This window comes from Homoserinibacter sp. YIM 151385 (genome assembly GCF_027912415.1).
Classification (GTDB): Bacteria; Actinomycetota; Actinomycetes; order Actinomycetales; family Microbacteriaceae; genus Schumannella.
In genome coordinates this window covers 170,690-224,679 of record NZ_CP115175.1, presented here as the reverse complement: position 1 = coordinate 224,679, position 53,990 = coordinate 170,690, and the positions used below count along the sequence as shown (strand labels likewise).

58 protein-coding genes and 2 tRNA genes (2 of these 60 running past the window's edge) are annotated in these 53,990 nt (G+C 73.3%); 19 read left to right on the top strand and 41 right to left on the bottom strand.

What is annotated here, in order from left to right; genetic code table 11:
• From OF852_RS01110 to ftsE, 4 genes are all read right to left on the bottom strand, one after another.
• A protein-coding gene (locus OF852_RS01110; protein ID WP_271119975.1) for an MFS transporter crosses the window boundary here: on the bottom strand, positions 1-152 show its 5' portion. The gene continues 1,312 nt to the left of window position 1, outside the view; the window shows 152 of its 1,464 coding nt (coding positions 1-152); the start codon lies at positions 150-152; the stop codon falls past the left edge of the window.
• Positions 153-216: 64 nt separating this feature from the next.
• Positions 217-693: an SsrA-binding protein SmpB gene (gene smpB, locus OF852_RS01105; RefSeq protein ID WP_271119974.1), complete on the bottom strand. Its 477-nt coding sequence runs from the start codon at positions 691-693 to the stop codon at positions 217-219.
• A 69-nt stretch (positions 694-762) separates the two neighbouring features.
• Positions 763-1,677 carry a permease-like cell division protein FtsX gene (gene ftsX / locus OF852_RS01100; protein WP_271119973.1) on the bottom strand — a complete coding sequence of 305 codons (915 nt, stop codon included), beginning with the start codon at positions 1,675-1,677 and terminating at the stop codon, positions 763-765.
• Positions 1,674-2,645, bottom strand: coding sequence for a cell division ATP-binding protein FtsE (gene ftsE / locus OF852_RS01095; protein ID WP_271119972.1), 972 nt, complete (start codon positions 2,643-2,645; stop codon positions 1,674-1,676). Before ftsE ends, ftsX begins: the two co-directional genes overlap by 4 nt.
• A 128-nt stretch (positions 2,646-2,773) precedes the next feature.
• Here ftsE and OF852_RS01090 point away from each other — a divergent pair, with 128 nt between their 5' ends.
• Positions 2,774-3,226, top strand: a complete 453-nt coding sequence (locus OF852_RS01090; protein ID WP_271119971.1) for a MarR family winged helix-turn-helix transcriptional regulator — start codon at positions 2,774-2,776, stop codon at positions 3,224-3,226.
• A gap of 3 nt (positions 3,227-3,229) precedes the next feature.
• Complete coding sequence (locus OF852_RS01085) at positions 3,230-4,108, top strand: PhzF family phenazine biosynthesis protein (protein WP_271119970.1); 879 nt, start codon at positions 3,230-3,232, stop codon at positions 4,106-4,108.
• An 18-nt stretch (positions 4,109-4,126) separates the two neighbouring features.
• Here OF852_RS01085 and prfB read toward each other — a convergent pair whose 3' ends face one another.
• Entirely contained in the window at positions 4,127-5,236 is a 1,110-nt protein-coding gene (prfB, locus tag OF852_RS01080) for a peptide chain release factor 2 (RefSeq protein ID WP_271119969.1), read from the bottom strand.
• A 59-nt stretch (positions 5,237-5,295) separates the two neighbouring features.
• On the opposite strand from prfB, the gene OF852_RS01075 reads away from it, so the two are divergent.
• Positions 5,296-6,591 (top strand): MFS transporter, encoded by a 1,296-nt coding sequence (locus OF852_RS01075; RefSeq protein ID WP_271119968.1) that lies wholly within the window; start codon positions 5,296-5,298, stop codon positions 6,589-6,591.
• Here OF852_RS01075 and OF852_RS01070 read toward each other — a convergent pair.
• The 5 genes from OF852_RS01070 to OF852_RS01050 form a co-directional block, all read right to left on the bottom strand.
• A complete protein-coding gene (locus OF852_RS01070; RefSeq protein ID WP_271119967.1) occupies positions 6,527-6,880 on the bottom strand; it encodes a hypothetical protein in 354 nt (117 codons plus the stop codon). The two genes, OF852_RS01075 and OF852_RS01070, sit on opposite strands and share 65 nt — an antisense overlap.
• 87 nt (positions 6,881-6,967) lie before the next feature.
• Positions 6,968-7,420, bottom strand: a complete 453-nt coding sequence (locus tag OF852_RS01065; protein WP_271119966.1) for a hypothetical protein — start codon at positions 7,418-7,420, stop codon at positions 6,968-6,970.
• A complete protein-coding gene (locus OF852_RS01060) occupies positions 7,417-7,902 on the bottom strand; it encodes a hypothetical protein (protein ID WP_271119965.1) in 486 nt (161 codons plus the stop codon). The genes OF852_RS01065 and OF852_RS01060 overlap by 4 nt, the downstream gene beginning before the upstream one ends.
• Positions 7,877-8,272 (bottom strand): TadE/TadG family type IV pilus assembly protein, encoded by a 396-nt coding sequence (locus OF852_RS01055; protein WP_271119964.1) that lies wholly within the window; start codon positions 8,270-8,272, stop codon positions 7,877-7,879. Before OF852_RS01055 ends, OF852_RS01060 begins: the two co-directional genes overlap by 26 nt.
• Positions 8,256-8,426, bottom strand: coding sequence for a hypothetical protein (locus OF852_RS01050; RefSeq protein WP_271119963.1), 171 nt, complete (start codon positions 8,424-8,426; stop codon positions 8,256-8,258). Before OF852_RS01050 ends, OF852_RS01055 begins: the two co-directional genes overlap by 17 nt.
• A gap of 130 nt (positions 8,427-8,556) precedes the next feature.
• Here OF852_RS01050 and OF852_RS01045 point away from each other — a divergent pair, with 130 nt between their 5' ends.
• A complete protein-coding gene (locus tag OF852_RS01045; protein ID WP_271119962.1) occupies positions 8,557-8,946 on the top strand; it encodes a hypothetical protein in 390 nt (129 codons plus the stop codon).
• Here OF852_RS01045 and OF852_RS01040 read toward each other — a convergent pair.
• The 5 genes from OF852_RS01040 to OF852_RS01020 form a co-directional block, all read right to left on the bottom strand.
• A complete protein-coding gene (locus tag OF852_RS01040; RefSeq protein WP_271119961.1) occupies positions 8,943-9,533 on the bottom strand; it encodes a hypothetical protein in 591 nt (196 codons plus the stop codon). The genes OF852_RS01045 and OF852_RS01040 overlap by 4 nt on opposite strands.
• Before the next feature lie 74 nt (positions 9,534-9,607).
• On the bottom strand, positions 9,608-11,113 hold the full coding sequence (locus tag OF852_RS01035; RefSeq protein ID WP_271119960.1) for an outer membrane protein assembly factor BamB family protein: 1,506 nt from the start codon (positions 11,111-11,113) through the stop codon (positions 9,608-9,610).
• A 127-nt stretch (positions 11,114-11,240) separates the two neighbouring features.
• Positions 11,241-11,546, bottom strand: coding sequence for a hypothetical protein (locus tag OF852_RS01030; RefSeq protein WP_271119959.1), 306 nt, complete (start codon positions 11,544-11,546; stop codon positions 11,241-11,243).
• A gap of 121 nt (positions 11,547-11,667) precedes the next feature.
• On the bottom strand, positions 11,668-13,470 hold the full coding sequence (locus tag OF852_RS01025; protein WP_271119958.1) for a type II secretion system F family protein: 1,803 nt from the start codon (positions 13,468-13,470) through the stop codon (positions 11,668-11,670).
• Positions 13,467-14,702: a CpaF family protein gene (locus tag OF852_RS01020; RefSeq protein WP_271119957.1), complete on the bottom strand. Its 1,236-nt coding sequence runs from the start codon at positions 14,700-14,702 to the stop codon at positions 13,467-13,469. The genes OF852_RS01025 and OF852_RS01020 overlap by 4 nt, the downstream gene beginning before the upstream one ends.
• A gap of 83 nt (positions 14,703-14,785) precedes the next feature.
• Between OF852_RS01020 and OF852_RS01015 the strand changes: the two genes are divergently transcribed.
• Complete coding sequence (locus OF852_RS01015; protein WP_271119956.1) at positions 14,786-14,983, top strand: three-helix bundle dimerization domain-containing protein; 198 nt, start codon at positions 14,786-14,788, stop codon at positions 14,981-14,983.
• 18 nt (positions 14,984-15,001) lie between these two features.
• Here OF852_RS01015 and OF852_RS01010 read toward each other — a convergent pair whose 3' ends face one another.
• The 3 genes from OF852_RS01010 to OF852_RS01000 form a co-directional block, all read right to left on the bottom strand.
• Complete coding sequence (locus OF852_RS01010) at positions 15,002-15,538, bottom strand: DUF1003 domain-containing protein (RefSeq protein WP_442908637.1); 537 nt, start codon at positions 15,536-15,538, stop codon at positions 15,002-15,004.
• Positions 15,539-15,760: 222 nt separating this feature from the next.
• Complete coding sequence (locus tag OF852_RS01005) at positions 15,761-16,762, bottom strand: LacI family DNA-binding transcriptional regulator (protein ID WP_271119955.1); 1,002 nt, start codon at positions 16,760-16,762, stop codon at positions 15,761-15,763.
• Between the two features lie 241 nt (positions 16,763-17,003).
• The gene (locus OF852_RS01000; protein ID WP_271119954.1) at positions 17,004-17,894 is read right to left on the bottom strand and encodes an AlkA N-terminal domain-containing protein; all 891 of its coding nucleotides are present in this window, start codon (positions 17,892-17,894) and stop codon (positions 17,004-17,006) included.
• Between the two features lie 42 nt (positions 17,895-17,936).
• On the opposite strand from OF852_RS01000, the gene OF852_RS00995 reads away from it, so the two are divergent.
• Positions 17,937-18,018, top strand: a tRNA-Leu gene (locus OF852_RS00995).
• Between the two features lie 457 nt (positions 18,019-18,475).
• Here the strand turns inward: OF852_RS00995 and OF852_RS00990 are convergent.
• Positions 18,476-18,622, bottom strand: a complete 147-nt coding sequence (locus OF852_RS00990; protein ID WP_271119953.1) for a hypothetical protein — start codon at positions 18,620-18,622, stop codon at positions 18,476-18,478.
• A gap of 362 nt (positions 18,623-18,984) precedes the next feature.
• Between OF852_RS00990 and OF852_RS14010 the strand changes: the two genes are divergently transcribed.
• The 3 genes from OF852_RS14010 (at position 18,985) to OF852_RS00980 (ending at position 20,769) form a co-directional block, all read left to right on the top strand.
• Positions 18,985-19,179 (top strand): type II toxin-antitoxin system HicA family toxin, encoded by a 195-nt coding sequence (locus OF852_RS14010; protein WP_442908652.1) that lies wholly within the window; start codon positions 18,985-18,987, stop codon positions 19,177-19,179.
• Between the two features lie 329 nt (positions 19,180-19,508).
• The gene (locus OF852_RS00985; protein ID WP_271119952.1) at positions 19,509-20,006 is read left to right on the top strand and encodes a hypothetical protein; all 498 of its coding nucleotides are present in this window, start codon (positions 19,509-19,511) and stop codon (positions 20,004-20,006) included.
• Between the two features lie 196 nt (positions 20,007-20,202).
• The gene (locus OF852_RS00980) at positions 20,203-20,769 is read left to right on the top strand and encodes a dihydrofolate reductase family protein (RefSeq protein ID WP_271119951.1); all 567 of its coding nucleotides are present in this window, start codon (positions 20,203-20,205) and stop codon (positions 20,767-20,769) included.
• On the opposite strand, the gene OF852_RS00975 is transcribed toward OF852_RS00980, so the two are convergent.
• The 4 genes from OF852_RS00975 to OF852_RS00960 all read right to left on the bottom strand — a co-directional run bounded on the left by OF852_RS00975 (position 20,766) and on the right by OF852_RS00960 (position 23,220).
• Complete coding sequence (locus OF852_RS00975; protein ID WP_271119950.1) at positions 20,766-22,064, bottom strand: RNA polymerase sigma factor; 1,299 nt, start codon at positions 22,062-22,064, stop codon at positions 20,766-20,768. The genes OF852_RS00980 and OF852_RS00975 overlap by 4 nt on opposite strands.
• The gene (locus OF852_RS00970; protein WP_271119949.1) at positions 22,061-22,408 is read right to left on the bottom strand and encodes a YciI family protein; all 348 of its coding nucleotides are present in this window, start codon (positions 22,406-22,408) and stop codon (positions 22,061-22,063) included. Before OF852_RS00970 ends, OF852_RS00975 begins: the two co-directional genes overlap by 4 nt.
• A gap of 91 nt (positions 22,409-22,499) precedes the next feature.
• Complete coding sequence (locus OF852_RS00965) at positions 22,500-22,838, bottom strand: YciI family protein (protein WP_271119948.1); 339 nt, start codon at positions 22,836-22,838, stop codon at positions 22,500-22,502.
• A gap of 130 nt (positions 22,839-22,968) precedes the next feature.
• Entirely contained in the window at positions 22,969-23,220 is a 252-nt protein-coding gene (locus OF852_RS00960; protein ID WP_271119947.1) for a hypothetical protein, read from the bottom strand.
• Positions 23,221-23,391: 171 nt separating this feature from the next.
• Between OF852_RS00960 and OF852_RS00955 the strand changes: the two genes are divergently transcribed.
• Positions 23,392-24,141, top strand: coding sequence for a DedA family protein (locus OF852_RS00955; protein ID WP_271121086.1), 750 nt, complete (start codon positions 23,392-23,394; stop codon positions 24,139-24,141).
• 239 nt (positions 24,142-24,380) lie between these two features.
• Here the strand turns inward: OF852_RS00955 and OF852_RS00950 are convergent, their stop codons facing one another.
• The 5 genes from OF852_RS00950 to OF852_RS00930 all read right to left on the bottom strand — a co-directional run bounded on the left by OF852_RS00950 (position 24,381) and on the right by OF852_RS00930 (position 29,005).
• Positions 24,381-25,622, bottom strand: a complete 1,242-nt coding sequence (locus OF852_RS00950) for an Nramp family divalent metal transporter (RefSeq protein WP_271119946.1) — start codon at positions 25,620-25,622, stop codon at positions 24,381-24,383.
• A gap of 71 nt (positions 25,623-25,693) precedes the next feature.
• Positions 25,694-26,353, bottom strand: a complete 660-nt coding sequence (locus tag OF852_RS00945; protein ID WP_271119945.1) for a metal-dependent transcriptional regulator — start codon at positions 26,351-26,353, stop codon at positions 25,694-25,696.
• A complete protein-coding gene (locus tag OF852_RS00940) occupies positions 26,322-27,233 on the bottom strand; it encodes a cation diffusion facilitator family transporter (protein ID WP_271119944.1) in 912 nt (303 codons plus the stop codon). The genes OF852_RS00945 and OF852_RS00940 overlap by 32 nt, the downstream gene beginning before the upstream one ends.
• 93 nt (positions 27,234-27,326) lie before the next feature.
• Positions 27,327-28,031: an ABC transporter permease gene (locus OF852_RS00935; protein ID WP_271119943.1), complete on the bottom strand. Its 705-nt coding sequence runs from the start codon at positions 28,029-28,031 to the stop codon at positions 27,327-27,329.
• A 50-nt stretch (positions 28,032-28,081) separates the two neighbouring features.
• Positions 28,082-29,005, bottom strand: coding sequence for an ABC transporter ATP-binding protein (locus OF852_RS00930; protein WP_271119942.1), 924 nt, complete (start codon positions 29,003-29,005; stop codon positions 28,082-28,084).
• Between the two features lie 125 nt (positions 29,006-29,130).
• Between OF852_RS00930 and OF852_RS00925 the strand changes: the two genes are divergently transcribed.
• Both OF852_RS00925 and OF852_RS00920 read left to right on the top strand, forming a co-directional pair.
• Positions 29,131-30,234 carry a sensor histidine kinase gene (locus tag OF852_RS00925; protein ID WP_271119941.1) on the top strand — a complete coding sequence of 368 codons (1,104 nt, stop codon included), beginning with the start codon at positions 29,131-29,133 and terminating at the stop codon, positions 30,232-30,234.
• Positions 30,231-30,842: a response regulator transcription factor gene (locus tag OF852_RS00920; protein WP_271119940.1), complete on the top strand. Its 612-nt coding sequence runs from the start codon at positions 30,231-30,233 to the stop codon at positions 30,840-30,842. The genes OF852_RS00925 and OF852_RS00920 overlap by 4 nt, the downstream gene beginning before the upstream one ends.
• Before the next feature lie 29 nt (positions 30,843-30,871).
• Here the strand turns inward: OF852_RS00920 and rdgB are convergent, their stop codons facing one another.
• From rdgB to murI, 3 genes are all read right to left on the bottom strand, one after another.
• On the bottom strand, positions 30,872-31,447 hold the full coding sequence (gene rdgB / locus OF852_RS00915) for an RdgB/HAM1 family non-canonical purine NTP pyrophosphatase (RefSeq protein ID WP_271119939.1): 576 nt from the start codon (positions 31,445-31,447) through the stop codon (positions 30,872-30,874).
• Positions 31,448-31,517: 70 nt separating this feature from the next.
• The gene (gene rph, locus OF852_RS00910; protein ID WP_271119938.1) at positions 31,518-32,246 is read right to left on the bottom strand and encodes a ribonuclease PH; all 729 of its coding nucleotides are present in this window, start codon (positions 32,244-32,246) and stop codon (positions 31,518-31,520) included.
• Positions 32,243-33,124: a glutamate racemase gene (gene murI / locus OF852_RS00905; RefSeq protein ID WP_271119937.1), complete on the bottom strand. Its 882-nt coding sequence runs from the start codon at positions 33,122-33,124 to the stop codon at positions 32,243-32,245. The genes rph and murI overlap by 4 nt, the downstream gene beginning before the upstream one ends.
• Positions 33,125-33,162: 38 nt before the next feature.
• On the opposite strand from murI, the gene OF852_RS00900 reads away from it, so the two are divergent.
• Complete coding sequence (locus OF852_RS00900; protein WP_271119936.1) at positions 33,163-34,455, top strand: nicotinate phosphoribosyltransferase; 1,293 nt, start codon at positions 33,163-33,165, stop codon at positions 34,453-34,455.
• A 12-nt stretch (positions 34,456-34,467) separates the two neighbouring features.
• On the opposite strand, the gene OF852_RS00895 is transcribed toward OF852_RS00900, so the two are convergent.
• From OF852_RS00895 to OF852_RS00885, 3 genes are read right to left on the bottom strand one after another with little or no spacing between them, the layout of a single operon-like run.
• Positions 34,468-34,734 (bottom strand): DUF3039 domain-containing protein, encoded by a 267-nt coding sequence (locus OF852_RS00895; RefSeq protein ID WP_271119935.1) that lies wholly within the window; start codon positions 34,732-34,734, stop codon positions 34,468-34,470.
• 33 nt (positions 34,735-34,767) lie between these two features.
• Positions 34,768-36,342 (bottom strand): ABC transporter permease, encoded by a 1,575-nt coding sequence (locus OF852_RS00890; RefSeq protein ID WP_271119934.1) that lies wholly within the window; start codon positions 36,340-36,342, stop codon positions 34,768-34,770.
• Positions 36,318-38,000, bottom strand: a complete 1,683-nt coding sequence (locus OF852_RS00885) for an ABC transporter ATP-binding protein (RefSeq protein ID WP_271119933.1) — start codon at positions 37,998-38,000, stop codon at positions 36,318-36,320. Before OF852_RS00885 ends, OF852_RS00890 begins: the two co-directional genes overlap by 25 nt.
• A gap of 275 nt (positions 38,001-38,275) precedes the next feature.
• Here OF852_RS00885 and OF852_RS00880 point away from each other — a divergent pair, with 275 nt between their 5' ends.
• The 4 genes from OF852_RS00880 to OF852_RS00865 are packed head-to-tail and all read left to right on the top strand — an operon-like array spanning position 38,276 to position 41,461.
• A complete protein-coding gene (locus tag OF852_RS00880) occupies positions 38,276-38,968 on the top strand; it encodes a phosphocholine cytidylyltransferase family protein (RefSeq protein WP_271119932.1) in 693 nt (230 codons plus the stop codon).
• A gap of 34 nt (positions 38,969-39,002) precedes the next feature.
• On the top strand, positions 39,003-39,821 hold the full coding sequence (locus OF852_RS00875) for an ABC transporter permease (RefSeq protein WP_271119931.1): 819 nt from the start codon (positions 39,003-39,005) through the stop codon (positions 39,819-39,821).
• The gene (locus OF852_RS00870) at positions 39,821-40,579 is read left to right on the top strand and encodes an ABC transporter ATP-binding protein (protein ID WP_271119930.1); all 759 of its coding nucleotides are present in this window, start codon (positions 39,821-39,823) and stop codon (positions 40,577-40,579) included. Before OF852_RS00875 ends, OF852_RS00870 begins: the two co-directional genes overlap by 1 nt.
• Before the next feature lie 42 nt (positions 40,580-40,621).
• On the top strand, positions 40,622-41,461 hold the full coding sequence (locus OF852_RS00865; RefSeq protein WP_271119929.1) for a hypothetical protein: 840 nt from the start codon (positions 40,622-40,624) through the stop codon (positions 41,459-41,461).
• A 268-nt stretch (positions 41,462-41,729) separates the two neighbouring features.
• Here OF852_RS00865 and OF852_RS00860 read toward each other — a convergent pair whose 3' ends face one another.
• Complete coding sequence (locus OF852_RS00860) at positions 41,730-43,034, bottom strand: CDP-glycerol glycerophosphotransferase family protein (protein WP_271119928.1); 1,305 nt, start codon at positions 43,032-43,034, stop codon at positions 41,730-41,732.
• Positions 43,035-43,141: 107 nt separating this feature from the next.
• Here OF852_RS00860 and OF852_RS00855 point away from each other — a divergent pair, with 107 nt between their 5' ends.
• Complete coding sequence (locus tag OF852_RS00855; protein WP_271119927.1) at positions 43,142-45,988, top strand: CDP-glycerol glycerophosphotransferase family protein; 2,847 nt, start codon at positions 43,142-43,144, stop codon at positions 45,986-45,988.
• 21 nt (positions 45,989-46,009) lie between these two features.
• On the opposite strand, the gene OF852_RS00850 is transcribed toward OF852_RS00855, so the two are convergent.
• Together OF852_RS00850 and OF852_RS00845 are read right to left on the bottom strand one after the other, a co-directional pair.
• A complete protein-coding gene (locus OF852_RS00850; protein WP_271119926.1) occupies positions 46,010-47,053 on the bottom strand; it encodes a glycosyltransferase family 2 protein in 1,044 nt (347 codons plus the stop codon).
• Positions 47,054-47,167: 114 nt separating this feature from the next.
• Positions 47,168-48,814: a S1C family serine protease gene (locus OF852_RS00845; protein ID WP_271119925.1), complete on the bottom strand. Its 1,647-nt coding sequence runs from the start codon at positions 48,812-48,814 to the stop codon at positions 47,168-47,170.
• A gap of 251 nt (positions 48,815-49,065) precedes the next feature.
• Here OF852_RS00845 and OF852_RS00840 point away from each other — a divergent pair, with 251 nt between their 5' ends.
• Positions 49,066-49,701, top strand: coding sequence for a TetR/AcrR family transcriptional regulator (locus tag OF852_RS00840; RefSeq protein ID WP_271119924.1), 636 nt, complete (start codon positions 49,066-49,068; stop codon positions 49,699-49,701).
• A 12-nt stretch (positions 49,702-49,713) separates the two neighbouring features.
• On the opposite strand, the gene OF852_RS00835 is transcribed toward OF852_RS00840, so the two are convergent.
• From OF852_RS00835 to OF852_RS00820, 4 genes are all read right to left on the bottom strand, one after another.
• Positions 49,714-50,541 (bottom strand): carbon-nitrogen hydrolase family protein, encoded by an 828-nt coding sequence (locus OF852_RS00835; RefSeq protein WP_271119923.1) that lies wholly within the window; start codon positions 50,539-50,541, stop codon positions 49,714-49,716.
• A complete protein-coding gene (locus tag OF852_RS00830) occupies positions 50,538-51,107 on the bottom strand; it encodes a dTDP-4-dehydrorhamnose 3,5-epimerase family protein (RefSeq protein WP_271119922.1) in 570 nt (189 codons plus the stop codon). Before OF852_RS00830 ends, OF852_RS00835 begins: the two co-directional genes overlap by 4 nt.
• Before the next feature lie 92 nt (positions 51,108-51,199).
• Positions 51,200-51,276, bottom strand: a tRNA-Met gene (locus tag OF852_RS00825).
• Positions 51,277-51,409: 133 nt separating this feature from the next.
• On the bottom strand, positions 51,410-53,990 hold the 3' portion of the coding sequence (locus tag OF852_RS00820; protein ID WP_271119921.1) for a UPF0182 family membrane protein. It continues 335 nt past the right edge of the window; the window shows 2,581 of its 2,916 coding nt (coding positions 336-2,916); its start codon lies beyond the right edge, outside the window; its stop codon occupies positions 51,410-51,412.

Below are 53,990 nucleotides of genomic sequence, written 5' to 3'. Positions count from 1 at the left end.
AGCGCGGTCGGGCCGGCGCCGAGCGCGGTCTCGATCGACGGGAGCCCGACGTTGACCTTCGAGAGGTCGAGGATGGTGAGGGAGGCCGCGGCGACGCACACGGCGAAGATGCGCCAGCGGTGCTCGGGCGGGCGCGTGGGGGAATCGGTCATCCGCACCAGCCTATTCCCGCGCGAGTCCGTCCCGCGGGCGCGCGACGAGGGGTGACGCCCGCGCTCACTCCCCGAGGCGGTTGCGGGTCCGCATGGCGCGCTCCGCCTCGCGCCTGTCCTGCTTCTCGCGGAGGGTCTGGCGCTTGTCGTACTCGCGCTTGCCCTTCGCGACCGCGAGCTCGACCTTCGCGCGGCCGTCGCTGAAGTAGAGCGACAGCGGGATGAGCGTGTAGCCGCCCTCCTTGGTCTTGTGGCTCATCTTCACGATCTGCTGCTTGTGGAGGAGCAGCTTGCGCTTGCGCCGCGGCGCGTGGTTGTTCCACGTGCCCTCGGTGTACTCCGGGATGTGGACGGCATCCAGCCAGGCCTCGCCGCCCTCGATGAAGGCATAGCCGTCGACGAGCGAGGCGCGCCCCTGGCGGAGGGACTTCACCTCGGTCCCGCTGAGGACGATGCCGGCCTCCACGGTGTCCTCGATGAGGTAGTCGTGGCGCGCGCGGCGGTTCGACGCGACGACGCGCTGACCCTGCTCCTTCGGCATGGGACCCCTCCTCCTGGATCGACGGCCGCGGTCGCGGCAGCCCTCCAGACTACCAGCGCGCGGGCGCGATCAGACCTTGAGGTAGCGGCGGATCGCGAAGCTCGATGCCATGGCGGCCAGCAGCGCGCCGAGGCCGAGCAGGATGGGCACGACGACGAGGGCGTCCCGCAGCCCGATGAAGGCGGTGTCGGCGAGGGTGTCCGCCAGGTAGCCCTGCACGAAGAAGCGCACGAGCGCGACCACCGCACCGCCCGCGAGCAGCGAGCCGACGAGCGCCGCGACGACGCCCTCGATCACGAACGGCGTCTCGATGAAGCGGTTCGAGGCGCCGACGAGCCGCATGATCCCGAGCTCGCGGCGGCGCGAGAAGGCGCTGAGCCGGATGGTCGTCGCGATGAGGAGCACGGCCGCGACCAGCATGAGCGCCGCGATGCCGATCGCGGAGTAGCTCGCGGCGTTGAGGATGTCGAAGATCGGCTGGAGGTACTCGCGCTGGTCGACGACCTCCTCGACGCCCGGCGAGCCGGTGAGGCTGTCGATGATGACCTCGGATCGGTTCGCGTCCTTGAGGTTCACCCAGTAGGCCTCGGGCAGGATGTCGGGGGTCACGAGCTCCGTGACGGCGGAGCCCTCGAACTGGTCCATGAAGTTCTCGTAGGCCTGCTGGTGGTCCTCGAACTCGACCCGGTCGACGTAGGGCTCCAGCGTCGGCGACTCGAGCTGTTGCCGCACGGTCGCGATCTGCTCCTCGGTCGCGTTCTGCCCCTCGCAGTTCGGCGAGGAGGAGATGTCGGTGCAGAGGTAGACGGCCACCTGAGCGCGGTCGTACCAGTAGCCCTTCATCTGCCCGACCTGCATCTGCATGAGGATCGCGGCGCCGACGAAGGTCAGCGAGATGAAGGTCACGAGCACGACGGAGATGACCATCGAGAGGTTGCGGCGCAGGCCCTGGCCGACCTCGCTGAAGATGAGGCCGAGGTTCACGGACGCTTCTCCTCGCGGTCGTCATCCCGCGGCTCGGGCGCGCGCTCGCGGCCGGGGAGCTGGATGGATGCGGTGGCGCGGGCGACCGCGGAGGCGAGCGCCGACTGCGGGTCGACCGGCTCGGCGGGGGTTCGCGCGGACTGCGCCGCCGGCGCCGCCGGCGCCGCCGGCGCGACGGGCTGGGCGGCCGGCCGGACCGGCTCCGCCGCTGGCGTCGGGGACGCCGCCGGGGCCGGGGCCGCCGCGGCATCCCGCTCGGCCGCCTTCCGCTGCACGGGGATCGCCTGCGTCTGGTAGCCGCCGCCGCGCTCGTCGCGGACGACGCGGCCGCCGACGAGCTCGATGACACGGCGCTGCATCTCGTCGACGATGCCGACGTCGTGCGTCGCCATGATGACGGTCGTGCCGTTCGCGTTGATCGAGGAGAGCAGCGACATGATGCCGGCGCTCGTCGCGGGGTCGAGGTTGCCGGTCGGCTCGTCGGCGAGGAGGATCGCCGGCTTGTTCACGACGGCGCGCGCGATCGCGACGCGCTGCTGCTCGCCGCCCGAGAGCTCGTGCGGGAGGCGGTTCTGCTTGCCGCCGAGGCCGACGAGCTTGAGCACGTCGGGCACGGCCTCCTGGATGAAGCCCTTGCTCTTGCCGATCACCTGGAGCGAGAAGGCGACGTTGTCGAAGACCGTCTTCTGCGGGAGCAGGCGGAAGTCCTGGAAGACGACGCCCAGGCTGCGGCGGAAGTACGGGACCTTGCGGCTGGGCAGCGAGCCGAGCTGCTGGCCGAGCACGTGGATCTGGCCCTTCGTCGGCTTCTCCTCCTTGAGGACCAGCCGCAGGAAGCTGGACTTGCCGGACCCGGAGGCGCCGACGAGGAAGACGAACTCGCCCTTGAGGATCTCGAGGCTGAGCCCGTCGAGCGCGGGGCGTGCGGTGCCGCGGTAGGTCTTGGTGACCGAGTCGAATCGAATCATGGCGAGTCCAGGCTAAGGACGCGCCCCGGATGCGCGGTGCGCGACACCCCAGGGCGCGGAACTCCCAGGGTGCCCCGTTCGAGGGCCCGTGGGACCCGCCCGGTGCGCCGACCCGGCAGGATGGTGGCATGGCCGACGCCCCCCGCACGGACACCCCGAGCTTCTCCCCCACGATCGCGATGCTGACGCTGACGCGCGTGCTCGAGCTGCGGGTGGCGGAGATCCTCGAGCCGCACGGGCTGACGCTGCGCCGCTACGGCCTGCTCGGGCACGTCGCGGGCACGCCGGGCATCTCGCTGAGCGAGCTGGCGCGGCGCTCCGGGATCACCGTGCAGAGCGTGCACACGGCGATCGGCTCGCTGCAGGATGCGGGGCTGCTGCGCTCGGTCGTGAAGCAGTCGGGTATCGCGGCGGACCTCACGGCGACGGTCCGCGGCTCGGAGGTGCTGCGCGAGATCGCATCCGAGCTCGCGGAGCTCGACGGCGAGCTCTTCGAGGAGACGGCCGGGATGCGGGAGCTCTCGGCCGCGCTCGTCGCGGTCACGGAGGAGCGCACCCCGAGCGGCATGCCCGAGGATTGAGCCATGGAGATCCTCGAGCTCGCCGCATTCACCACGGACCCGGCCGGCGGCAACCCCGCCGGGGTCGTGATCGACGCCGACGAGCTGGACGAGGCCGAGATGCTCGCGATCGCCGCCCGCCTCGGCCACAGCGAGACGGCCTTCGTCTCGCGTCGAACGCCCGGCCGGGTCGCCGTCCGCTACTTCTCTCCGCTCGTCGAGATCCCCTTCTGCGGCCACGCCACGATCGCGACGGGCGTCGCCCTCGCCGGCCGGGGCGCCGAGCGGACGATCGTGCTCGAGACGGGCATCGGCGAGGTCCGCGTCGACACCGCGCGCACCGAGGGCGGAGCGACGGCGACCCTCACCTCGGTCGAGCCCGCCGTCCACCCGCTCGACGGGCCGCTGCTCGACGAGCTGCTCGGCATCCTCGGCATCCCCGCCGAGGCCCTGGATCCCCGGCTGCCGCCGGTCGTCGCCGACGCCGGCAACCGGCAGCCGGTGCTCGCGGTCGGGCGCGACGCCTTCGAGGCGCTCGCCTACGACATGCCGGCGCTCGCGGCGCTCATGGCCCGTGAGGGCTTCCCCGCGACCGTGGCCGTCATCCACCTCGCCGAGCCCGGCCTCGTGCTCGCGCGCAATCCGTTCCCGCCCGGCGGCATCCGAGAGGACCCCGCGACCGGCTCGGCCGCGGCGGCCGTCGGCGCCGCGCTGCGGGATGCCGGGCTCCTCGCGCTGCCGGCCCGCATCCGGATCCGCCAGGGCGGGCACGTGGGTCGGCCCTCCGAGCTGCTGGTCGACGTCCCGGTCGCGGGCGGCATCCGCGTCACCGGGGTGGCCGTGCCGCTGCGGGCGTCCGCGGCGAGGCCGGAGCACGGCGCCGGGGGCGACTCGGCGCCCTGACCGGCGCCGACGCGCGCGTCAGTCGTCGTCGCCGCGCTTGCGCCAGCGGATGCCGGCGGCGATGAAGCCGTCGAGGTCGCCGTCGAAGACGACCGCCGGGTTGCCGACCTCGTGGCCGGTGCGGAGATCCTTCACGAGCTGCTGACCGTAGAGGAAGTAGGAGCGCATCTGGTCGCCCCAGCTCGCCGTGATCGTGCCGGCGAGCTCCTTCTTCTTGGCCGCCTCCTCCTCGCGCTTGAGGAGGAGCAGGCGGGTCTGGAGGACGCGCATCGCCACGGCGCGGTTCTGGATCTGCGACTTCTCGTTCTGCATCGACACGACGATGCCGGTCGGGATGTGCGTGATGCGCACCGCCGAGTCGGTCGTGTTGACGCTCTGGCCGCCGGGGCCCGAGGAGCGGAAGACGTCGACGCGGATGTCGTTCTCCGGGATCTCGACCGCCTGCGCCTCCTCCATCACCGGGATCACCTCGACGGCCGCGAAGCTCGTCTGGCGCTTGTCGGCCGAGCCGAAGGGGCTGATGCGCGCCAGGCGGTGGGTGCCGGCCTCGACGCTGAGCGTCCCGAAGGCGTAGGGCGAGTCGATCTCGAAGGTCGCCGACTTGATCCCCGCGCCCTCCGCGTAGGAGGTGTCGAGCACCTTGACGGGGTACTTGTGGCGCTCCGCCCAGCGCAGGTACATGCGCATGAGCATCTCGGCGAAGTCGGTGGCGTCGTCGCCGCCCGCTCCCGAGCGGATCGTGACCACGGCGGCGCGATCGTCGTACTCGCCGTCGAGGAGGGTCTGCACCTCGAGATCGCCGACCGTCTTCTCGAGGGCGGCGAGCTCCTGCCGCGCCTCCTCGGCGCTGTCCGCGTCGTCGGCCTCGAGGGCGAGCTCGACGAGGACCTCGAGGTCGTCGAGCCGCTGCTCGATCTCGCTCACCCGCTTGAGGTCGGCCTGCCGGTGGCTGAGGGCGCTCGTGACGCGCTGGGCGTTCTCGGTGTCGTCCCAGAGGTCGGGCGCGCCCGCCTGCTCGCTGAGCTCGGCGATCTCGCGCTCGAGCCGCTCGACGTCGACGACGGCGCGGATGTCGGAGAACGTGCTGCGGAGGGAGGCGATCTGGTCGCTGAGGTCGAGGTCGATCATGGCCCGCCCAGCCTACCCGCGAGCACGGCTCCGGATCGCCGGGAGTAGCGTGGTCGACGATGTCGACGATGCAACCCGGGTTCCGCTGGCGATCGATCGCACTCCCGGCGCTGCTCCCGACGCTCCTGTTCTCGATCGGCGAGGGCGCCGTCATCCCCGTGATCCCCGTCGTCGCGGAGCGCCTCGGCGCCGACATCGCGACCGCGGGGCTCGTCGCGGGCATGATCCTCGTCGGCAATCTCGTCGGCGACCTGCCGGGCGGCGCGATCGTGTCGCGCGTCGGCGAGCGGGCCGCCATGATCGGCGCCTCGGCGGTGTCGATCGCGGGGCTCGCGGTCGCGATCATCGCGACCGCGCCCTGGATGCTGGCCCTCGGCATCCTGCTCGTCGGACTCGCGACGACGGTGTTCGCGCTCGCCCGGCATGCCTTCATGACCTCCTTCGTGCCGATCTCGCACCGGGCGCGGGCGCTCTCGACCCTCGGCGGCACCTTCCGGCTCGGGTACTTCCTGGGGCCGTTCCTCACGGCGGGCGTCATCCAGCTCGCGGGCGCCGCGTCCGCCGCCTTCTGGATCCACCTCGTGTGCTGTGTGCTCGCCGCCGCGGTGCTCATCGCGCTGCCCGATCCGGCGGCGAGCTTCGGCGTCTCGCGCGCGAGCCGCGCCGCGCGGACGGGCGAGGTGGAGGTCGTCCCGCCCCGCGCGGGACTGTTCCGGACCCTGCGCGACCGACGGCAGGTCCTCCTCACGCTGGGGCTGGGCTCGGCGCTGCTCGCGGCCCTCCGCGCCAGCCGGAGCGTGATCCTGCCGCTCTGGGCGGTGAGCATCGACCTGGACGCGACGACGACCGCGCTCGTGATCGGCGCGGCCGGGGCCGTCGACGTGTCGCTGTTCTACGCGGGCGGCTGGATCATGGACCGCTTCGGGCGGCTGTGGACGGCCGTGCCCGCGGCGATCGGACTCGCGCTCGGGCACCTCGTGCTCTCGCTCACGCACGAGCTCGACGCCCGCGTCGCGTGGTTCGTCGGCGTCGCGTTCTGGCTCTCGCTCGCGAACGGGATCAGCTCCGGCACCCTCATGACGCTCGGCGCCGACCTGGCCGACCGGCGGGATCCGGCGCCGTTCCTCGGCGCCTGGCGGTTCCAGAACGATGCGGGCGGCGCGGTCGTGCCGCTCGCGATCGCCGGCATCACGGCCGCCGTCTCGCTTCCGCTCGCGGCCGCCGCGGTCGGGGCCGTGGGATTCGCCGGCGCGGTGCTCCTCCGGGTCTACATCCCGCGGAGCTCGCCGGTCAGCCGAGCGTCGCCGCGTCCGTCGCGTCGTCCGCGATCCGGCGGAACACGTACTGGCCCATGAGCACGCCGCGGCTCACGAGCCCCTCCGAGGCGAAGCCCGGCGAGCTCGTGCCGCCCGTGCCGACGAACACGAGGCTCGACTGCTCGAGCCGCCAGCCGAGCGCCTCGATCTCGCCGAGCAGCCAGCCGATGTTCGAGTCATGCTCGACCGCGTTGCCGGAGGAGCCCCAGCTCGAGGCGGCACCGGTCAGGCCGCCCACCTCCAGGATCACGTGGAGGAGCCGGTCGCCGCGTGCGAGCGCCGCCTTGGCGGCCTCGAGGGTCCGCTCGGCTTCAGCCTTCGTCGCCATGGGCTCCTCTTCCGTCCATCGTGTGCGCCCCGTCTCGAGCGCCGCTCGGGTCAACTCTCCCAGAGTTCCCGCCGCGGTCGACGCCGCTCACCCCAGGACGCTCCTCGCGGTCGCGGCGACCTCGAGCTCGACGCCCTCAGGCAGGAGCGCGGGCGCGACGGGCGGCCGCCAGCGGGTCGCGAGGACGACGCGGGCGCTGCGTCCGTCCGGGGTCGAGGACTCGACGAGCACCGCCTCGACGCCGCCGGCCCGCGCGGCGAGCTCGAGATGGCGGCGCGCCGCCGCCTCCACCCGGTCCGCGTCGAGGGCGACCGTCGGCATCCCCTCCGCATCGACTCGGAGCGAGTCGGCATCGAAGGACTCGGCGGCCGCCAGCGCCGCACCGTCGGCGAGCGTCGCGAGCCGCTTGCGCTCGATCGCGAGCGAGGTCGCGGCGGCGACGACGAGGATGAGCGCGAGGGCGAGGGCGGCGGAGCCCGCGATGAGCGGCATCGTCGAGCCGCGCTCGTCGGCGAGCGCACGGCGAAGCCGCCCGCTCATCCGCCGTCTCCATAGCGGGAGACCGGCAGCACCGCGGAGGCCTCGACGGGGATGCGCAGCGGGAGCCCGTCGCCGATCACGGGCGGCGCGAGGGGCAGCGCCACCTCCACCGCGACGCGCGCCTCGACGACCGATCCCTCGCCGGCGCACGAGGGATGCGGGCGGCAGGCGATCGCGAGCGCGCCCTCGGCAGGTTCGAGGCCCGCATCCGCGAGGGCGATCTCGACGGCGGCGACCGCATCCGCGCGGGCATCGTCGTGGTCGGATGCGCTCGCGACGAGCCGAGCCGCGTGCCGGGCGGCGCCCTCGGCGGCGAACACCGCGCTCTGGACGGCCGCGAGCGACAGCACGAGGTAGGTCAGCGGCAGCAGCACCACGAAGCCGACCGCCAGCAATTCGAGTGCGGCGGCGCCGTCGTCGAGCGCCGCAGAGCGCCGGAGGACGACTCGGAGCCGCTCAGTCCAGCGACTCGACCGGCGCACGTCCGACCACCTCGATCCCGCCGTCCACCCCGAGGAGCCCCGCGAGCGGGAGCGCCGCCCGGATCCGCACCAGCTCGACCTGCCGCCCGCCTTGCGCGATCCGCCCGGACTCCACGCGGTGCTCGTAGCCGGGACCGAGCCCCACGATCACGAGCTCGCGGGCGCGCGCCGCACCGTCGCCGGGCCGAGCATCCGCGAGGGCGCCGGCGCGCGCCCCCTCGGCGGCCGCATCCTGCACGGTGTTGCGGACGTGGAGCGCGAGCGCGAGCTGCAGCACCGCGAGGGTGAGGAGCGTGAGCAGCGCCGAGACGAGGACAAACTCGACGACCGCCGAGCCGGCCTCGCCCGTCGGGTCAGATGCCGGTGACACGCTCGATCGCGCTCTCGAAGATCTGGCTGAGCGCCGGCCCCGCGAGACCCCAGATGACGATCACGAGGCCCGCCGTCATCAGGGTGATGAGCACCCAGCCGGGCACGTCGCCCCGCTCGGATCGGAGGAGGTGGAGGAGTCGTCGCGCTGGCACCCGGCGAGTCTGGCGGCTCCGGCGGATGCACGTCGCGATCTGTCCACAGGCACCGCGCGAAGGCTTGGCGTTCCCCGAGATCTGCTCCGCTTCCCCGGCAGGTGTCGGCAGGCGGGGGCAGAGTGTCGGCATGAGCGAATCCGTCGAAACGGAGCGGCTGACCGGGGAGCGATCGGAGCTCGACCCCGTCGAGACGCCCGCGGCCGAGGTGCAGCGCATCATGCGCACCGGCACGATCTGGATGGCGGCCGGGGCGCTCGCCCCGCCGATCGGGCTCGGGCCGCTCGTCGCCGCCGGCTGGCGGCCGGGCGAGCTGCCCCTCGCCGGGGAGCTCGTGTTCTGGCTCGGCGCCGTCGTCGCGGCGGCGGGGCTCGCGCTCCTCGTCTGGGCCGGCTGCCCCGTGCTCGGCTTCCGGCTGCGGGAGGCCTACCAGCAGAAGGTGGTGTCGATCCGCGTGGGCGTGGTCCTCAACCTGTCCGGTCTCACGCTCGCCGGGCTCGCCATCCTGCTCTCGCCCTAGGCGCGGCGCCGTCCGGCGACGACGAGCGCGATGGTGGGCGCCACCGCGAGGAGGGTGCCGAGCAGCGCCGCGATGGTCGTGAACAGGGCCGCCATGAGCGCGGTCGCGAGGACCCCGGCGAGCCCCAGCCACATCCATCCGCTCCGCCCCGTGACGGCGAAGGCCGCGAGCCCGAGCAGTGCGGCGGCCGTGCGGGCGACCGGCTCGACCGGGCCGAGCGGGTGCGGGGCACCCCACGCCGCGAGTGCGAGTGCCGCACCGAGCAGCGCGACCCAGAGGGCGAGGACCGCGGGGCGCGGTGGCGGGAGGGCGTTGCGCGCACGGGCGCTCGCGTCCGCCGTCGTGGGCGGTCGCCCGCCGCCGCCCGCCTCCCATCGCTCGCGGAGCAGGGCCTGCCGGTGCATGGCATCCCGGGCCTCGATCAGCCGCGCGAACCCGGCATTCGCCGCGGCGAGCGCCTCGGGGGCATCGTCGGGATGCCGATCGGGATGCGCCTCCCGCGCAAGCCGCTGGAAGGCGCGGTCGATCTCGGGTCGTCCGGCATCGAGCCCGACCCCGAGCAGCTCTGCCGCCTCGCGCGCCTCCATGCCCGAACGCTACGCCGCGGCGGGCGCTCACGTCAGGGCCGGGCTGTCAGGACCGCGCTGTCAGGACCAGGCCCTCACGGCAGGCGCTGCTCGGAGAAGCCGGTCAGCTGCGGGTCGTGGTGGAACATCGGCCACGCGCCCGGGGTCTGCACGGTCTCGACACCGGAGCTCCCGACGACGCGGTAGTGCTTCACGTAGCCGTTCACCTTGCCCTTCACCGTCTTCGTGCCGGCCACCGTGATCCCGATCGAGCCGTCCGGGTCTGCCGTCACGGTCGCGGTGTTCATGAGCGAGATCCCGCCGATGCGCGTCACGATCGAGCCGTCGCGCCCGTCGAGGACGGTCAGGCCCGACTTGTTGGCGGAGAGCACGTACTGGAACGAGGCGCCGGGCGCCTGGAAGGTGCTGACGCTGCCGAGCGTGCCGGCGTCGAGCTTGCGCTTCCAGATGGTGTGGCCGTTGGCGCCGTTGAGCGCCGACACCGTGCTCCGGCTGCTCGTGACGACGACATCGAGCCGGCCGTCACCCTGCACATCGGCGAGCGCCGGGCTCGTGCGGGTGTCGGCGTCGAGCTTCGCGGTCCACCGCTTCCGGCACTTCGTGTCCATGGCGATGATGCGGTTCGTCGTCGACGCGCGCTTGTAGTACGTGCCCGTCCCGACGACGACGCCCATCCCCTCGTTCGCGAGGAAGCGGCCCACCGCCGGCGAGGACTGCACGACCTGGTCGGTGTTCAGCTGGCAGATGAGGCCCTCGTTGGGGTTCTTCTTGCCCTTGTGCCCGGTCGGACGCAGGATCCGGATGTGCCCGCCGTTGCGGTAGGTCTGGGCGTAGGCCCGGCCGGCCGTCGAGTCGCCGCCCTCGATGATGTAGTCGCGCTTCGACGAGAAGATGCGGGCCACCGCGGGGGTCGAGAAGTTGGTGTCGGCCTGGAGCCAGGGGAAGCCGGGGATGGTCTTGCCCGTGCGCACGCCCATGGCGAGCTGCATCTGCCCCATCGAGCCGCCCACGACGTCGGCGCCGCTGTAGAGGTTGCCGACCGCGAGCGACGACATGACGCCGCGGCGGCCGCCGGCGCCGTTCGGCAGGAGCGAGACCTGGCGGTACCAGGCCTTGCCGCCCTTCGCCGACAGGGCGAGGTAGCCGCCCTTGCTGGGCGCCGCGGCGTGGCCGACGCCGAAGAAGACCCGCGCCTTCGACCCGGAGCCCCAGGTCGACGGCGTCGAGGTGATGCCGGTGCCGCCGGTGCGGTACGGCCACCCCGGCACCGTGCTGCCGTCGGCGACGTGATACGCGATCGCGACCCCGTCCTCGGTGCCCACGATGACCGAGGGCCCGCGGCTGTCGAGGGTCGCGACCCCCGGCGAGCCGGTGATGATCTTGTGGCGCGTGAGCTCGCGCTCCCAGACGAGCTCGAGGAAGCCGGGGTCGGATGCGGCGGCCGAGGCGCTCGCGCCGATCATGCGGGCCGAGACGGCTCCGCTCGCCCCGCCCTGCGCCGAGGCCGGCGCGGCGACCGCTCCGACGATGGCGACGGCGGCCGCCACCGAGATGGCGCCGATTCGACGGATGTTCCGCATGAGATCCCCCCGATCCCGCGCGGCCCCCCCCGCCGCGCGCACATCGGGAGCATCGTACGTCGCGGTGACGAGGGATGCTCGCCCGTGTTCAGGGGGTGCGGAGGTTCGGGGCCCGGCGGCACCGCGGTCAGGACACCGAGATGACGGTGTGCGAATCCGAGATGATCACGAACCATGCGCCGCTCGCGACGAGGGCGCCGATGGCGACGCCGACGGCGAGCCACCGCCATCGCGAAGCCGGGTCGTCGACCGACTGGCCCGACGTGTGCGTGCGTCGGCCGAAGAGCCCGAGCGCGGCGACCGCGAGCGCCGGCACCCCGCACAGCGCGCCGAGGACCGCCGCGATGGGTCTGGCGGGACCGCCGTCGAAACTGCTGACCAGCACGATCACCACGACGAAGGATGCGATGACCAGCAGGCCGAGGGCCGCCATGCCGGCGGACGCGAGCAGAGGTCGCTGGGACGCGTTCATCGGGTCAGCATGGCATCCGAGGCGAACCCGATGGGAGGTCGACTCCACCGCGGCGACCTCGACCGCGTGGGCTCGCGGTGCATCAGAACCCCAGCTCCAGCACGAGGATCCCGGGGAAGATCGCGAAGGCGACCGTCACCGGCAGGATGAGGAACACGAGCGGCACGAGCATGACGACCTCCTTGCGGCCCGCCGCCTCGAGGAGGCGGCGCTTCGCGTCGTCGCGGGAGTCCTGGGCCTGGGCGCGGAGGACCTCGACGAGCGGGGTGCCGCGCTCGAGCGCGATGAGGAGCTGGTCGACGAGGCGCTGCAGCTCCGGCAGACGGATCGCGTCCGACATCTGCTCCAGCGCGGTCGCGAGCGGCAGCCCCGCGTTCGCGTCGGCGACGACCCGGCGGAGCTCCAGCGCGAGCTCGCCGCTGCCGGTGCGGGCGACGCGACGGACCGCATCGGAGAGGCTCTCACCGGCCGCGAGCGCGAGCGTCAGCAGCTCGAGGACGGTCGGGAACTCGGCGCCGATCCGGTGGAGACGCTGCCTCGCGCGGCGTGCCAGCAGCTGCTCGGGGATCATGACCCCGATCCCCGCGCCCACGAGCATCGCCCCGAGCGCGAGGAGCGGCGAGCCGCCCGCCGCGCCGGAGCGGAGCGCGACGGCGCCCAGCAGCGTGCCCGCCGCCGCACCCGCGGCACCGGAGAGGAGCTGGCGGGATCGCAGCCGCTCCGCGCCGGATTCGGCGCCCGCCTGGCGGAGCCGCCGCTCGATCCCCTCCCGCCCGCCGAGGAGCCGGTCGAGGAGCACGCGCCCGAGGCGGAGCAGCGGCGCGAGGACGGCCCCGAGCAGCGGCGTCGGGTCGGCGGGAAGGCGCTGCACGAGCTCGCGCGCCTCCGCGGAGAGGTCGGCGACCTGCGGCGCCACCCGGTCGACGAGCCTCGGGCGGCTCAGCCGCGGCACGAGCGAGAGCAGCGACCACAGGCCCAGCCCGAGCAGCGCGCCGAGCGGGACGCCGGCCGCGATCGCGGCGCTCACGCGAACCACCGCCGTTCCGCGGGGAGACGGCCGAGCGCGATCATGAGGCGGTACGCGACGACCGAGACGACGAGTCCGATCGCGAGCAGCGCGGTCCCGGCGGGCGACTCGTAGGCGCGCCGCCTCCGGCCGGCTCGCGAGGAGCAGCAGCACGACCCACGGGGCCGCGACCCCGAGCCGCGCGGCGTTGCGGACCCACGACTGGCGCGCCTCGACCTCGGCGCGGAGCGCCGCCTCCTCGCGGAGGGATGCGGCGAGCGCCCGGAGCACGCCGGTCAGCTCCGCACCGCCCACCTCCCGAGCCATCCGGAGGGCCTCGACGATGCGGTCGGCGACCGGATCCGCGAGCCGCGCCTTCACCCCGTCGAAGGCGAGGCCGATATCGCCGGTTCGCTGCACCTCGCGGGCGAACTCCCGGAAGGGCTCGCGCGCGACCGCGGGGCCGGTGTCGCCGAGCGCGGCGAGCGCCTCCGACAGCGTCATCCCCGATCGCAGCGCCGAGACGAGGTGGTCGACGACATCCGGCCAGACGAGGCTCGCAGCCCGGCGCCGCGCCGCCGCCCGCCACGAGATGGCCGCGATGGGGAGGAAGGCGGCACCGGCGCCCGCGAGCAGCGCGAGCATGCCGATCGGGAGCAGCGCGGCGGCGAGCACCGCCGCGCTGGCACCGGCGAGCAGGCAGACGATCGCGAGCACCCCGAGCCGCACCCGGGCGAGGCCGGCCTGCGCGAGGCGGTCCCGCATCCCCCGCTCCAGCCGCGAGAGGAGGCGGGAGGCGCCGGAGTCGCCCGGCCAGAGCAGCGGGCTCGCGCAGAGCAGCACCCCGACGCCGAGCACGAGGCCGAGCCCGGCGCTCACCACGCGGCGCCGCCCGAGGTGAGCGGCATCGGATCGAGCCCGGCCCGGCGGAAGCGGGAGAGACGGGGCGGGGCCTCGCCCGTCGGCAGCAGCACGCCGTCGCGCCGCGCGAAGAGCATGGCCGCCTCGACCACGCCCTCCCCCGACGCCCCGGTCGGCGCGGCGATCTCGACGACGCGCCGCCGCCCGTCCGGCTCCAGCTCGCAGTGCACGACGAGATCGATGGTGGAGGCGACCGTCGGCACGACGAAGGCGGCGTCGATGTTGCGCCCGGCGAGCAGCGGCAGCGTCGAGAGCTTCACGAGGGCGTCGCGCGCGCTGTTCGCGTGGATCGAGCACATGCCGGGCAGGCCGCTGTTGAGCGCGATGAGGAGGTCGAGCGCCTCCGCCTCCCGCACCTCCCCGACGACCAGCCGATCGGGCCGCATCCGCAGCGCCTCCTTGATGAGCCGCCGCAGCGTGACCTCCCCGGTGCCCTCGAGGCTCGGCTGCCGGCACTGCATCGCCGCGACGTCCGCCGCGGGGAGGTCGAGCTCGAAGGTCTCCTCGACCGTGACGATGCGGTCCGATTCCGGGGATTCGGCGAGCAGCGCCCCGAGGAGCGTCGTCTTGCCGCTCTGGGTCGCGCCGCTCACGAGGATGCTCTGCCCGCTCAGCACGCACATCCGGAGGAACTCGGCCGCGACGGGGCTCACCGAGCCGAGCTCGACGAGACGCGCGAGCGAGCGGATCGAGCGGTGGAACTTGCGGATGTTGAGGGTCCAGTGCTCGCGCGTGATGTCGGGGATCACGACGTGGAGGCGGGATCCGTCCGGCAGCGAGGCGTCGACGAAGGGCGAGCTGAGATCGACGCGTCGGCCGGTCGTGTGGAGCATCCGCTCCGCGAGCTCGCGCACCTGGCCGGGCGAGAGCTCGATGGCGAGCCGCTCCGAGCGGCCGGCGCGGGCCGCGAAGATGCGGTCGGGCGCGTTGATCCAGAGCTCCTCGACCTCCGGGTCGTCGAGGACCGCCTGCAGCGGCCCGTAGCCGGTGAGCGCGGCGACCGCCTGCCGCTCGACGGCCCGCTCGTCGGCGATGAGCGGCAGGGTGCCGCCGAGGGCGCGCTCGCTGTAGCGGCGCAGCTCCTCCCGCACGAGGCGGGCCGCGCGATCCGCATCCGCCCCCAGATCCACGCCCTCGCGCCGGATGCGGCTCCGGACCTGCTCGGTGATGTGGAGGAGTGCGGTGGTCACGGCACGAGGATGCCGCGAGCGCGCAACCTGCCGTGCAGATTGTCCACAGGCTCGTGTTCACCGACACCTGTCATGATGCGGACATGGCTACAGAGTTCGACCGCGATCAGGTCGTCGCCCAGGTCACCGCCAACCTCGAGAAGAAGTTCCCGGAGGCGGACTCGGCCGAGGTGGAGCGCATCGTCGCCGAGGAGGTCGACGCGCTCGCGAAGCAGCCCGTGCGCGACTACGTCTCGGTCCTCAGCGAACGCGCCGCGAAGAAGCGGCTCAAGAAGGACTGACGCGCCGCCCCCGGCGCGCTACGACGGCGTGCGCTCCCCGCGCGCCTCCGCGAGCTCTCCCCGGAGCTGCTCGACCTCCTCGCGCAGCGCCCGGAACTCGGCCGTGACGAGGTCGGTCGAGGCGATCTCCTTCATCGCGAGTCGGAGCGCGACGACCTCGCGGGCCAGGTACTCGGTGTCGGCGAGGTTGCGCTCGGCGCGCACGCGGTCCTGCTCGATCTGCACGCGATCCCGGTCGTCCTGCCGGTTCTGCGCGAGCAGGATGAGGGGCGCGGCGTAGGAGGCCTGGAGCGACAGGATGAGGGTCAGCGCCGTGAAGCCGTTCGCGCTCGAGTCGAAGCGGACGACGTCCGGCAGGGTGTTGTAGAAGATCCAGAGGGCGCAGAACAGCGTGAGCCCGATGAGGAACCAGGGCGTGCCCATGGCGCGGGCGATGGCCTCCGTCCCGCGCCCGAAGCGGTCGCCGCCGCCCCTCGAGTCCTTGCGCGAGCGTCGGACCCGGGCGCCTTTGGGCATGTCGAGGCTCGACGAGGTGCGTGCGGGCTCGGTGCGCATGGTGCTCTCCCGTGGTGGCGCGCGTGGGCGCGGCGGCGGACGTCGGCGAGCGCCGAGCGGAAGAGGGGACGGTCCGACAGAGACGCGGTGAGCCGTCAGGCCGAGACGACGCGCGCGGAGGCGCGGGGGTCGAGCGAGACGGCGCGGCGACTATGACCGGGCATGACCCCACCACCTCTCGGAGCTCGACTGTGTTTCGCCCCGATCCTATACGACGCGTGCTCAGCCGGGCGGCCGCTCGCCCGAGCCGCGGGCGATGAGCTCGACGGGGAGGACCAGTCGCTGCGCCGGGGCATCGGGCGCCTCGAGGCGGCCGAGCGCGAGGAGGGCGGCCTGCCGGCCCATCGCGACGGGGTCGTGTCGCACGACCGTGATGCCGGCATACGCGGCGAGCTCGAAGTCGTCGAAGCCGACGAGCGCGGGGCCGTCGCGGCGGGGCCCGAGGGCCGCGAGCGCGCCGATGGTGGCCCGGTTGTTGCTCGCGAAGATCGCGGTGGGGCGGGCGTCGAGCGCGAGCAGCTCGCGCGTGCGCGCGGCCGCCGTCTCGGGGTCGTGGGCGCCCGCGCGCTCGAGCTCGGGGGCGGAGACGCCCGCCGCCTCCAGCGCGCCGCGGAATCCGGCGAGGCGGCCGCGGAAGGTGGGGAGGCGGTCGTAGTCGCCGAGGAACGCGATCCGCCGGTGGCCGGCCGCGAGCAGGTGCTCGGCGGCGAGCCGACCGCCCGCCGCGTCGTCGATCACGACCGAGTCGGCCTCGATGCCGCTCGCGGGGCGGTCGACGAAGACGAGCGGGATGCCGCGGTCGAGCAGGGAGGCGTACTCGCCGTGGTCGTCGAGGGTCGAGACGACGATGACGGCGCGCACCTGGCGTCGGGCGAGCTCCCCGACGAGCGCGGTCTCGATCTCGGGCGACTCGTCGGAGCTCGCGAGGGTGACCTGCATCCCGCGGGTGCGCAGCTCGCTCTCGATGCCCTTCGCGAGGGCCGCGTAGAAGGGGTTCGCGAGGTCGCCCGTGACGAGGCCGACGCTGTTCGAGGTGAGGCCGCGCGCGAGGAGGCTGGCGCCGGTGTTGAGCTGGAAGCCGAGGCGGCGCGCGGCGGCGAGGACGCGGTCCCTCGTCGCCTGGCTCACGTGGGGCTCGTTGTTGACGGCGCGCGAGGCGGTCTTGAGGCTGACGGAGGCCTCCCCGGCGACGTCCTGCAGGGTGGCGCGCGGCCGTTCGGACATCGGCTCGGCTCCTCTCGCTGCGCGCCACGCGCCGTCGACGCGTGACCGTGTGTCCCGCGCGGGGATCGCACGCGCGGTGATAGCGCTGTCATATTGTCGCAGCACGAGCACCCGGCTCGCGATCGAGGCCGAGGAGCCCGCGTGCCGCCTCGCGCCGCCTCGCGCCGCCGACACCGGAGGGCGCCGTCCCGAGAACGGCTGAGCGCGCCGACCGTGCCGCCTGGCGACGCGGATCGGCCGCTCAGCCGTTCGGCGGTGCTGCCGCAGCCCAGAGGTGCAGCGCGAGATGCGAGCGCCACGGGCGGAAGGGCTCCGCGAACTCCAGCAGCGTCGCGTCCTCGACGCCGAGGCGGCGCAGGCCGAGTCGCAGGGCCACATCGCCCGACATCATCACATCGCGCCGACCCAGGGCGCGCAGGCCGATGTAGTCGGCCGTCCACGGGCCGATCCCGCGCAGTGCGAGCAGCTGCGCCCGGATCTCCTCGGCATCGCGGTCACCGGCGTCGCGGTCGAGCACGATGGCGCCCTCGGCGAGCGCGGCGCTCGTCGCGCGCAGCGTCGCGCGGCGCGCGGCCGGCCCGCGCAACAGCTCGGCGCCGCCCTCCGCGAGCTGCGCGGGGGTCGGGAAGAGCCGGTCGATCCCGCCCACCGGCTCGGGCAGGGCATCCCCCGCGACCGCGAGCTCGGTCAGGTGCCCGAGCGCCGCGACCACCGAGATCTGCTGTCCGACGATCGCGCGCGCCGCGATCTCGGGGCCGTCGACGGCGCCGGGGATGCGGATGCCGGGCGTCGCGCGCACCCGCGGTGCGAGGAGCGGATGGGCGCCGAGCGCGGCATCGATCTCGGCGGCCGGCGCGTCGAGGTCGAGGAGGCCGAGCATCCGCCGGGCGACCTCCGCCTCGTCGCGCGCGTCCTCGAGGTGCAGCTCGAGCCCGATCGCGGTCCGCTCGGCGTCGAGCTCGAGCCGCGCGACCGCCAGCCCGTGGCGCGCCCGGAGCGAGCGCGCGTAGTGCCGCTCCCCCGCATCCTCGACGCCGGGGATGGCGCGGGCGCGCAGGAAGCGCAGCACGCCCTCGAGATCGGCGGGCTCGGGGCGCAGCACGCGACGGCGGACGGCGGGGAGGAAGGGCACGAGCCCATCCTTCCGCCAGCGCTCTAGACTCGCGATGCACCCGCGGGAGTGGCGAAACTGGCAGACGCGCAGGATTTAGGTTCCTGTGCCGAGAGGCGTGCGGGTTCGAGTCCCGCCTTCCGCACGGCCGGGATCCTTGCTTTGTCCGGGGATCTCGGCCTTTTTCTGCGTCAGAATGCGCCGACACCCCACAGATCCCCCACAACCGTGCGCGGCGAGCCAGGTCCCAGGCGCACGATTCCGACAAGAGTGGCCAAGGATCCGAGTAACTACAGGACCTTCTCCGCTTCGTCTAGTCCGCGTTCGATCAGAGCAGTGAACGCGGTGAGGTTGCGTCTGACCCTGTTCTGCCACAACGGGAACGTCAGCAACAGCGCCGGACCGTGCAACGCGGAGAACGGGGTTATCGCGGCCGCGATTACGGCCGCTGCGCCGAGCACGGCCGCGACGATCGGAGACACGTACCTGCCGAACCGCGGCACCCCAGGGTGCTTCCGCATCACCTGCCACGTGTGAGTCGGCTCGAAGTGGAGCCGGTGAACGCCCGGACGGACTGGTTGCCCGCCCGGGCGCCCGGTTGACTACAGTCGTGCGCACTCCGCACAGAGCGGCTTTCCTCCGTCGCCGTCGCGGAGGTTCTCGCGCTCGATGTTGTTCCCGGTGTTGCATTCCGTGTTGTTGTGATGGACGGTCTGCTTGATCGAGTGCCAGGGTGCCTTCTTCGCCATTCCTGTCTCCATTCTGACGCCGAGACACTGAGTTGTGCTCGGTCTTGGCCCGTAAGCTACGCCTCCTCGTTGCTCCTGGGAAGACGTCGAATGAATCCGACACCACGGAGCAACGCGTGGCTGCGGTGGCCATCCTTTTCGCGACGCTCTTCGCGTCGAACGGCGCGAGGTCGACGCTGAGCAGCCCTTCACGATCGGTCTGTTCTAGAGCGGTGCTGACTTTAGTCGCCACATCGCTCGACGCGTGACGCTCGAACGGAGGGTAGCCGCCGCGGGTGCCGGGGTCGTACCATTCGGGTCATGGTCATCGTTGTTGAGCCCGGCTCGTAGTGGCGGCGTTCCCAGCGAAGACCGGAGCAGAGATGCTCCGAATGGTCAAGAAGATCGGCTATAGCGTGAAGCGACAGAAGGGGTCGCACCGCGTCATGTCATGCGAGGGAAGACCCGATCTCCTGTTCGCGTTTCATGATTCAGCGGAGATCCCTCCTCGACTAGTGCGGAAGATTCTCGTCTCGGACATCGGTTTCTCCGAGGCAGAGGCACTTAGATTGCTCTAGGAAAGGCAAGCAATGAGCACAATCACTGTCACTTACCATCGTGACGGCACCGCCTGGTGGGCTGACTCGGCCGACGTACCCGGATTCAGCGCCGCTGGCTCGTCGCTCGCCGAAGTGCAGGGGCTGAGCAGAGAAGGGCTGGAATTTCTTCTCGAGGACCCGGTGAGCAGCCTTGTTGAGACCCTCGAAGGCGGAGCGGTGCTTGCGGCCGGATTTCACTCCGACTCCGTTCCGGGAAGCCAGCCTTGGCGACTGTCCTGGAAGTCGGCGAGAGCACAGGCGGGCGGAAGACCCGCTGTCCGCCCCATTCCCCAGAGCGCACCCGCCCTGTGAGCGAGATCGCTGAGGCCGCTTCGGCCACTATCGTCCTGAGCGACTTTGCGGCGGTCGACGCGGTCGGCAAGACGAATGTGATTGGAGCCGGCGTTGCGATGCTCGGCTTCGAGCCCCAACAGGGCCTGACGTCGCGGTTCACTGTTTGGGTTGAGATCTGGATACCGTCGAACCTTTGCCCGGCTGAGTTCCCTGTCGAGGTCGCCTTTCGAGACGCTTCTGGAGCGCTCGTAAGCCTGCCCGGCCCAACCGGGCTACAGCCGCTGCGTATCGCACAGGTCGTCACGGCGGAGCGCCCCTCGGGACTGATACCCGCTTCCTCGCGCGATCACATCGGTTCGCGCGTACAGATGGTCTTCGAGTTCGGCAACGGACTTCCCGTGCCGTTCGGCGCCAACTACTCCGTTCAGCTTCAGATTGACGGAGATTCGAGCAGACAGTGGCTGTATCCATTCGCAGTCGGCGGCCCGCCTCCCGGTCCGGTCATGGGGTAGCTGACGAACCCCACAGGTCCCCCGCAACCGTCCGCAACCGAAGCGTGCTGAGTGCGCTCGCTTTCGCTCAAACAGCCCGCAAGTACGGACCACAGCACCAGCTACGCTGACAGCACGGACGGCAGAACCGGGTTCGAGTCCCGCCTTCCGCACGGCATCCGCGACGACGCGGACCGGATCCGGAGGGCGGCGCGCCATGAGACCTCTTCGCTACTCGATCAACGCGACGCTCGACGGCTGCGTCCACCACGATGCCGGCCTCGAGCCCGACGCGGAGACGATGCGGTTCTGGGCGGACCAGATCGCGCAGGCCGATGCTCTGATCCTCGGCCGGGTGACCTATCAGATGATGGAGTCCGCCTGGCGGAAGCCGGCTTCGGGCGACTGGCCCGACTGGGTGGAGGACTGGCATCTCCCGTTCGCGGAGGCGATGGACGGCGCGCGCAAGCACGTCGTCTCGAGCACCCTCGAGTCGGTCGACTGGAACGGCGCCGAGCTCCTCCGCGGCGAGCTCGGCCCGGCCGTCGAGCGCCTCAAGGCGGAGTCGGGCGAGGGCCTCTGGGTCGGCGGCGTGACGCTCCCCTGCGCGCTCGCGAGGCTCGGCCTCGTCGACGAGATCGAGCTCCTCGTGCACCCGGTCATCGCCGGGCACGGGCCGACGCTCCTCTCGGGGCTCGAGGAGCGCATTCGCCTGGAGCCGCTCGGCCGCGAGGAGCACGCCTCGGGTGCCGTCGCCGCACGATACCGGGTGGTCCCGGCCTAGGAGAGCGTCCGGATCCGACGCTCGAGGAAGCGCCGCTCGGGCTCCGAGGGCGCGAGCTCGAGTGCGCGCCGGTAGTGCGGCAGCGCCTCGGCCGGGCGCCCAGCGCGTCGGAGCAGGTCGGCGCGCGCCGCGTGGAGCAGGTGGTGCCGCTCGATCCGCTCGCCGTCGAGTGCGTCGAGGATCACGAGGCCCGCCTCCGGCCCCTCGGCGAGCGCGACCGCGACCGCGCGGTTGAGCTCGACGACGGGCGAGGGCTGGACGCGGGCGAGGCGGGCATAGAGCGCCGCGATCCGCGCGTGATCGGTCGAGGATGCCGAGGGCGCCGTCGCGTGCACGCTCGCGATCTCGGCCTGGAGCCGGTACGGGCCCGCCGGGGCGCCGAGCCGCCGACGCGCGGCCTCGGAGGCGGCGAGCGCCGCGACCCCGGTGCCGATGAGCGCCGCGTCCCAGCGCTCGCGGTCCTGATCCTCGAGCAGCACGAGATCCCCCGCCGCATCGAGCCGCGCGGCGGCGCGCGAGTGCTGGAAGCGCATGAGCGCGAGCAGGCCGAGCACCTCGGGTGCCTGCGGGGTCTCGGCGAGGAGCGCCGCGAGCAGCTCGGTCGAGCGGATCGCCTCGGCCGCGAGGGGCACGCGCACGAGCTCCTCGCCGCCCGAGTAGCCCTCGGTGAACAGCAGGTAGAGCACCGCGAGCACCGCCTCGGTCCGCTCGGCCAGCTGGTGCTCCCGCGGCACGCGGTACGGGATGCCGGCGTCGCGGATGCGGGCGCGCGCCCGGACGAGCCGCTTCTGCATCGCGGGCTCCGCGACGAGGAAGGCCCGGGCGATCTCGCCGACCTCGAAGCCGACGACGGTCCGCAGCGTCAGCGCGATGCGCGCCTCGAGCGGCAGCGCGGGGTGGCAGCAGGTGAAGATCAGTCGCAGCCGATCGTCGTCGAGCCCGGGCGGCGCCGACGGCGGATCGGACGCCCCGAGCGCCCGCGCGCGGTCCTCCTCGAGGTCGACGAGCGACTCGACGGCCGCGCGGCCCGCCGTGGTGCGCTCGCTCGCCGCGCGCCGCAGCGCGTCGACGGCGGCGTTGCGGGCCGCGGTGGTGAGCCAGGCGCCCGGGTTCTCCGGCATCCCGAGCCTGGGCCAGGCGGTCAGGGCGCGCGCGGCGGCCTCCTGCACGGCGTCCTCCGCGAGCTCCCAGTCCCCCGTGCGGCGGATGAGCGTCGCGACGATGCGCAGGCGCTCGGCCGCGAGGGTCGAGGCGAGCAGCGCACCCGCCTCGACCTCCTCGCGGCCGCTCGTCATCGCTCCGCCGTCTCCTCGAAGGGCCAGGTCGGCCGGACCTCGACGCGCCCGAACCGGGCCATCGGATGCTTCGCGGCGATCTCCACGGCCTCGTCGAGGCTGTCGACGTCGATGAGGTCGAAGCCGGCGATCCACTCCGCGGTCTCCGCGAAGGGCCCGGCGGTGAGGATCGTGCGGCCATCGCGCACCGTCACGGTGGTCGCGTCGGCGGGCGGGCGCAGGCGGTCGCCGACGCGCCCGATGCCACGGCGGTCGACCTCCTGCACCCACTCCTCGATGTTGTCCTCCTCGGGCACGTACGCCGGCGCCGCCGGGTCGCCGATGATGAACAGCAGGTACTGCATGGTCGCTCCTTCGCTCGGTGGATATGAGGACGACGGATGCGGTGCCCCCGCGAGGACACCCCACCCGGTTCGGCGCCCGGCGCCGCCGCGGTCAGTGCATCAGCCGCCGGATCTCCACCGGCGAGAAGCGGGTCTCGGCGAGCTTCCCGGCGATCTCGACGGCACGCTCGCGATCGGCGACGTCGACGATGTAGTAGCCGCCGAGGACCTCCGTCCCCTCCGTGAAGGGGCCGCGGCTCGAGATGCGGATGCCCCGCCAGGTGCCGATCACGGTCGTGTCGTCCGGATCGAGCTCGTTGCCGTCGACGAGCTCGCCCGAGGCCTCGAGCTCCGCGAACACGGCGCGGTGGGCGTCCTCGAAGACCGCGGGGTCGGCGTCCCACTGGCGGCGGGCGTCGTCGTCGGTCGAGATGATGATCATGTAGCGCATGGGCGCCTCCTGTTCCGTCGGGATACAGGAGGACGACGGATGCCGGCGCTCCCGGAGGACATTCTGCTCCGAGCGCGTGATCCGGGGCCAGCCTCGATCCGTGGCGGCCGCGCGAGGACGCGGCGGCAGGCTACGGCCGCGGCCGCCCCCGGAGGGCCCGCAGCGCCCAGGCGAGCACGCCGCAGCCGAGACCGACGACGAGGATCCAGGCTGCCGAGATCGCGATCGTGAGCCCGATCGCGAGGGCGGGATGCGCCGCCTCGACGCCCGGGCCGAGGATCGAGGCGAGCGGGCGCACGAGGGCGAGCGCGCCGAGCGCCGCGCCGAGGCCCCACGCAGGGCGGATCGAGACCGGGTGCGCGGCCGAGGTCGTCTTCTCCATGGCTGCGAGGCTCGGGAGGGGGTGCGCCCTGCGGCATCCGGTCGGCACCCCGCCGATCCGGGGGCTGACCATACATCCCCCTGACAGCCGCCGAGGGTACGCTGTATCGACCTCACGACCCCGCCGATCGCGCCAGCGCGCGGCCGACGACAGGAGCCCACGCTGTCCCCGATCGCCCCCTCTGCGCTCATCCCCTGGCTCGACCCGCACGGGATCATCGTCGCCGCAGGCCCCTGGGCCCTCCTCACGGTCTGCCTCATCGTCTTCGCGGAGACCGCGCTGCTCGTGGGCTTCATCCTTCCCGGCGACACGCTCCTCGTCATCACGGGGCTCCTCACCTTCACCGGCACCATGACCGCGTCGGGCACCGGCATCCAGATCCCCATCTGGATCGTGTGCATCTCGATCGCGGCCTCCGCCTTCATCGGCGGGGAGGTCGGCTATCTCATCGGCCACAAGGTGGGTCCGCGGATCTTCGAGCGCAAGGAGAGCGGACTCTTCAGCCGCGAGAACGTCGAGCGCACGAACACGTTCTTCCTCCGCTTCGGCCCGCTCGCGATCGTCCTGGCGCGCTTCGTGCCCGTCGTGCGCACCTTCGCCCCGATCGCCGCGGGCGTCGCCCACATGGACTACCGGCGCTACTCGCTCTACAACGCGATCGGCGCCGTCATCTGGGGCGCGGGCCTCACCTTCGGCGGCTTCGTCCTCGGCTACTTCGAGCCCGTCGCGGACTTCGTGACCGAGTACATCGACGTCATCCTGCTCGCCGCCGTCTGCCTCGCCGTCATCCCGACCGCGTTCCACTACGTGCAGTCGGTGCTCAAGGCCCGGAAGGCCCGCCGCGAGGGGCGCGACCAGCCGACGCCCGAGCTCGACCTCGCACTCGACCCGAACGTGCTCGACGACACGAAGCGCGACTGACCTCGCACCCGCTCGTCGCGGGGAGCGCGCTCCTCGAGCCGCATCGCCTCTGACGGCGCCCCTCGACCGGCGGAGCCGTCCCGATCCTCGGAGGATCCCGCCGAACGATGTCGTCCGGGCGCAGATCGCGCCGGATCTCCGCGAATCGGCGCAGCACCCGACCGTGAGCGTGCTCGCGGGCGATTGGCGCGAGGGCGGCGCTCCTCGACCGGCGAGACGTGCGCGCGAGGGGATGCCGGCTACGCGCCGGTGGCGAGCAGCACGAGCAGCGTCGCGTTGAGCGCGATGAGGAGCCCCGCGAACACGATCGCGAGCGCCGTCGTCCACCATCGGCTGACCGCATCCCCCATCAGCTCGCCGCGGCTCGTGAGCCGCACGAGCGGCACGAGCGCGAAGGGGATGCCGAAGCTCAGCACCACCTGGCTGAGCACGAGGGCGAGCGTCGGGTCGACGCCGAGCGCGAGGATCGCCAGCGCGGGCGCGAGCGTCACGAGGCGCCGGACGAGCAGCGGCACGCGCACGCGCAGCAGCCCCTGCATGATCTCCGCGCCCGCATAGGCGCCGACGCTCGTGGAGGCGAGCCCGGAGGCGAGCAGGCCGACCGCGAACAGGGTCGCGACGACGGGCCCGAGCGCGGAGCCGATCGCCGCGTGCGCCCCCTCGAGCGTGTCGGTGCCCTCGACCCCCTGCAGCGTCGCGGCCGCGACGAGCAGGATCACGACGTTGACGGTGCCCGCGACGGCGAGCGCGATCGTGACGTCGATGCGGGTGGCGCGGAGGATCGCGGGCCGCTCGTGCTGCTCGACCCGCCCGAAGCGGTCGCGGGTGAGCGCCGAGTGCGCGTAGATCGCGTGCGGCATGACCGTCGCACCGAGGATGGAGGCGGCCAGCAGCACGGAGCCGGCATCCGCGAAGCGCGGGACCAGCCCCCCGAGCGTCTGGCCCGCATCCGGCGGGCCGACGACGATGCCCGCGCAGAAGCCGATCGCGATGACGAGCACCATCCCGGCGACGAGCCGCTCGAAGGGTCGAGGGCCGCGGCGCTGCTGGACGACGAGGAGGCCCATCGAGACGGCGCCCGTGATGACGCCGCCGAGGAGCAGCGGCACGTCGAAGAGGAGGTTGAGCGCGATCGCGCCGCCGAGCACCTCGGCGACGTCGGTCGCCATCGCGACGAGCTCCGCCTGCATCCAGTACAGGATGCGCGCCCCGCGCCGGCGGATGCGGCGGCCGAGCACCTGCGGCAGGCTCTCGCCGGTCGCGATGCCGAGCTTTGCGGACAGGTACTGGATGAGCCACGCCATGCCGTTGCCGGCGACGACGACCCAGACGAGCAGGTAGCCGTACTCGGCGCCGGCGCTCATGTTGCTCGCGACGTTGCCGGGGTCGAGGTAGGCGACGCCCGCGACGACCGCGGGGCCGAGGAGGCCGGCGAGCGGCGCGGCGGAGGGTCGCCGACGGCGTCGCGCGGTGTCGGTCATGCGGCTCCTCGAGGCGAGCGGGCTGGGGATCGTCGGCGACGCCCACGACGATTTCGGCCGACCGAAATATCCTACCGTGCCGAGGGCGGTGCGATCCACACGGCGCCCTCGACCTGGGCGTCGAGCTGCCCCGCGACGACGACCGAGTCCAGCCCGGCGCCCGCCGCGGCGAGACGCCGCAGCACGTCCGCGTCGGCGTCGTCGATCCGCACGATCCGCCCGCGGTAGCCGCGGGCCGCGTCCGCGAGGAGGATGCCGTCCGGCCGGACGATGACGCCGTCGCGGCTCGGGATCGGGTCGCCGTGGGGATCGCGTGCCGGCTGCCCGAGCTGCTCCGCGAGCTCCTCGAGGAGCCGGTCGCTCATGGCGTGCTCGAGGATCTCGGCCTCGTCGTCGACCTCGTCCCACCCGTAGCCGCAGCGCTCCACGAGCCAGGTCTCGACGAGACGGTGGCGGCGCAGGATGCGGAGCGCCTCCCGCTCTCCCTCGGGCGTCAGCGTGATGGCGCCGTACGGCGCGTGCCGCACGAGCTCCATCGCGACGAGCTTCTTCACCATCTCGGTGACCGTCGAGGGTGCGAGACCGAGGCGCGTCGCGAGCTGCGAGGAGGACACCGGGGTCCCGCGCCACTCCTGGTGCGTGTAGACCGCCTTGAGGTAGTCCTCGACGACCGAGGACGCGGGCCTGCGGGGCGCGGCGCTAGCGATGGGCGTGCTCCTCGCGTTCCGCATGCCCGGCGGGCTCGAGCTGGAAGGTCGAGTGCTCGACGTCGAAATGGCCGCGCAGGCAGCCGCCGAGGCGGTCGAGCAGCTCGCTCGCCTCGCCCCGCTCGAAGATGCCCGGCTCGACGACGACGTGCGCCGTGAAGACCGGATTGCCCGAGGTGATCGCCCACACGTGCACGTCGTGGACGGCGACGACGCCGTCGGCGCCCTCGAGGTGCTCGCGGATCTGCTCGACGTCCGTGTCGTGCGGTGCCGACTCCGTGAGCACCCGGACGACGTCGCGGAGCAGCAGCATCGCGCGCGGCAGGATGAGGCCGGCGATCACGAGGGATGCGATCGCGTCGGCGGGCATGAAGCCCGTCGTGAGGATCACGAGCCCCGCGGCGATCGCCGCGATCGAGCCGAGCAGGTCGCCGAGGACCTCGAGGTAGGCGCCCCGGAGGTTGAGCGATCCGCGGTCCCCGCCACGGAGGACGAGGAGGGCGATCACGTTCGCGAGGAGGCCGGCACCCGCGACGAGGAGCATGGGCGCCGCGAGCACCTCGCCGTCGCCGGGCTCCAGGAGACGCCGGATGCCCTCCGAGCCGACCGAGACGGCGACACCGGCGAGGAGGAGGCCGTTGACGAGCGCCGCGAGCACCTCGACGCGCTGGAATCCGAAGGTGTGCCGGGAGGTCGCGGGGCGCGCCGCGACGATGCTCGCGACGAGGGCGACGGCGAGGGCGATCGCGTCGCTCGCCATGTGGCCGGCGTCGGCGAGGAGCGCGAGCGAGCCGGTGAGCACACCGCCGACGGCCTGCACGACGAGCACGCTCGCGGTGATCGCGAAGGCGATCGCGAGCCGTCGGCGGTCGCCGCCGACGTGGTGCGCATGGTCGTGGCTCATCGCCCTCCAGGGTACGGAGGGCGATGAGCCGAGGGAAGCCGGGCGGCCTAGTCGGGAATGATGGCGGTTCTCAGTCCCCTGGGCCGCCCGCGGTCACCGGCGCGCATCCCAGCGGAACAGGCGCTTCGCGACGAGCGCGCCGAGCGCGGCCCAGGCGAGCGAGACCGCGAGGAGGAGCGGGAGCCGGGCGAGGTCGCCGCCGTCCCAGCCGAGCTGCACGAGCTGCATCGCGGCCCCGCCCGGGAGGATCGTCGTGATGATCTCGGCGCGCCCCTCGGTCGCGAAGGTCGACCAGATGGCGACGCCCGTCGTCGCGAGGAACACCGGCAGGGTCGTGTACTGGGCGTGCTCCGGCGAGTTCGTGACGCCCGCGGTGGCGAGCGAGAGCCCGAGGAACATCGCCTGGGTGACGAGGGCGCCGAGCACGACGACCGCCCAGTTCTCGGGGCCGCCGCGGACGGCGGCCGCCGCGAGGATGATGCCGATCGCGACGATGTTGACGCCGACGACGGGGGCCACGATGCCGGCGATGATGGCGCGGTCGCTCACGGCGCCGGAGCGCAGGCGCTTGAGGTGGAGGCTCTGCCGCCGCCCCGCGAGCACGGTCGCGACCGTGACGTAGAGGCCCATGCCGGCCATGACCATGACCTGCAGCCCGGCGAGCAGCCCTCCCCCGCCGTAGGCGCCGGGCATGGCGAGGAGGAGCGCGCCGAAGCCGAGCGGCACGAGCAGTGCGCTCACGGCGACGAGGCGGTTGCGGACGAGCATGCGGAGCTCGGAGGCGGCGATGGCGTTCATGGTCTTCGGTCCTTCCGGGGGGATGACGTGGTCGGGGATGCGGGGCCGGCTCAGCGCGAGAGCTCGCGGAACACCTCGCCGAGGCCGCGCTCGCGCACGGCGAGGTGCTCCAGGCGCCGGCCCTCGCGCGACGCCCACGCGAGGAGGATCCCGAGGTCGCGCTGCGGCTCGGTCGTGCGGATGACGACGGTGCCGTGCTCGACGCCGGCGTCCGGGAGCGGCAGCTCGGCGCCGCCCTCGGCGCGGAAGCGGATCTCGCTCGCGCCGTCGGCGAGCTCGGCGAGCGTGCCCTCGCGGACGAGCGCGCCGGCATCCATCAGGCCGATGCGGTCGGCGTTCGCCTCCGCCTCCTCGAGGTAGTGGGTCGTGAGGAGGATCGTCGCGCCCTCCTCGCGGAGCCGCGCGACGACGCCCCAGAGCGCGTCGCGCGCGGAGGGATCGAGGCCGGTCGTCGGCTCGTCGAGGAACAGCAGCTCGGGGCCGCCCCAGGCGGCCATCGCGAAGTCGAGGCGGCGGCGCTCGCCGCCCGAGAGCTGCGCGGTGCGGGTGCCGGCCCGGTGACCGAGCTCGACGAGCGCGAGCAGGCGCCGGGGGTCGTCCTGGCGGCCCGAGACGGCGCCGGCGAGCGCGAGCGCCTCGCGGGCGGTGAGGTCGGGGGCGAGGCCGGAGTCCTGCAGCATCATGCCGATGCGCGGGCGGATGCCGGCCCGGTCCCGGGGGTCGGCCCCGAGGACGCGGACGCGACCGGAGGTCGGCGCGCGGTGCCCCTCGAGGATCTCGAGCGTCGTGGTCTTGCCGGCGCCGTTCGTGCCGAGCAGCGCGTACAGCTCGCCGCGGCGCACCTCGAGGTCGAGGCCGGTGACCGCGAGGGTCGACCCGTAGGCGTAGCGCAGCTCGCGGGCCTCGAGCACGACCTCGGTCGCGGTGGCGTTCGCGTGCCGGCTGGCGGGGATGGGGGCGGTCGTCGTGGTCATGGACCCAGCCTCGACGGGGGCGGCGGCCCCCGGTAGTGCCCGTGCGCCACATGCCGGGCATGACATCCGTCACCTCCTCGCACGACGGCGGCGACGGGGCGGGGCCGCCTTGCTAGCGTGACCGTGTGACCCGCCAGCCGCACCCCCGAGACGCCGGCGGGCGGCCGCTGCGCACCATGCGCAGCTACACGACCTGGTCGCTCGTGGGCGCGATGGCCTTCTGCACGGCGACGGTCGCGGTCGGCATCGTCCCGCAGGACCGCGTCCTCGCCGCAGTCGCCGTCGGCGTCGGCGCGATCACGACCTGGCACTCCTGGTACTGGGAGCGCGGCGGCCCCTGGTGGCTCACGGCGCTCGCCGTCGCCACGGGGCTCGGCCTCTGGTGGACCGTCGTGATCATGAGCGCGCCGACGATCGCGGTCGCGCTCCCGGCCATCACGATCGCGGTCGTGACGGCGGCGGGACCCCTCGCCGGCTGGGGCTGGACGGCGGCGGGCGGTGTGCTCCTGCTGCTCCCGACGATCCCGGTCGCCCTGCTCGAGGGTCCGGGCATGGCGGTGCTCATCGCGGTCGCCGTCGCGGTGGGCTACGGGGTCGCCGTCACGCTCATCCGCTTCACCCACTACGGCTGGGGGCTCTCCCTCGAGCTCGACCGGGCCCGCCTCCAGGCGGCCGAGCTCGCCGTCATGCAGGAGCGCTACCGCTTCGCCGCAGACCTCCACGACATCCAGGGCCAGGCCCTCCACGTCGCGCGTCTCGACCTCCAGCTCGCCCGGCGACTCGTGGATGCCGACCCGGCGCGCGCCGCCGCGACCCTCGCGGAGGTGGAGGAGCTGCTCGCGTCGACGATCGCCGAGACGCGCTCCCTCGCCTACGGCGAGCGCGAGGTCGCCCTCGCGAGCGAGCTCGCGAACTCGGGCGAGCTGATCCGGGCCGCCGGCATCGAGCTGGAGGTCGTCGGCGAGCCCCGCACCGGCGGTCCGCTCGACGCGCTGCTCGGTCTCGCCGTCCGCGAGACGACGACGAATCTGCTGCGGCACGCGCAGCCGGCGCATGTGCGCATCGACTTCCCCTCGGGCGGAGTGCGGATCGTCAACGACGGCGTCGACGCCCCGATCCGCGAGCCGCGGGGGCTCGCCCGGCTCGGCGAGCGCGTCCAGGCCGCCGGCGGGGTCCTCACGAGCCGCGCCGAGGGCGACACCTTCACGACCGAGGTGCGCCCCGCATGAGCGCGCCGGTCCGCGTCCTCCTCGTCGACGACGAGACGCTGCTGCGCTCGGCGATCGGCTCGCTGCTCGGCCTCGCACCCGAGCTCGAGGTCGTCGCCCAGGCGGAGCACGGCGGCCGCGCCGTCGAGCTCGCGGCCGAGCACCGGCCGGACGTCGTCGTCATGGACCTCGAGATGCCCGTGCTCGACGGCGTCGAGGCCGCCGAGCGCATCCTCCGCGAGGCGCCCGAGACGGCCGTGCTGCTGCTCACCCGACACGGTCGCCCCGGCGTGCTCAAGCGGGCCCTCGCGGCCGGCGTCCGCGGCTTCATGCTCAAGTCGATGGACGCCGAGGAGCTCGTGCGCGTCATCCTGCGACTCCACGAGGGGCGCCGCTGGATCGATCCGGAGGTCTCGGCCGCCGCCATGATGGACGACAACCCGCTCACGGAGCGCGAGGTCGACGTGCTGCGGCTCACGGGCGAGGGGCTCTCGGTGCGCGAGATGAGCGGCCGTCTGCACCTCGCCGGCGGGACGGTGCGGAACTACCTCTCGGCCGCGCTGCAGAAGACGGGTGCCGAGTCGCGTCACCGGGCGGCGCGGATCGCGCGCGAGCGCGGATGGATCTGAGGCGCGCCTGTCGAGCGGCAGGCGCCGAGTCAACCGAGCCTGGCGCGGATGCGCTCCACGAGGGCGCCGAAGGCGAGGGCGCGGTGGCTCACGGCGTTCTTCTCCTCGCGGCCGAGCTCGGCCGCGCTCCGCGACTCCCCCGCCGGCTGGAACACCGGGTCGTAGCCGAAGCCGCCCTCCCCGGCCGGCGTCTCGAGGACGCGACCGGCCCAGCGCTCGGTGACGACCTCCTCGTGCTCGCCGTCCACGAGGGCCGCGGCGCACACGAAGGCCGCCCCGCGGTCCGCAACGCCCTCCAGGTTCGCGAGCAGCAGCCGGAGGTTGTCGCCGTCGTCGCGCGTGCCGGCGTAGCGTGCCGAGTGGATGCCGGGGGCGCCGCCCAGCGCGTCGACCGCGATCCCGGAGTCGTCGGCGATCGCCGGGAGCCCCGTGTGCCGGGCGGCCGCGCGCGCCTTGATGAGCGCATTCTCGGCGAAGGTCGCGCCATCCTCGACCGGCTCCGGCCCGTCGTAGGCGAGGAGCTCGTGCTCGCCGAGCCGCTCGCCGAGGATGCCGCGGAGCTCCTCCACCTTGTGGGCGTTGTGGGTGGCGAGGACGATCTTCACCCCGCCAGCCTAGGCGGGGAGCGCGCCGGGCGGCCTGCACCCCGGTGCCGCCCGTGGGCGACCCGGCCGACTAGCGTCCGAGCGCCGCCGCCTGCAGACGCGTGAGCTCGGCCGTGCCCGAGAGGGCGAGCTCGAGCATCGCGTCGAGCTCGCGCTTGTCGAAGGGCGCCCCCTCGGCCGTGCCCTGCACCTCGACGAAGGCGCCGCGGCCCGTCGCGACGACGTTCATGTCGGTCTCGGCCGTCGAGTCCTCCGTGTACTTCAGGTCGAGGAGCGGCTGGCCCCCGACGATGCCGACGCTGATCGCGGCGACCGAGTCGGTGAGCGCCTGCGCCTTCTTCGCGACGAAGCCGCGCTCGCGTCCCCACTCGATGGCGTCGGCGAGCGCGACGTAGGCGCCCGTGATCGCCGCGGTGCGGGTGCCGCCGTCGGCCTGCAGCACGTCGCAGTCGATGACGATCGTGTTCTCGCCGAGCGCCTTCGTGTCGACGACGGCGCGGAGGCTGCGGCCGATGAGGCGCGAGATCTCGTGCGTCCGGCCGCCCACGCGGCCCTTGATCGACTCCCGGTCCATGCGGCTGTCGGTGGAGCGCGGGAGCATCGCATACTCGGCGGTGACCCAGCCGCGGCCCTTGCCGGTGAGCCAGCGCGGCACGCCGTTCGTGAAGCTCGCGGTGCAGAGCACCTTCGTGCGGCCGAAGGAGATGAGCGCGCTGCCCTCCGCCTGCTCGCTCCAGCCGCGCTCGATCGTGACGGCTCGGAGCTGATCGGCCGTGCGGCCGTCCTCGCGCTGGGTCATGGTGCCTCCAGGGGCTCGGGCGCCGACATCCGCGGCGTCTGGATGGGGATGGTGCCGGTCGCGAGGTGCTCGACGCGCGTCACCTCGGGGCCGAGGAAGCGGGCCGCGAGCCGGCGGAACGCGGCCTCGTCGCCGCCCGTCGACTCGAAGGTGTACGAGGGCGGCTCGGGCGAGCGCCGCTCGAGCCCGTGCGAGACGAGCGTGCGGTAGACGTCCGCCGCCGTCTCGTCGGCGCTCGAGACGAGACGGACCTCGTCGCCGACGACGTACTGGATCGCGGCCGACATGAGCGGGTAGTGGGTGCAGCCGAGCACGAGCGTGTCGATCCGCGCGTCGCGCAGCGGCGCGAGGTACTCCTCCGCGATCGCGAACAGCTCATCGCCGCTCGTCACCCCGGCCTCCACGAACTCCACGAAGCGCGGGCAGGCGCTCGTGAACAGCTCGAGGTGGGAGGCGGCGGCGAAGGCGTCCTCGTAGGCGCGCGACTGCACGGTGCCCTCCGTCGCGATCACGCCGACGCGGCCGTTGCGGGTCTGGCGGACGGCGGCGCGCACGGCCGGCTGGATCACCTCGACGACGGGGATGCCGTAGCCCTGCGTGAAGCGCTCGCGGGCATCCCTGAGCATCGCGGCGGACGCGGTGTTGCAGGCGATGACGAGGGTCTTCACGCCCTGCGCCACGAGGTCGTCCATGACCGCGAGGGCATACGCCCGCACCTCGGCGATCGGCTTCGGCCCGTAGGGCGAGTGGACGGTGTCGCCGACGTAGAGGATCGACTCCCGCGGGAGCTGGTCGATGACGGCCCGCGCGACGGTGAGCCCGCCGACCCCGGAGTCGAAGACGCCGATGGGGGCGTCGGTCGCGGGCACGGGCGTCACGAGGAGCCACGATACCCGTCCGCCGATAGGCTCTCGCTATGACGAGCGCGCTCCTCACCGACCGCTACGAGCTGACGATGATCGATGCGGCGCTGCGCGACGGCCGGGGCGAGCGGCCCTGCGTGTTCGAGCTCTTCGCGCGCCGCCTCCCGAGCGGCCGCCGCTACGGCGTCGTCGCCGGCACCGGCCGGCTCCTGGCGGAGCTCGAGCGCTTCCGCTTCGGGGATGCCGAGCTCGCCTGGCTGCGCGAGGAGGGCGTCGTGAGCGGCCCGACGCTCGACTGGCTCGCCGACTACCGCTTCCGGGGCACCATCCGCGGCTACCGCGAGGGCGAGCTCTACTTCCCGGGCTCGCCGATCCTCGTCGTCGAGGGCGGCTTCGCCGAGTCGGTCGTCCTCGAGACGCTCGCGCTGAGCATCTTCAACTACGACTCCGCGGTCGCGAGCGCCGCCGCCCGCATGGTGCAGGCCGCCGACGGCCGCCCGCTCTCGGAGATGGGCTCCCGCCGCACCGGCGAGCGCTCGGCGGTCGCCGCCGCCCGCGCCGCCTCCATCGCCGGCTTCCGCGCGACGAGCAACCTCGAGGCGGGCCGCTCCTGGGGCATCCCGACCATGGGCACGGCGGCCCACGCCTTCACCCTCCTCCACGAGACGGAGCGCGAGGCCTTCGAGGCGCAGGTCGCCGCGATGGGACCGGGCACGACCCTCCTCGTCGACACCTACGACATCGAGGAGGGGGTGCGGACGGCGATCGAGGTCGCGGGGACGGGGCTCGGCGCCGTGCGCATCGACTCCGGCGACCTCGCGCCCACGGTCGCCGCCGTCCGCGCGCAGCTCGACGCGCTCGGCGCGACGGCCACGCGCATCACCGTCACGAACGACCTCGACGAGCACGCGATCGCCGCGCTCCGGGCGGCGCCCGTCGACGGCTACGGCGTCGGCACGTCCCTCGTCACCGGCTCCGGCTCCCCCGCCGCGGGCATGGTCTACAAGCTCGTGGCCCACCAGGACGCCGACGGCTCCTGGCATCCGGTCGGCAAGCGCTCCGACGGCAAGTCGACCGTCGCGGGCCGCAAGCAGCCGATCCGCACCCTCGATCACGGGGTGGCGACGGAGGAGACGATCTACGTCGAGGATCCGGAGGTCGTGCCGGAGCCGGGCCGCGGACTGCTCGTCGATCTGGTGGCCGGCGGCTCGATCGAAGCCGCGCACCTGGGCGCCGAGGGGGTCGCCGCGGCACGCGAGCATCACCGGCAGGCGATCGAGGAGATGCCGCTCGAGGCCTTCTCACTGGGTCGCGGCGAGCCCGCGATCCCGACCGTCTACCGCTGAGCGCGGGTCGCCCTACTTCTTCATGCGCTCGTAGACGCGCTTGCAGTCGGGGCAGACCGGGAACTTCTCGGGGTCGCGGCCCGGGATCCACTTCTTGCCGCAGAGCGCGCGCACCGGCTTGCCGGTGAGGGCCGACTCGAGGATCTTGTCCTTCGGCACGTAGTGCGAGAAGCGCTCGTGGTCGCCGTCCTCGAGCTGCTCCTCGTTGAGCAGCTTCTCGAGCTCGCGGTCGAGCACATCCGTGCCGCCGCCCTGACCGGGACCATCCGCTTCACGCATGCCGACATCCTCGCACGCCGCGGGGCGAGTGGCTCAGCTCTGGAGGGATGCGGCGAGCAGCTCCGGCCCGCGGCGCTCGAAGGCGCGCGCGCCGAGCGCGATCCCGGCGGCCGCGACGAGCACGCCCGCCCCGATCCCAAGCCCGAGCCCCGACCACGACCAGCGGTCGACCTCGGGCGTCGTGAGCGCCTGCCAGCCGGCCCAGAGCGCGGGCACCGCGACGACCATGGCGCCGAGGAAGGTGAGCGCCTGCGTGCCGCCGGGGCTCCCGGTGGAGGCCTGGGGCGCGTCGAAGGCGCTGTCGCCGGGGCGGGGCGCCGGGTACGGGAAGCGGGCGGAGACGGCGCTCGAGATGCCGATGGCTCCGAGCAGGAGGGCCGCGCTGACCCCGGCGACGACCGGCACGAGCCGCGAGTCGCCGACGATGGCGGCCGTGAGCGGCGCGCCGATCGCGATCATGACGATCCCGATCACGAGCGGCGGCACGAGTCGGCCGAGGCGGTCGGCGAGACCGCTCGTCCCCGAGACGACGTGCAGCCAGATCGCGCTCGAGTCGTGGGCGACATCGTTGTGGAGGGTCGCCCACGCGAGCACGAGCACCATGAGCGGCAGCGCGACGAGTGCGGTCGTCGAGATCGGGACCCCGCCGACGAGGCCGACGCCGACGATGAGGAACGGCAGCAGCGGGAGGAACGCGAAGGAGCCGGCATAGCGCGGGTCGCGCAGCCAGTAGGTGACGCTGCGCGCCGCGACCGCCCCCGTCGGCCCTCCCCCGAGGATGCGGAACCAGCCGGCCGAGAGGTCGATCCCGATCCGGCGGCGGACGACCGAGCCGCGCATCGCGACCGCGATCCACAGCATCCACGCCCCCCAGAGGACGGCCGCCGCGAGGACGCCGCCGAGCAGGATGCCGGCGTCCGCGCCGCCGAGGCCGTCGCGCGCGAGCACCGGATGCTGCGCGAGCACGGCGACGGGCGTCCCGTCGAGGGAGGCCGCGAGCTCGGCGAGACGTCCGAAGGCGTAGCGCGGGTCGCCGACGAGCACCGGCAGGAGGCGGATCGCGAGGAGCACGAGCACGAGCACCGCGACGACGCGGGCGACGCGCGTGCCGAGGCCGCGCGAGGACGAGCCGCCGATGACCCGCCCGATGACCGCGAGCAGGAGCCCGACGAGGTAGATCGAGACGGCCGAGGCGAGCGCGGCGGCGGGGGGCGCGCCGGCGCGGCTCCAGGCGTCGACGAGGCCGACCGCGGCGATGCCGAGCACGAGCGAGGGGAGGCTCAGCACGGCGTAGCCGAGGAGCACGAGCGCGACCGCCGGCGCGCGGAGCCCGAAGGGGATGAAGGCGCGGGGATGCGCGGGGTCGGGCGCGCGGCGCAGCACCGGGACGAGGAGGGCGAGCACGGGCGTCCAGGTCGCGAGGATGAGCGTCGCATCCTCGAGTGCGCCGTCCGGCCGCCCGGCGAGCCCGCGCAGGAGCGCGATCGCGAGCAGCGGCGCCGCGATCGCGGCGAGGATCGCGATCGCGCGGCTTCCGACATCCCGCCGCGAGCCCCGGAGGGTGTTGGCGATGACGCGGAGCCTCAGTCCGAGAAGCTCTGCAACCACTCCATGCCCTCCACCGCGGTCGCGCCGCCGGCCAGCTCGACGAAGCGGTCCTCGAGCGAGGACCCCTGGAGCACCTCGGTCATGGGGCCGGAGGCGAGCACGCGCCCCTCGGCGATCACGGCGACCGAGTCGCAGACCCGCTCGACGAGGTCCATGCTGTGGCTCGACATGAGCACGGTGCCGCCGGCCCGCACGTAGCGCTCGAGCGTCCGGATGACGACCGCGGCCGAGACGGGATCGACCGACTCGAAGGGCTCGTCGAGCACGAGCAGCCGCGGCGAGTGGATGAGCGCGGCCGCGATCGCGACCTTCTTCGTCATGCCGATCGAGTAGTCGGCGACGAGACGGCCGAGGCTGCCCGTGAGGCCGAAGGCGCTCGCGAGGTCGGCGGTGCGGGCCCGGACCGTCGCACGGTCGAGGCCGCGGAGGGACCCGGAGTAGGCGAGCAGCTCGCCGCCCGTGAGGCGGTCGAAGAGACGCAGGCGGTCGGGCAGCACGCCGACCGAGCGGCGGGCGCCCTTCGGGTCGGCCGCCACGTCGATGCCGTTGATCGCGATCGAGCCCGCGTCGGCGCGGATGAGCCCCGTCAGCATGGAGAGCGTCGTCGTCTTGCCGGCGCCGTTGGGGCCGACGATGCCGAAGAAGCTCCCGGCGGGCACCTCGAGGTCGATCGAGTCGACCGCGACGGTGCCGCCGTAGCGCTTGAGGAGGCCGGTGAGCACGACGGCGGGCGCGGCGGCATCGGCCGCGGGAGCGGACGTCGGCTCGGGCTCGGCGACCGGCTCGGGCGCGACGGGCTCCGCGACGACCGGCTCGGGCGCGAGGACCGGCTCGGGCTGGGCGGCCTCGGGCTGGACGGTCTCGGGCTGGGCGGCCTCGGGCTCGACCGCCTTCGCAGCCTGGGCGGCGCGGGATGCGGGCGTCGAGCGCGTGCGGGTGGCGCTGCTCGCGGCGCGGGAGCGGTTCGGCCGCGCCGGGGGCTCGGACGCGCCGACCGCGGCCTGGGGCTCGGTCTCGGCGGCGGTCTCCGTCGACGACTCCTCCGCGCCGGTCGAGCCGACGGCGGAAGCGGTCTCGGGGTCGGCCGTCAGCGGCTCCGCGGCGGTCGCCGCCGCCGCATCCGCGGCCGTGGTCGTCGCCGCGGCGGCTCGCGCGCGCGTCGCGGCGGGCTTGCGCGCCGCCGCGGGCTTCGCCGCGGTCGACTTCGCGGCAGTCGACTTCGCCGCCGTGGTCCGGGGCGTTCCGGCCGCCTTCGCGGTCGTCGACCGCGTCGTGCCGGTCTTCGCCGCGGCCGGCTTCGCCGCCGTGCCCTTCGCCGCCGGGCTCTTCGCCGCCGCGGCCTTCGCGGTCGTCGTGCGCGGCGTGGTCGACTTCGCCGCCGCGCTCTTGCCGGTGCTGCTCTTCGCCGTGCCCGACTTCGCAGCGGAGGGCTTCGCGGCGGCGCGGGCCGTCGTCGCGCGAGGCGACGGCTTCGCGGTGCCGCTGTTCGCGGTGCCGCTCTTCGCGGTTCCGGCCTTCGCGGCCGTGGTGCGGGCGGCGGGCTTCGCGGCGGCGCGGGGCGTGCTCGAACGCGGTGCGTGCGCGGCCGGCGCAGCGGACTCCGCCCCCTCGGACGACGAGGCGCGCTCGCCTGTCCCCTGCTCGTCGTCTCGCTCCACCGGACTACCGTACCAATGCCGCGTGAGGTCGTCTCACCGGGTTCCACACCCCTGCTCGGCCCGCTCGCGAGCGGGTCCGAGGCGGTCACGAATCGGTCACGGATCGCGCCTCCCCCTGGTCTCTCCAGGCCCGGTCATTACAATTCCGGGAGGCACAACGGTGTGTCGTGTACCCGGATGTCATGTGAACGTCATGTGAACTCCCCGCGCACGACGCGGGCCCGGGCAGACTGAATCCGATCGCGGCGTCGCCGTGATCGCGTGAGGAGACAACCGTGACCACCCAGATCGTGATCCTGGCCGCAGGGATGGGCAGCCGCCTCGGCCGCTCGCTGCCGAAGCCGCTCACCGAGCTGAGCGACGGCCGCACCATCATGCAGCAGCAGTTCGACAACATCCACCAGGCCTTCGGCAAGAAGGCCAAGGTGACGATCGTCGTCGGCTACAAGATGGAGTACATCGTCGAGGCGTTCCCGCAGGCCGACTTCGTCTACAACGAGCAGTACGACCAGACGAACACCTCGAAGAGCCTGCTCCGCGCGCTCCAGGCGACGAAGCCGGGCGGCGTGCTGTGGATGAACGGCGACGTCGTGTTCGACCCGGCCGCCCTCGAGCGCGCCGCGAAGCTCGTCGCGCAGGATCAGAGCTTCGTCAGCGTCAACACCGCGAAGGTCTCCGACGAGGAGGTCAAGTACACGACCGACGCCGAGGGCTACATCCGGGAGCTCTCCAAGACCGTCAAGGGCGGGCTCGGCGAGGCCGTCGGCATCAACCACGTCTCCTCCGGCGACCGCGGCGCCCTCGTCCGCCACCTCGAGCGCGTCGAGGACCAGGACTACTTCGAGCGCGGAATCGAGCTCGCGATCGAGCGCGACCGGCTACGCTTTGAGCCGGTCGACATCTCCGACCTCTACGCGGTCGAGATCGACTTCGCCGAGGATCTGGAGCGAGCGAACCTCTTCGTCTAGACATCGGGGGTTCCGACCGAGTGAGGAACCCGAGATGAGCGACACCACGGCAGAGCGCCCGGCCCCGGCCGGGCGCTCTTCGTCGCCCGCGACCCGGTATCGGCGATCGCTCTGGCTCTTGACGAAACGCGACCTTCGCGTCCGCTACTCGACCTCCGCGCTCGGCTACCTCTGGTCGATCCTCGACCCGCTCCTCATGGCGGGCATCTACTGGTTCGTCTTCACGCAGGTCTTCAACCGCGACAGCGTCGGCCACCACCCCTACATCGTCTTCCTGCTCTCGGCCCTCCTCCCCTGGATGTGGTTCACCGGCAGCGTCTCGGACGCGACCCGGGCGTTCACGCGCGAGGCGAAGCTGATCCGCTCGACGACGATCCCGCGCTCCATCTGGGTGCTGCGGCTCGTGTGCTCGAAGGGGCTCGAATTCCTCTTCAGCCTGCCGGTGCTGGCGGCCTTCGCGATCTGGACCGGCGCGGAGCTGCGCTGGGAGATCGTCTTCTTCCCGGTCGCGATCGTGCTGCAGGCGATCCTCATCTTCGGGATCGGGCTCATCGTCGCGCCGCTGGTCGTCTTCTTCCGCGACCTCGAGCGGGCCGTGAAGCTCGTCCTGCGATTCATGTTCTACGCCTCGCCGATCATCTACGGCCTCGCCGATCTCCGGGACCTCGGGCTCCACCAGCTCGCCGCCTTCAATCCGCTCTTCGGGATCTTCTCGCTCTACCGCGCCGCCTTCTTCGAGGGCCAGCTCGACTGGTACGTCATCGGCGTCGGCGCCGCGATCTCGGTCGCCCTCCTCGTGATCGGGCTGCTCGTGTTCCGCCGCGCGATCCCGACCGTCCTGAAGGAGATGTGATGGCCGCCGAGCGATCCCCCCGGACGGGCACGATCCGCGTCGACGCCGTCGGCATCCGATTTAAGCGCAACCGCTCGTCGCGGCGCAGCTTCAAGGACCTCTTCGCGGGCTCCCGCCGGCGCACCAAGCCGAGCGAGTTCTGGGCGCTCCGCGACGTCAGCTTCGAGGTCAGCCCCGGCGAGGCGATCGGCGTCGTCGGCCGCAACGGCCAGGGCAAGTCGACGCTGCTCAAGCTCGTCGCGCAGGTCATGCTCCCGGATGAGGGGCACGTCCACGTCGAGGGCGGCGTCGCGCCGCTCATCGAGATCACCGGCGGCTTCGTCAACGACCTCACGGTGCGCGACAACGTCTACCTCACGGCCGGGCTGCACGGCATGACGAAGGCGGAGATCGACGCCGCCTTCGACGAGATCCTCGACTTCGCCGAGATCCACGACTTCGTCGACACCCCCTACAAGCACCTCTCGAGCGGCATGAAGGTGCGCATCGCCTTCGCCGTCATCTCCCGGCTCGAGGAGCCGGTGATGCTCGTCGACGAGGTCCTCGCGGTGGGCGACAAGGCCTTCCGCGAGAAGTGCTACCGCCGCATCGAGGAGCTGCTCGCGGGCGGGCGCACCCTGTTCTTCGTCTCGCACAGCGAGCGCGACCTGCTGCGCTTCTGCACGCGCGGCCTCTATCTCGACCAGGGCTCCCTCATCCTCGACGCCCCCATCCGCGAGGTCGTCGACCGCTACAACGCCGACTACAACGCGGGCTGAGGATGCGACGGGCGCCCAGCCTGGATGGCTAGCGTTGGGCGCATGACCGTGCTCCCGCCCGCCGGACCCGCGAGGACGCCGAACGTGCACCCCCGGGTCGCGCAGGGCATCGACGCCCTGCTCAGCGTGCAGCGGCCCGTCGTGCTCGCCCACATCCGCAGCATCCGCGCCCGACGGCCGGACGCCTCTCCCGAGCAGATCGTCCGCATCCTCGAGCGGCGCTACCTCGCGGCGGTGACGAGCGGCGGCGCCCTCGTCGGCGCGAGCGCCGCGATCCCGGGGGTCGGGGTCGGCGCCTCGCTCGCGCTCTCGGGCGTCGAGACGGCGGGCTTCCTCGAGGCGAGCGCGCTCTTCGCGCAGTCCGTGACGGAGATCCACGGCATCCCGCTGGAGGATCCGGAGCGGGCGCGGACGCTCGTCATGACGATGATCCTCGGCAACGGCGGCAAGGACCTCATCCAGCAGTTCGCGAGCCAGGCGGCGGGCGGGCCCGCGATGCGCAACGCCTACTGGGGCCAGCTCATCACCTCGAGCCTGCCGAGCGCGGCGCTCGGACAGATCGCCGATCGCGTGAAACGGGCCTTCGTCCGGCGCTTCGCGGCCTCGCAGTCGGCGACCGTCGTGGGGCGCGCGATCCCCTTCGGGGTGGGCGCGGCGATCGGCGGCACCGGCAACCACCTCCTGGGACGGAAGGTCATCGAGTCCTCGCGCTCCGCCTTCGGGCCGCCGCCGCCCGTGTTCCCGACGACGCTGGATGCGGTGCTGCGCCCGCCGCGCGACCCGCGCCCGCCGCGCCGCATCCCCGTGCTCTCGAACCTCCGCCGGGGGCGGAAGGAGCTGCCGGAGCTCACGGAGCTGCCGGACCGCGAGCCGGGGAGCTGAGGGCGGGGCCGGTCGCTCAGAGCGAGAGGTGGAGGCGCAGCGCGTCGTCGATCTCGGCCATGCGCTCAGGGATGACCGACCCGAGGACGCCGAGGATCCGTCGACGAGGCGGATGTCGTCCTCCGGGATGCTCAGGCTGACCTTCAGACCCGAATCCTCCCGCGGTGGGAAGGAGGAGTGCCGTACCGGATTCCGGCTGAGGCGGCCGAGCCCGGCGGCCAGCGCCGCGGATCGAGGTCTCAGCCGGTCCTGCGCACGGCGCGAGAGATCAGTCGCCGCCGCCCGGCATCCCCTCGTCGTCCTCGTCGTCGAGCGGGTCGGACTCGCTCGAGCGCGGCTCCCCGGCGTGCAGCTCGGCGTGGCGCGCCCACTCGCCCATGAGCTGCTCGATCGCGGCGTGGAAGCGCGCGGTCGTCGCGCCGGGACTGGTGTCGCCGAAGTGGTGCCGCGCCCAGTGCTCGAGGTTCTCGCGTGCCGCCGGGTCCCCCTGGACCTTCTCGACGAGCTCGAGGACGCGGCCCGCCTCGGGGGCGCGAAGCCATTCGGCCGAGCCGAGGAAGCCCTCCTCGTCGATCTCCGCATCCGGGGAGACGGGGCGCGCGACGATGATGGGCCGGCCGGTCGCGAGCCGGTCGTAGACCATGGCCGAGATGTCGGTGATCGCGACATCGGCGTGCGCGAGCTGCCAGCCGAGGGCGGGGCCGTCGTCGAAGACGTGGCGCGCGCTCGCATCCTGCGCGTTCGCGGCGGCGATCGCCTGGATGATGCGCTCGTTGGCGGCCCGGTAGACCTCGTCGATGACGCCGCTGCGAGGATGCGGGCGGTAGACGAGCCGATGGCGCGGCGAGGCGAGCACGGCCTCCGCGAGCGCGACCCCGTGGCTGGCGATCGAGCCGTACGCGGCCGCCGGGCGGTCGCCCTCCCAGGTGGGGGCGTAGAGCACGACGGTGCGCTCGTCGGGCGTGTAGGGCAGCTCGCCCTCGCCCGCGAAGTGGTCGGCCTGCGGGCGGCCGATCGGGAGCGCCTTCCGCTCGACGTCGAAGTCCCAGAGCTTGCGGCTCAGCCGGTCGATCGCCGCCTGCCCCGCGACGAGCGCGTAGTCGTAGGCCTTGAACTGGTTCGTGGTCATGTACATCTTGTCGGACTCGCCGTGGTTGATGAACGTGTGCCACATGCGGCCGTACCGGAACATCTGGAAGTTCTTGGTGTTCTGGTTGACATAGAGCACGATCCGGATGTCCTGCTCGGCGACGAACTCCTCGAGCTCGACGACCGACCGCAGGTACATGACGGGGAGGCCGGACTCCTCGTTGATCGTGAGGGCGGAGCCGGGGCTCCGGGTGATGATCGCGACCGGGTGCACCTTCGCGAGCTCACGGAGCGGCGCGTACCACTGGCGGATCTGGTAGAGGTTCACGCGGGTGTCCGCGAAGTACACCGCGATGCGGATCGTGCCCGCCTCGGGACGCGGGAACTCGCGCTCGCGCCGCACGATCTCCCGACGCGTGCGACGCGACCGGATGATGTTGCGGAACACCTTCCGCGCGGACGTGATGTCGGTCCTCAGCGACATGCGGGACGGAACCTCCTGTGATGCCGACCCGCGGCTGGCGGGCCGCATCCCATCCAATCAGCACCGGTGCCGCCGCGATCGGGATCGCGCCGGATCGTGTCACAATCGTGAGCGAGCCGGCGCGGGTCGGCGAGGAAGGCCCGGTACTCGACCCCGCCATGGCGACGTTCACCTTCGGCGCCGGCAACGCGCGCAAGCTGCTCCGGCTCCCGCTCTACGGGCTGGGCGCCCTCGCGTCCCGCGTCGTGCCGCGACGCGACCGCCTGTGGGTCGTCGGCTCCGGGATCGGGCTCGGCGAGGGCGCCCTCCCGCTCGCGCTCGCCGTCCGCGAGCACCTCGAGCGCAACGTGCGCGTCGTCTGGCTCGCGGGCGGCCGCGACGAGCTCCTCGCGGCTCGGCGGCTCGGGCTCGACGCGGTCCTGAAAGACGGCTGGCGCGGCTTCCGGCTGACGCTGCGGGCGCGGGTCGCGATCGTCACGCACGGCTTCGGGGATGTGAACCGCTACGCCGTCCAGGGCGCGACGGTCGTGCAGCTCTGGCACGGCATCCCGCTGAAGCGCCTGCACCTCGACTCCCCCGCCACGCTCCGCGTGTCGTTCCTCCCCGACCTCCCGCCCGTGCGGGCGCTCCTGCGTCGCGCCTACCGCGCGGCCGGACGCGGCATCGCGCTCTTCCCGGTCTCCTCGGATCGCGTCGCGGCGCGCATCCGGACCGCCTTCGGCATCCCGGCCGACCGCGTCGTCGTGACGGGCGACATCCGCGACGACGTGCTGCTGCGGGGCACCGCGGCCGAGCGGCGCGCCCACGGCCGCCGGCTGCTCGAGGGCGCCGTCGGCGCGCTGCCGGAGGGAGCCCGCGTCGTGCTCTACGCGCCGACCTGGCGCGACGGCCGCCCCGACCCCGGCATCCCCTCGCCCCGGGAGTGGTCCGCGCTCGAGTCGTGGCTCGAACGCCGGGATGCCGTGCTGCTCGTCCGGAGCCACCCGCTGGGCCGAGGCTCCTACGCGGATGGCGCGGAGGGCTCGGCGCGGATCCGGATGCTCGACACGGCGGGACTCGCGGACGTCACCCCCGCGCTGCCCGCCGTGGACGCGCTCGTGACCGACTACTCCTCGATCGCCTACGACTTCGCGCTCACCGGCGGCGCGATCGTGTTCCTCGCGCCCGATGTCGAGCGCTACGCGAAGTCGCGCGGCCTCTACGAGCCGTACCGCGACGTCACGGCCGGGCGACACCAGACGAGCTGGACCGGCGCGCTGGGGCTGCTCGAGGCCTGGGCCGACGACCGGCTCGCGGGCGAGGACGCGCAGCACGCGGAGCGACTGCGCCGCGAGCACTTCGACCTCCTCGACGGCCGGGCGACCGAGCGCGTGCTCACGGAGATCCTGCGCCGCATCGGCCGGCCCGTGCCGGCCTCGCTCCGGGTCGCGGGCGACGGCGCGAGCGGATCCGCCGGGACGCCGCGGCTCGAGCGGCCCGCCGTGACGGGTCTCGCCTTCGACGCGCCCCGGGCCGAGCTGCGCGTGCGGACGACCGGACTCCCCCGCGGCGCGCGGCTCGTGCTCGCGGGCGGGCGGGCGACCGTCGAGGATGCGGGCTCCGGCGAGGAGGCCGTCTTCCCGCTGCTGCGCGAGCGCTGGGGCGCCGAGCACCTCGCGCTCCCCTCCGGCGACTACGCGCTGCGGATCGAGCGCGACGGCGAGGCGCCCGCCACCCGGCTCGAGCTCGGCGCCCGGCCGGTCCACGCCCTCCACGACCTCCTGCGCCTGGACGCCGTCGCCGAGGCCGGCGGGCTCGTGGTGCGCATCGGCCCGCCGCTCGCCGACGACGAGCTCGGCGCCGCCGCGCAGGCCCGCCTCGAGCGCGAGTACCGTGCGGCGCCCGACTCGCCCGAGGAGGCCGTCTTCTTCGAGAGCTTCTACGGACGATCGGCCTCCTGCAATCCGCTCGGCATCGACCGCGCGCTCGCGCGGCTCCACCCCGAGGTGACCCGGTACTGGAGCGTCGCGGACGCCTCCGTCGAGGTGCCGCCCGGCGCCGTCCGCATCGTCGAGGGCACGCGCGAGTGGTGGCGGGTCCGCCGCAGCGCGCGGCTCCTCGTCGTCAACGACTGGCTCCGCAAGCGCTGGCGCCGCCGCCCGTACCAGCGGGTGCTCCAGACCTGGCACGGCACCATGCTCAAGCGGCTCGCGCTCGACCGGGCCGCCCGCGGCATCCGCACCCGGCTCGCCGTGCTCCGCGAGCGCGACCGCTGGGACGTGCTCCTCGCGCAGAACCGCTACAGCGCCGAGATCTTCCGCTCGGCCTACGCGTTCCGCGGGCCGATCTGGATCGAGGGCTATCCGCGCGACGATGTGCTCGCCGAGCCCGACACCTCGGCCATCCGCGGCCGGCTCGGGATCCCCGCCGACGCCCGCGTCGTGCTCTACGCGCCGACCTGGCGCGACGACCGGACCGAGATGGTCGACTACCTCGAGCTCGAGTCCTTCGCCGAGGAGCTGCCCGAGGACGCCGTGCTGCTCGTGCGCGGGCATTCGCGCACGCTCCCCTTCGGCCGGGACCTGCGGGGCGAGCGGCTCGTCGACGCGACCACCTACCCGAGCGTGGCCGACCTCCTCGCGGTGGCCGACATCCTCGTGACCGACTACTCCTCGGTCATGTTCGACTTCGCGACCCGCGACCGCCCCTACGTCTTCTTCACGCCCGACCTCGCGCACTACAGCGAGGATCTGCGCGGGTTCTACTTCGATCTGCTCGCCGAGGCCCCGGGCCCGGTCGTCTCCTCGCGCGAGGGCCTCCTCGAGGTGCTCTCGGCACTCGTGCGCGGCGAGGACGACGCGGCGGCGTTCGCGGGGCGGCGGCGGGTGTGGCGCGAGCGCTTCACCCCCATGGACGACGGGGATGCGGGCGAGCGCGTCGTCGCGCGACTCCGGCGCGAGGGACTGCTGGGCTGAGGCCGGCGGGGCGCACCCGGCTCAGGACTCGGTGCGGCTCGTGTCGACCGCATCCCCCGCGCCGCGGACGACGCCCAGGAGGAAGCCGGCCGCCCACGCGTAGTGCATGATCGCGAGCACCGCCATGTAGCGCAGCCGCTGTGCGGGACCGCCGCCGCTCACGAGGCCGACGCCGATCAGGAGGAGCAGGTAGGCGCCCGGGCCGAGGTAGGCGGCGCCGAGGACGATGCCGACCCAGCCGTGCAGGAGCCCTGCGAGATGCAGGGGCAGGAGCACGAGCGAGGCGATCGTCGCGATGAGGAGCAGCGGCGGCGCGAAGTACCGGGCCGAGTTGCCGCCGCCGAGGCGCCGGACGAGCTCGCCGCGCCAGATGCCGGTCGCCGTGAACTGCCGGGCGAGCCGCTGATAGGTGCTCCGCGGCCAGTAGGAGACGCGGAGCCCGGGGTCGAACCACACGAGGTGGCCGGCGCGGCGGAGCCGGAAGTTGAGCTCCCAGTCCTCGCCGCGGCGCAGGGTCTCGTCGTAGCCGCCGAGCTCGCGGAGCACATCCGCGCGCATGATCCCCATGTACGCGGACTCCGCGGGCCCCTCCGGCGCGTCGGTGCCGTGATAGGCGCCGCCGCCGAGGCCGAAGCGGCTGTTGTAGGCCCGCGCGACCGCGGCCTGCACGCCGGGACGGCCGACCGCCTCCATGACGCCGCCGAGGCTCGCCGCGCCCGTCCGCTCGAGCGTCGCGACGCCGCGCGCGGTGTAGCCCTCCATGAGCTGCGTGTGCGCGTCGACCCGCACGATGACGGGGAAGCGGCTCGCGGCGATCGCGAGGTTGAGGCCGATCGGGATGTCGGTGCCCTCGTTGTGGACGATCCGGATGCGCGGGTCGCGCTGCGTCATCGACTCGACGATGCCCGTGGTGCCGTCGGTCGAGGGGCCGAGCGCGAGGATGATCTCGCTCGGGCCCGGATACTGCTGATCGAGGATGCTCTGCACGGCCGCCTCGATGTAGGGGGCCTCGTTGAGCACGGGCATGACGTAGCTGACGCCGGGGAGGCTCGGGCTGGTCGCCATGCGCCTCCTGTCGTCCGGGTCCGCGAGGCGGATCCGGTCGAGCCTATCAAGGCGACGGCGGGCGGCCCGCGTGGGCCGCCCGCCGTCAGGGGGCGTGCAGGGGCGTCGGCGGGTCTAGCCCTCGAGCTCGCCGAGCGTGACATCCACCTCGGCGGAGCGCTCGCCCCGCACGTAGGTGATGGTCGCCTCGGCACCCGCCGCGAGCGCGCGGACCTGGGCGGTGAGGTCGGTCGCGCCCGTGATCGGGATGCCGTCGATCGCGGTGACGATGTCGCCGCTGCGCAGACCGGCCGTGTCGGCCGCGCCGCCCGCGATCGGGGCCTCGGCGATCACGGCGCCGACGCTCCCGCCGTCGTCGACCGTCGCATCCCGCACGCTCGCGCCGAGCAGGCCGTGCGTGGCGGAGCCGTCCGCGATGAGCTCCTCGGAGATCCGCTTCGCGACGCTCGACGGGACCGCGAAGCCCACGCCGATGCTGCCCGACTGGCTGCCGCTCTGCGAGGAGCCGGTGCTCGCGATCGCGACGTTGATGCCGATGAGCTTGCCCTCGTCGTCGACGAGCGCGCCGCCCGAGTTGCCGGGGTTGATCGCGGCATCCGTCTGCACGACCGGGATGGAGATCGTCGAGGTGGGCTGCTGGCCGCCCTGCTGCCCGTTGTCGTCGAAGTTCCAGAAGTCGAAGGGGCTGTCGCCGCCCTGGCCGTTGTCGTTCGGCGCCTCGCCCTCCTCCGTCTCCGAGCTGTCGGGCGCGGCCGAGGACGCGATCTGGATGCTGCGGTTGAGCGCGCTCACGATGCCGTCCGTGACCGTGTTCGCGAGCCCCAGCGGCGCGCCGATCGCGATCGCGCTGTCGCCGACGTTGAGCCGGGTCGAGTCGCCCCACTCGATCGGGGTGAGGCCGCTCGCGTCGACGAGCTTGATCACGGCGAGGTCGGTCGTCGGGTCGGTGCCGACGATCTCGGCCTCGTAGATCCGGCCGTCGTAGGTCGTGACCTCGACCGCGGCGTCGCCCGTCGCGCCGTCGAGCGTGACGACGTGGGTGTTCGTCAGCACGTAGCCGTCGTCGCTCAGGATGACGCCGGAGCCGGTGCCGGCGCTGCCGGAGCCGCTCGCGGCGATCGTCACCACCGAGGGCGCGGCCTTCGCGGCGACGGCGGTCACCTGGTTCGCGTTCTCGGGGTCGTTGACGGTGATCGACTGCGGGCTCGCCTCGGCCGCGGTGCCGGTCGAGCTGTTCGCGCTGACGACCGCGGCCGCGATGCCGGCGCCCGAGGCGCCGCCGATGAGCGCGCCGACCGCGAGGGCGGCGATGACGGGGATGGCGATGGACCGCTTCGCCGTGGTCGGTGCGCCGGGCTGCTGGCCGGGCGCGTACTGGCCGGGCGCCTGCTGGCCGGGCGCCTGCTGGCCGGCGCCCGGGTGCGGGGCCTCCGGGGCGCGGAACGCGCTGCCGGCCGGGAGCGGCGCCGTCGGCCGGGTCGGGTGCTGCGGCGGCGTGAACGGCGCGGCGGGTGCGGCGGGCGCCGACGCCGCGACCGGCGCGGCCGGCGTCGCGGCGGGCGCGGGGACGGCGGGCGCCTCGTGGAGGGTGCCCGCGGGGACATCCGCCGGGGTCGCGTCCTCGGCGGGCGCGGTCGGCCCGACCGGGGCGGGCGGCTCGTGTGCCGCGGGAGCGGCGACCGCGTCCGCACCGGTGCTCGGCTCGTCGACGGGGTCGTGCTCCTCGTCGCGGCGATCGGGGTTCTCAGGTGCGGTGCTCATGTCGGGTGCTCCTTTCAAGCGCTCTCAGGCTCCTGCCGGAACCTGGGCGTTGCATAAGTCGACACTGGGAGCGCGCTTCAGCCTCCCGGTATTCCCGCTGCGGTCTCCCCCGCGATCTCGGGGCCGGCTCCGCCATGCGTCCCCCGGCCGCCCGTCCGGGACCCCCGCGAACGCGGTATACAGACAGGTCCAGGCTCCTGCTTAGGATTGCGTACGAGGACACCCGAGATCCTCGACGGAGAGAGAACCGCATGCACCAGGCCAGTCCTGATCACGCCGCGATCCTGGATGCAGCCGCGGATGTCGTCGTGAACGACGGCATGGAGTCGGTCACCCTCGGCGTCATCGCGCACCGGGCGGGCATCGATGTCGACCAGCTCCTCGAGCGCTTCGGCAGCATCGAGCAGCTGCTCGTCGCGATGCTCAACCGCGAGTACGCGGAGATGTACACGGGCATCGTCGACAACATCGACCGCGATCCGCGCGGCGGGCTGCTCTCGCGCATCTACTTCTACACGCTGACGGGCGTCTACGAGCGGCCGCTCGCGCGCGCGCTCTACGTCACGGACCCGGCGGCCCTCAACCGCATCATGCGGACGGTGCACGGCCTCCAGTACCTGCCGAACACCGGCATCCGCTCCGACTTCGTCGAGCGGATGATCGAGGCGGGGATGGCGAGGAACGTGGACGCGCGCACCGTCTCGGCCATGATGACGACGGTCTCGGCGGGCCTCGCCATCACCTCGCCGACCGAGGACTTCGATCTCGTCGCGAAGGGCATCGAGTACGTGCTGAGCCAGCTCGTCGACGCCGAGGTCGAGGACACGCAGCCCGGCAAGATCGTGTTCTTCGAGTACGCGACCGCGCTCGCCTCGAACCGGATCTGAGCCGCCCGGCGATCAGGCCGGGTCGACCGGGACGACCCGGAAGCGGCGCAGCCGCAGTGCCGGGTTGCGCTCCCGGACCTCCTCGACGCGCGACCGCTCGACGGTCGCGACCGCGACCTCCTCGCGGTGCTCGCCGAGCGACGCGAGCGCGGTGCCCATCGGGTCGACGATGAGGCTCGAGCCCGCGCCCACCGGCGGCGCGTGGTCGGGCGCCGCGACGTAGAGCGTGTTCTCGAGCGCGCGCGCCGTCACGAGCGTCCGCCAGTGGTGCTCCTTGAGCGGGCCGCGCACCCACTCGCTCGGCACGAGCACGAGCTCGGCCCCGGCATCCGCGAGTCGGCGGGTGACCTCCGGGAAGCGCAGGTCGTAGCAGGTCTGGATGCCGACGCGGATGCCGCGGACCTCGATCACGCAGGGGTCCGAGATCTCGCCCGGCACGAGCCAGTCGCTCTCGCGGTCGCCGAAGGCGTCGTAGAGGTGGAGCTTGCGGTACGAGGCCACGAGCCCCTCGCCCGGCGCGACGGCGACCACGGTGTTCGCGGCGCGGCCGGTCTCCCCCGTCGCCTCGACGATGCCGGCGACGAGGTGGATGCCGAGACGGTCGGCGAGCGCCGAGAGCGCGACGACCGAGGGACCGTCGAGCGGCTCCGCCGCCGCGACGAGCTCCGGCCCCGGCTTCGACGTGAAGAAGGTCGCGTACTCGGGCGCCACGACGAGCTCCGCGCCGCGCGCGGCCGCCCGCTCCGCGAGGCGGGCGATGACGGCGAGGTTCTGCTCGCGATCGGGGCCGGGGGCGTACTGCAGGACGGCGACGGCGAGGGAGGCGCTCGCGCCGCTCATGCGCCGCCTCCGAGCTCCGCGAGCCGCGGCGCGGCGGCATCCTTCGCCGACAGCATCGCGCGGTCCTCGGGGTCGATCGGGATCGGCCAGTCGATGCCGAGCTCGGGGTCGAGCGGCGAGACGGCGACGCCCGGCATCCCGGGGCGCCACTCCTCGTCGAAGCAGTAGAGGTACTCGGTCGGCTCCTCCGCGAGCGCCTGGAACCCGTTGCAGACCCCCGCCGGCACGAGCACCTGCACGCCCGGCTCGAGGTCGACCGTGACGACCTCGCCGCGCGTCGCGGAGTCGGGGCGCGCGTCGACGTAGGCCCCGAAGGCGCGGCCCGCGGCGACCGTGACGAGCTTCGTCATGGCCTCGCCGTGGAGGCCGCGCACCGCCCCGCGGACGGAGGAGGTGAGGTTGAGCTGGGACCAGGCGGCCGGCATCCCCGGGATCCCCTCGGCCCGTGAGATGCGGAACAGCTCGCGGACGGTGCCGCGCTCGTCGGCGGCCTGGAAGGCACGGAGGACGAGGAGGCCGTCGATCGCGGTCTCGGCGAGCTCGAACTCGGTGAAGGTCGTCGTCACCGGATCGACGATACCGGGCGGCGCCGAGGGCGGCCGATGCGCCCCGCGTCCGGGAATGACGAAGGCCCGGATCTCTCGATCCGGGCCTTCTCTGGTTGCGGGGACAGGATTTGAACCTGCGACCTCTGGGTTATGAGCCCAGCGAGCTACCGAACTGCTCCACCCCGCGGCACAAGAGACAACCCTAGCACGGGTTTCGGGGTCCGGTCGACACGGGCGCCGTCGAGGCTGGCCCGCGCGGGTCGCGCGACCGGTCGGGGCGGAGCTGGCCGGCGGCGCGAGCTCGCGCCGCCGGCCGCGGATCAGCCCTCGCTCGCCGCGATCGCCCGCTCGATGGCGCGCTGCATCCGCTCGTCGGCCTGCGCCGCCGCGACGAGGTCGCCGTCGGCGTAGGCCTGCTCGCGCGCCTGGAGCGCCTCGCGGTACTCCTGGAGCGCCGCGTCGAGCTCGGTGTTCGAGCCGCCCGAGCCGTCGCCGGGCTCGGCCGGGGTCTCCCCGCCGTCGCCGTCGCCGTCGCCGGGCTCGGCGGGCGTGTCGCCCGGCTCGACATCGCCGTCGCCCGCGGAGGCACCCGAGTCGCCGCCGAACAGCGTGTCGAGCGCCAGATCGAGGGTGTCCTCGAAGGCGACGTCCTCGCCGAAGGACACGAGCACGCGCCGCAGCAGCGGGAAGCTCGTCTCACCCGTCGACTGGACGTAGACCGGCTGCACGTAGAGGAAGCCGCCGCCGACGGGCAGCGTCAGCAGGTTGCCGCGCACGACCGTCGTCCCGCCGCGCTCCAGGATGTTGAGCTGGCCGGCGACGTCCGTGTCCGAGGTGAACTGGTTCTGCGCCTGCCCCGGCCCGGCGATCTGGCCGGAGACCTTGAGCAGCGTCAGCTTGCCGTAGTCGTCGCCCGGATCCGCGTTCGCCGTCAGGTATCCGCGCATGACACTCTGGGATGCCGACTGGCCCGTGCGCGGGATGAAGGTCGAGTACAGCGTGAACGCCGGCTCGTCCGTGCCCGGCGTCTGCATCGTCAGGTAGTACGGCGGCTGCGCCACCGCGCCCTGTCGGTCCTGGTCGGCCGAGGACTGCGTCGGATCCGTCGGGGTCGACCACGCGTCGTTGCCCGAGAAGAAGGTGCCCGCGTTCGTGACGTGGTACGTCTCGAGGATCGAGCGCTGCATCTTGAACAGATCCGCCGGGTAGCGGACGTGGGCGAGCAGGTCCTCGCTCATCTCGTCGCGCGAGACGATCTCGGCGCCCCCCGGGAAGACCTTCTGCCAGGTCTTGAGGATGGGGTCCTCGTCGTCCCAGGCGTACAGCTTCACCGAGCCGTCGTAGGCGTCGACGGTGGCCTTGACCGAGTTGCGGATGTAGTTGACGTCGTCGAGCGCGTACTGCGGCTCGGGCGTGTAGGTGTCGGTGATGGTCGAGGAGAGCTGCTGGATCGACGAGTACGGGTAGTTCGAGCTCGTCGTGTAGCCGTCGACGATCCACTGGATGCGCCCGTCGACGACCGCCGGGTAGGCGTCGCTGTCGAGGGTGAGATACGGCGCGAGCTTCTGGACGCGCTGGATCGGGTCGCGCTCGTAGAGCACCTGCGACTCGTCCGTCACGTCGTCCGAGAGCACGACCTGCTCGGACTGGAACTTGAGCGCGTAGATGAGCCGCTTGAAGACGTTGTCGAGCTTCGGCCCGCCGTCGCCGTCGAAGGTCGTGCGGGCGGCCGAGCCCTCGTCCTCGCCGCCGCCGCTCGGGTAGTCGATCTCGATGTCGCCGCCCGAGGAGTCCTTCGAGCCGACGATCGAGTAGTCGGGCGAGCTCTCGCCGAAGTACACGCGCGGCTCGAACTCGCCGAGCGCGCCGTTCGTGGGGATGCCGCCCTGGAGGAACACGGGCTGGCCGTCCTCCGAGCGCTGGTTGCCGAAGGCCGCGACGACGCCGTAGCCGTGGGTGTAGACGAGCGTGTCGTTGACCCAGCCGCGCGAGCTCTGGCCCGCCTGGTTGAGCTCGCGGACCGAGATGACGGTGTCCTGCGTCTCGCCGTCGATGTCGTAGCGGTCGACGTCGAGATGGTCGGGGAAGGAGTAGTACTGGACGACGCGCTGCAGCTGCGCGAAGGTCCGCGTCACGAGCGCCGGGTCGAGGATGCGGATGTTCGCCGTGGTCGCGGCGTCGTCGCGGAGCGCGCCGGCCTCGGTGTCGACGGTGGCCTCGTACGGGACCTCCTCGACCTCGGCGACGTCGTAGGCATCCCTCGTCGCCGTGATCGCCCGGTCGATGTACTCGGCCTCGAGGCTGCGGGCGCTCGGCTCCACCTGGAAGCGCTGGATGATCGCGGGGTAGGCGGTGCCGATGATGAGCCCCGAGACGATGAGCAGCGCGGTGCCGATCACCGGCAGGCGCCAGCGGCCGATGACCGCGGTCACGATGCAGAGCACCGCGACCAGCGCGGCGGCGCAGGCGAGGATGAGGCGCCCCGGGATGACGGCGTTGACGGCCGTGTAGGCGGCGCCCGTGATCCGGTCGCCGACCTCGGTGAGGGTCGCGAACTGGTCGAGGTAGATGCTCACGGCCTGCAGCAGCAGGTAGATCGCGGCCATGACGGCGAGCTGGATGCGGGCCGGCTTCGTCACGCGGACGTCGCGCTGGCTGACCCGGACCCCGCCGTAGAGGTAGATCGTCGCGGCCGCCGCGAGGCCCGCGATGAGGACCACGGCCGAGGCGTAGGCGACGAGGCCGCGGAGGAAGGGCAGGTCGTAGACGTAGAACGAGATGTCGAGCCCGAACTGCGGGTCGGCGGTGCCGAAGGGCGTCTTGTTGAGCCACTGCATGACGACCGGCCAGCGGGTCGCGGTCGAGACGCCCATGAACAGGCCGAGGACGATGGGGATGCCG

Excerpts from the sequence above, each read along its gene's own strand:
- smpB (WP_271119974.1), bottom strand. The coding sequence starts at position 693 with ATGCCGAAGGAGCAGGGTCAGCGCGTCGTCGCGTCGAACCGCCGCGCG.
- ftsE (WP_271119972.1), bottom strand. The coding sequence starts at position 2,645 with ATGATTCGATTCGACTCGGTCACCAAGACCTACCGCGGCACCGCACGC.
- OF852_RS01090 (WP_271119971.1), top strand. The coding sequence starts at position 2,774 with ATGGCCGACGCCCCCCGCACGGACACCCCGAGCTTCTCCCCCACGATC.
- OF852_RS01085 (WP_271119970.1), top strand. The coding sequence starts at position 3,230 with ATGGAGATCCTCGAGCTCGCCGCATTCACCACGGACCCGGCCGGCGGC.
- prfB (WP_271119969.1), bottom strand. The coding sequence starts at position 5,236 with ATGATCGACCTCGACCTCAGCGACCAGATCGCCTCCCTCCGCAGCACG.
- OF852_RS01075 (WP_271119968.1), top strand. The coding sequence starts at position 5,296 with ATGTCGACGATGCAACCCGGGTTCCGCTGGCGATCGATCGCACTCCCG.
- OF852_RS01070 (WP_271119967.1), bottom strand. The coding sequence starts at position 6,880 with ATGGCGACGAAGGCTGAAGCCGAGCGGACCCTCGAGGCCGCCAAGGCG.
- OF852_RS01065 (WP_271119966.1), bottom strand. The coding sequence starts at position 7,420 with ATGAGCGGGCGGCTTCGCCGTGCGCTCGCCGACGAGCGCGGCTCGACG.
- OF852_RS01045 (WP_271119962.1), top strand. The coding sequence starts at position 8,557 with ATGAGCGAATCCGTCGAAACGGAGCGGCTGACCGGGGAGCGATCGGAG.
- OF852_RS01040 (WP_271119961.1), bottom strand. The coding sequence starts at position 9,533 with ATGGAGGCGCGCGAGGCGGCAGAGCTGCTCGGGGTCGGGCTCGATGCC.
- OF852_RS01035 (WP_271119960.1), bottom strand. The coding sequence starts at position 11,113 with ATGCGGAACATCCGTCGAATCGGCGCCATCTCGGTGGCGGCCGCCGTC.
- OF852_RS01030 (WP_271119959.1), bottom strand. The coding sequence starts at position 11,546 with ATGGCGGCCCTCGGCCTGCTGGTCATCGCATCCTTCGTCGTGGTGATC.
- OF852_RS01015 (WP_271119956.1), top strand. The coding sequence starts at position 14,786 with ATGGCTACAGAGTTCGACCGCGATCAGGTCGTCGCCCAGGTCACCGCC.
- OF852_RS01010 (WP_442908637.1), bottom strand. The coding sequence starts at position 15,538 with ATGCGCACCGAGCCCGCACGCACCTCGTCGAGCCTCGACATGCCCAAA.
- OF852_RS01005 (WP_271119955.1), bottom strand. The coding sequence starts at position 16,762 with ATGTCCGAACGGCCGCGCGCCACCCTGCAGGACGTCGCCGGGGAGGCC.
- OF852_RS00990 (WP_271119953.1), bottom strand. The coding sequence starts at position 18,622 with ATGGCGAAGAAGGCACCCTGGCACTCGATCAAGCAGACCGTCCATCAC.
- OF852_RS14010 (WP_442908652.1), top strand. The coding sequence starts at position 18,985 with ATGCTCCGAATGGTCAAGAAGATCGGCTATAGCGTGAAGCGACAGAAG.
- OF852_RS00980 (WP_271119951.1), top strand. The coding sequence starts at position 20,203 with ATGAGACCTCTTCGCTACTCGATCAACGCGACGCTCGACGGCTGCGTC.
- OF852_RS00975 (WP_271119950.1), bottom strand. The coding sequence starts at position 22,064 with ATGACGAGCGGCCGCGAGGAGGTCGAGGCGGGTGCGCTGCTCGCCTCG.
- OF852_RS00970 (WP_271119949.1), bottom strand. The coding sequence starts at position 22,408 with ATGCAGTACCTGCTGTTCATCATCGGCGACCCGGCGGCGCCGGCGTAC.
- OF852_RS00965 (WP_271119948.1), bottom strand. The coding sequence starts at position 22,838 with ATGCGCTACATGATCATCATCTCGACCGACGACGACGCCCGCCGCCAG.
- OF852_RS00960 (WP_271119947.1), bottom strand. The coding sequence starts at position 23,220 with ATGGAGAAGACGACCTCGGCCGCGCACCCGGTCTCGATCCGCCCTGCG.
- OF852_RS00950 (WP_271119946.1), bottom strand. The coding sequence starts at position 25,622 with ATGACCGACACCGCGCGACGCCGTCGGCGACCCTCCGCCGCGCCGCTC.
- OF852_RS00945 (WP_271119945.1), bottom strand. The coding sequence starts at position 26,353 with ATGCGGAACGCGAGGAGCACGCCCATCGCTAGCGCCGCGCCCCGCAGG.
- OF852_RS00940 (WP_271119944.1), bottom strand. The coding sequence starts at position 27,233 with ATGAGCCACGACCATGCGCACCACGTCGGCGGCGACCGCCGACGGCTC.
- OF852_RS00935 (WP_271119943.1), bottom strand. The coding sequence starts at position 28,031 with ATGAACGCCATCGCCGCCTCCGAGCTCCGCATGCTCGTCCGCAACCGC.
- OF852_RS00930 (WP_271119942.1), bottom strand. The coding sequence starts at position 29,005 with ATGACCACGACGACCGCCCCCATCCCCGCCAGCCGGCACGCGAACGCC.
- OF852_RS00920 (WP_271119940.1), top strand. The coding sequence starts at position 30,231 with ATGAGCGCGCCGGTCCGCGTCCTCCTCGTCGACGACGAGACGCTGCTG.
- rph (WP_271119938.1), bottom strand. The coding sequence starts at position 32,246 with ATGACCCAGCGCGAGGACGGCCGCACGGCCGATCAGCTCCGAGCCGTC.
- OF852_RS00900 (WP_271119936.1), top strand. The coding sequence starts at position 33,163 with ATGACGAGCGCGCTCCTCACCGACCGCTACGAGCTGACGATGATCGAT.
- OF852_RS00895 (WP_271119935.1), bottom strand. The coding sequence starts at position 34,734 with ATGCGTGAAGCGGATGGTCCCGGTCAGGGCGGCGGCACGGATGTGCTC.
- OF852_RS00875 (WP_271119931.1), top strand. The coding sequence starts at position 39,003 with ATGAGCGACACCACGGCAGAGCGCCCGGCCCCGGCCGGGCGCTCTTCG.
- OF852_RS00870 (WP_271119930.1), top strand. The coding sequence starts at position 39,821 with ATGGCCGCCGAGCGATCCCCCCGGACGGGCACGATCCGCGTCGACGCC.
- OF852_RS00865 (WP_271119929.1), top strand. The coding sequence starts at position 40,622 with ATGACCGTGCTCCCGCCCGCCGGACCCGCGAGGACGCCGAACGTGCAC.
- OF852_RS00860 (WP_271119928.1), bottom strand. The coding sequence starts at position 43,034 with ATGTCGCTGAGGACCGACATCACGTCCGCGCGGAAGGTGTTCCGCAAC.
- OF852_RS00850 (WP_271119926.1), bottom strand. The coding sequence starts at position 47,053 with ATGGCGACCAGCCCGAGCCTCCCCGGCGTCAGCTACGTCATGCCCGTG.
- OF852_RS00845 (WP_271119925.1), bottom strand. The coding sequence starts at position 48,814 with ATGAGCACCGCACCTGAGAACCCCGATCGCCGCGACGAGGAGCACGAC.
- OF852_RS00840 (WP_271119924.1), top strand. The coding sequence starts at position 49,066 with ATGCACCAGGCCAGTCCTGATCACGCCGCGATCCTGGATGCAGCCGCG.
- OF852_RS00835 (WP_271119923.1), bottom strand. The coding sequence starts at position 50,541 with ATGAGCGGCGCGAGCGCCTCCCTCGCCGTCGCCGTCCTGCAGTACGCC.